General features: G+C 46.1%; 45 protein-coding genes and 1 tRNA gene (1 of these 46 running past the window's edge). 8 read left to right on the top strand and 38 right to left on the bottom strand.

What is annotated here, in order from left to right:
* The 12 genes from GKG43_RS09920 to GKG43_RS09865 all read right to left on the bottom strand — a co-directional run.
* On the bottom strand, positions 1–1427 hold the 5' portion of the coding sequence (locus GKG43_RS09920) for a penicillin-binding transpeptidase domain-containing protein (protein ID WP_050640914.1). Its footprint begins 355 nt before the window's first position; only the first 1427 of its 1782 coding nucleotides appear in the window; the start codon lies at positions 1425–1427; its stop codon lies off the left edge, out of view.
* A 65-nt stretch (positions 1428–1492) separates the two neighbouring features.
* Positions 1493–3454 carry a penicillin-binding protein 2 gene (locus GKG43_RS09915; protein WP_347562933.1) on the bottom strand — a complete coding sequence of 654 codons (1962 nt, stop codon included), beginning with the start codon at positions 3452–3454 and terminating at the stop codon, positions 1493–1495.
* A 71-nt stretch (positions 3455–3525) separates the two neighbouring features.
* On the bottom strand, positions 3526–4068 hold the full coding sequence (locus GKG43_RS09910) for a hypothetical protein (RefSeq protein ID WP_050640916.1): 543 nt from the start codon (positions 4066–4068) through the stop codon (positions 3526–3528).
* A 145-nt stretch (positions 4069–4213) separates the two neighbouring features.
* A complete protein-coding gene (gene rsmH / locus GKG43_RS09905; protein WP_050640917.1) occupies positions 4214–5149 on the bottom strand; it encodes a 16S rRNA (cytosine(1402)-N(4))-methyltransferase RsmH in 936 nt (311 codons plus the stop codon).
* A 36-nt stretch (positions 5150–5185) separates the two neighbouring features.
* The gene (gene mraZ / locus GKG43_RS09900) at positions 5186–5623 is read right to left on the bottom strand and encodes a division/cell wall cluster transcriptional repressor MraZ (RefSeq protein WP_025655684.1); all 438 of its coding nucleotides are present in this window, start codon (positions 5621–5623) and stop codon (positions 5186–5188) included.
* A gap of 889 nt (positions 5624–6512) precedes the next feature.
* On the bottom strand, positions 6513–6671 hold the full coding sequence (locus tag GKG43_RS09895) for a hypothetical protein (protein WP_154253291.1): 159 nt from the start codon (positions 6669–6671) through the stop codon (positions 6513–6515).
* 16 nt (positions 6672–6687) lie between these two features.
* Entirely contained in the window at positions 6688–6924 is a 237-nt protein-coding gene (locus GKG43_RS09890; protein WP_025655683.1) for a hypothetical protein, read from the bottom strand.
* Between the two features lie 76 nt (positions 6925–7000).
* Positions 7001–7840, bottom strand: a complete 840-nt coding sequence (locus GKG43_RS09885; RefSeq protein WP_055154991.1) for a DegV family protein — start codon at positions 7838–7840, stop codon at positions 7001–7003.
* Positions 7841–7951: 111 nt separating this feature from the next.
* The gene (locus tag GKG43_RS09880) at positions 7952–9271 is read right to left on the bottom strand and encodes a putative peptidoglycan glycosyltransferase FtsW (protein WP_129879053.1); all 1320 of its coding nucleotides are present in this window, start codon (positions 9269–9271) and stop codon (positions 7952–7954) included.
* Positions 9272–9408: 137 nt separating this feature from the next.
* The gene (asnB, locus tag GKG43_RS09875; RefSeq protein ID WP_129879052.1) at positions 9409–11289 is read right to left on the bottom strand and encodes an asparagine synthase (glutamine-hydrolyzing); all 1881 of its coding nucleotides are present in this window, start codon (positions 11287–11289) and stop codon (positions 9409–9411) included.
* Positions 11290–11504: 215 nt separating this feature from the next.
* Positions 11505–11579: transfer RNA gene (locus GKG43_RS09870), tRNA-Pro, on the bottom strand.
* A 69-nt stretch (positions 11580–11648) separates the two neighbouring features.
* On the bottom strand, positions 11649–12107 hold the full coding sequence (locus GKG43_RS09865) for a hypothetical protein (protein ID WP_055153047.1): 459 nt from the start codon (positions 12105–12107) through the stop codon (positions 11649–11651).
* A 20-nt stretch (positions 12108–12127) separates the two neighbouring features.
* Between GKG43_RS09865 and GKG43_RS23590 the strand changes: the two genes are divergently transcribed.
* Genes GKG43_RS23590 through GKG43_RS09850 form a run of 3 tightly spaced genes read left to right on the top strand, consistent with a single transcriptional unit; the run spans position 12128 to position 13137 of the window.
* On the top strand, positions 12128–12250 hold the full coding sequence (locus GKG43_RS23590; RefSeq protein WP_083487071.1) for a spore coat associated protein CotJA: 123 nt from the start codon (positions 12128–12130) through the stop codon (positions 12248–12250).
* Positions 12247–12516 (top strand): spore coat protein CotJB, encoded by a 270-nt coding sequence (locus tag GKG43_RS09855; protein ID WP_055153049.1) that lies wholly within the window; start codon positions 12247–12249, stop codon positions 12514–12516. The genes GKG43_RS23590 and GKG43_RS09855 overlap by 4 nt, the downstream gene beginning before the upstream one ends.
* Positions 12517–12519: 3 nt before the next feature.
* A complete protein-coding gene (locus GKG43_RS09850; RefSeq protein WP_050640920.1) occupies positions 12520–13137 on the top strand; it encodes a manganese catalase family protein in 618 nt (205 codons plus the stop codon).
* Between the two features lie 200 nt (positions 13138–13337).
* Here the strand turns inward: GKG43_RS09850 and GKG43_RS09845 are convergent, their stop codons facing one another.
* The 23 genes from GKG43_RS09845 to GKG43_RS09735 form a co-directional block, all read right to left on the bottom strand.
* Positions 13338–14642: a trypsin-like peptidase domain-containing protein gene (locus GKG43_RS09845; protein ID WP_129879051.1), complete on the bottom strand. Its 1305-nt coding sequence runs from the start codon at positions 14640–14642 to the stop codon at positions 13338–13340.
* A gap of 101 nt (positions 14643–14743) precedes the next feature.
* Positions 14744–16570 carry a glutamine--fructose-6-phosphate transaminase (isomerizing) gene (gene glmS, locus GKG43_RS09840; protein ID WP_129879050.1) on the bottom strand — a complete coding sequence of 609 codons (1827 nt, stop codon included), beginning with the start codon at positions 16568–16570 and terminating at the stop codon, positions 14744–14746.
* A 78-nt stretch (positions 16571–16648) separates the two neighbouring features.
* A complete protein-coding gene (locus tag GKG43_RS09835) occupies positions 16649–19138 on the bottom strand; it encodes a glycosyltransferase family 2 protein (protein WP_083487070.1) in 2490 nt (829 codons plus the stop codon).
* A gap of 25 nt (positions 19139–19163) precedes the next feature.
* Complete coding sequence (locus GKG43_RS09830; protein WP_050640926.1) at positions 19164–19757, bottom strand: hypothetical protein; 594 nt, start codon at positions 19755–19757, stop codon at positions 19164–19166.
* A gap of 19 nt (positions 19758–19776) precedes the next feature.
* Positions 19777–20514, bottom strand: coding sequence for an ABC transporter ATP-binding protein (locus GKG43_RS09825; protein ID WP_129879049.1), 738 nt, complete (start codon positions 20512–20514; stop codon positions 19777–19779).
* 9 nt (positions 20515–20523) lie between these two features.
* Positions 20524–21300 carry an ABC transporter permease gene (locus tag GKG43_RS09820; protein ID WP_129879048.1) on the bottom strand — a complete coding sequence of 259 codons (777 nt, stop codon included), beginning with the start codon at positions 21298–21300 and terminating at the stop codon, positions 20524–20526.
* 215 nt (positions 21301–21515) lie between these two features.
* Entirely contained in the window at positions 21516–22964 is a 1449-nt protein-coding gene (locus GKG43_RS09815; RefSeq protein ID WP_055153053.1) for a cohesin domain-containing protein, read from the bottom strand.
* Between the two features lie 3 nt (positions 22965–22967).
* The gene (locus GKG43_RS09810) at positions 22968–24293 is read right to left on the bottom strand and encodes an LCP family protein (RefSeq protein ID WP_050640930.1); all 1326 of its coding nucleotides are present in this window, start codon (positions 24291–24293) and stop codon (positions 22968–22970) included.
* A gap of 95 nt (positions 24294–24388) precedes the next feature.
* Positions 24389–25306 (bottom strand): glycosyltransferase family 2 protein, encoded by a 918-nt coding sequence (locus tag GKG43_RS09805; RefSeq protein WP_129879047.1) that lies wholly within the window; start codon positions 25304–25306, stop codon positions 24389–24391.
* Positions 25307–25317: 11 nt separating this feature from the next.
* Positions 25318–26547 (bottom strand): LCP family protein, encoded by a 1230-nt coding sequence (locus GKG43_RS09800; protein ID WP_129879046.1) that lies wholly within the window; start codon positions 26545–26547, stop codon positions 25318–25320.
* Between the two features lie 29 nt (positions 26548–26576).
* Positions 26577–27980 (bottom strand): undecaprenyl-phosphate glucose phosphotransferase, encoded by a 1404-nt coding sequence (locus GKG43_RS09795; protein WP_050640933.1) that lies wholly within the window; start codon positions 27978–27980, stop codon positions 26577–26579.
* Positions 27981–28227: 247 nt separating this feature from the next.
* Positions 28228–29757, bottom strand: coding sequence for a glucosyltransferase domain-containing protein (locus GKG43_RS09790; protein WP_055153059.1), 1530 nt, complete (start codon positions 29755–29757; stop codon positions 28228–28230).
* Between the two features lie 76 nt (positions 29758–29833).
* Positions 29834–30820, bottom strand: coding sequence for a glycosyltransferase family 2 protein (locus GKG43_RS09785; RefSeq protein WP_050640935.1), 987 nt, complete (start codon positions 30818–30820; stop codon positions 29834–29836).
* 15 nt (positions 30821–30835) lie between these two features.
* On the bottom strand, positions 30836–32422 hold the full coding sequence (locus GKG43_RS09780) for an S-layer homology domain-containing protein (protein WP_050640936.1): 1587 nt from the start codon (positions 32420–32422) through the stop codon (positions 30836–30838).
* A 140-nt stretch (positions 32423–32562) separates the two neighbouring features.
* Positions 32563–33477, bottom strand: coding sequence for a sugar phosphate nucleotidyltransferase (locus GKG43_RS09775; protein ID WP_055153063.1), 915 nt, complete (start codon positions 33475–33477; stop codon positions 32563–32565).
* 38 nt (positions 33478–33515) lie between these two features.
* Positions 33516–33791 carry an HPr family phosphocarrier protein gene (locus GKG43_RS09770; RefSeq protein WP_025655660.1) on the bottom strand — a complete coding sequence of 92 codons (276 nt, stop codon included), beginning with the start codon at positions 33789–33791 and terminating at the stop codon, positions 33516–33518.
* 18 nt (positions 33792–33809) lie between these two features.
* The gene (locus tag GKG43_RS09765) at positions 33810–35105 is read right to left on the bottom strand and encodes a CdaR family protein (RefSeq protein ID WP_050640938.1); all 1296 of its coding nucleotides are present in this window, start codon (positions 35103–35105) and stop codon (positions 33810–33812) included.
* On the bottom strand, positions 35092–35964 hold the full coding sequence (gene cdaA / locus GKG43_RS09760) for a diadenylate cyclase CdaA (RefSeq protein WP_025655658.1): 873 nt from the start codon (positions 35962–35964) through the stop codon (positions 35092–35094). The genes GKG43_RS09765 and cdaA overlap by 14 nt, the downstream gene beginning before the upstream one ends.
* A gap of 88 nt (positions 35965–36052) precedes the next feature.
* A complete protein-coding gene (locus tag GKG43_RS09755) occupies positions 36053–37210 on the bottom strand; it encodes a hypothetical protein (RefSeq protein WP_055153065.1) in 1158 nt (385 codons plus the stop codon).
* 3 nt (positions 37211–37213) lie between these two features.
* Positions 37214–37609 (bottom strand): hypothetical protein, encoded by a 396-nt coding sequence (locus GKG43_RS09750; protein ID WP_050640940.1) that lies wholly within the window; start codon positions 37607–37609, stop codon positions 37214–37216.
* 231 nt (positions 37610–37840) lie between these two features.
* Positions 37841–38539 carry a ComF family protein gene (locus GKG43_RS09745; RefSeq protein ID WP_129879045.1) on the bottom strand — a complete coding sequence of 233 codons (699 nt, stop codon included), beginning with the start codon at positions 38537–38539 and terminating at the stop codon, positions 37841–37843.
* Entirely contained in the window at positions 38521–40731 is a 2211-nt protein-coding gene (locus GKG43_RS09740) for an ATP-dependent RecD-like DNA helicase (RefSeq protein ID WP_055153069.1), read from the bottom strand. Before GKG43_RS09740 ends, GKG43_RS09745 begins: the two co-directional genes overlap by 19 nt.
* Before the next feature lie 143 nt (positions 40732–40874).
* Positions 40875–41864 carry a rod shape-determining protein gene (locus GKG43_RS09735; protein WP_025655654.1) on the bottom strand — a complete coding sequence of 330 codons (990 nt, stop codon included), beginning with the start codon at positions 41862–41864 and terminating at the stop codon, positions 40875–40877.
* An 874-nt stretch (positions 41865–42738) separates the two neighbouring features.
* On the opposite strand from GKG43_RS09735, the gene GKG43_RS09730 reads away from it, so the two are divergent.
* On the top strand, positions 42739–44118 hold the full coding sequence (locus GKG43_RS09730) for an MATE family efflux transporter (protein WP_070102401.1): 1380 nt from the start codon (positions 42739–42741) through the stop codon (positions 44116–44118).
* 216 nt (positions 44119–44334) lie between these two features.
* Here the strand turns inward: GKG43_RS09730 and GKG43_RS09725 are convergent, their stop codons facing one another.
* Together GKG43_RS09725 and GKG43_RS09720 are read right to left on the bottom strand one after the other, a co-directional pair.
* On the bottom strand, positions 44335–47694 hold the full coding sequence (locus GKG43_RS09725) for a response regulator (RefSeq protein WP_347562008.1): 3360 nt from the start codon (positions 47692–47694) through the stop codon (positions 44335–44337).
* Positions 47691–48962, bottom strand: coding sequence for an ABC transporter substrate-binding protein (locus tag GKG43_RS09720; RefSeq protein WP_055153073.1), 1272 nt, complete (start codon positions 48960–48962; stop codon positions 47691–47693). The genes GKG43_RS09725 and GKG43_RS09720 overlap by 4 nt, the downstream gene beginning before the upstream one ends.
* A 426-nt stretch (positions 48963–49388) precedes the next feature.
* Between GKG43_RS09720 and uvrB the strand changes: the two genes are divergently transcribed.
* Positions 49389–51377, top strand: a complete 1989-nt coding sequence (gene uvrB / locus GKG43_RS09715) for an excinuclease ABC subunit UvrB (RefSeq protein ID WP_050640945.1) — start codon at positions 49389–49391, stop codon at positions 51375–51377.
* Positions 51378–51420: 43 nt separating this feature from the next.
* A complete protein-coding gene (gene uvrA / locus GKG43_RS09710) occupies positions 51421–54267 on the top strand; it encodes an excinuclease ABC subunit UvrA (protein WP_050640946.1) in 2847 nt (948 codons plus the stop codon).
* Positions 54268–54731: 464 nt separating this feature from the next.
* Here uvrA and GKG43_RS09705 read toward each other — a convergent pair whose 3' ends face one another.
* Positions 54732–55049: a hypothetical protein gene (locus tag GKG43_RS09705; protein WP_025655649.1), complete on the bottom strand. Its 318-nt coding sequence runs from the start codon at positions 55047–55049 to the stop codon at positions 54732–54734.
* 241 nt (positions 55050–55290) lie between these two features.
* On the opposite strand from GKG43_RS09705, the gene GKG43_RS09700 reads away from it, so the two are divergent.
* Both GKG43_RS09700 and GKG43_RS09695 read left to right on the top strand, forming a co-directional pair.
* Positions 55291–56667 (top strand): MATE family efflux transporter, encoded by a 1377-nt coding sequence (locus GKG43_RS09700; protein WP_129879044.1) that lies wholly within the window; start codon positions 55291–55293, stop codon positions 56665–56667.
* Positions 56668–56743: 76 nt separating this feature from the next.
* The gene (locus GKG43_RS09695) at positions 56744–57229 is read left to right on the top strand and encodes a hypothetical protein (protein ID WP_050640949.1); all 486 of its coding nucleotides are present in this window, start codon (positions 56744–56746) and stop codon (positions 57227–57229) included.
* The last annotated feature ends 442 nt before the right edge of the window (positions 57230–57671 follow it).

Below are 57671 nucleotides of genomic sequence, written 5' to 3'. Positions count from 1 at the left end.
GTCTCCTCAGACACAATTCCCTTCTTCTCTTTATACTTTAATTTTTCAATCTCATTCCCCTCTTTATCCAGTACTGCCATCCCTAAGTGCGGTGTTACTCTCCTGCCCCCGTTTACAAGAGAACTGACTGTTGTCGCCAGCTGAATCGGCGTAACCTGAAATGACTGCCCGAAGGAGATTGTGGCCAGTTCCACCGTACCGATATCTTCCTTCTTATGCATAATGGTTCCAGCCTCTCCCGGCAGGTCAACATTTGTCAGGCTGAGGAGGCCGAACTGTTTAAAATAATCATAAAATTTATCGGAACCGAGCCTGAGCCCGATATCGATAAATACAGGGTTGCAGGAGTTCTGTATCCCCTGTACAAAGGTCTCGGCGCCATGGCCGCCCACCTTATGACAGCGTATTTTTCGGTCCTCCACGACTCTGTAGCCGGGGCATGAGAAGTTATCACTGAGGCTGACAACGCCTTCCTCGAGACATGCAGAAGCCGTAATGATCTTAAATACAGAACCCGGTTCATATGTGTCGTTGATGCATCCATTTCTCCACATACGGTTCAGCTCTTCCTGTTTCTGTTCGTCCGTCAACGTGTCCATATCTGTCCCTGTATTTAGTATATACGGCTCGTTCAGATTAAATTCCGGAACATTGACCATTGCCAGTATTTCACCGTTCTGTGGATTCATCATCAGCACGGAAACGCTGTCAGCCTGTTTTTCTTCTTTTACTTTCAGGGCCGCCTGCTCACAGAACGACTGTATATTGTAATCCAGGCTTATCTGCAGTGTATTTCCCGCCACAGGTTCAATTCGGTCCTCCGCAATTCCCTCCAGTTCAATTCCCCTCGCATCCGTCACAGTCAGGATCGTCCCATTTATTCCTTTGAGGTACTCTTCATACTTCACTTCCAGGCCGATGATCCCCTGGTTATCACCGCCTGTAAATCCCAGTACTTTTGAGCCAATCTCATCGTAGGGGTAATAACGCTTAAAATCTTCGTCTACTTTCACGCCGGCCAGATTATAATTGCGGATTCTGTCTCCCACTTCTTTGGCCACATTTGTTTTTACTTTTTCCATCGAAGAGACTTTTTCGACCCTCTTGCGCACAGTCTCCTCATCCAGCTCCAGCTCCTTCATCAGCGTCTGGATTACCAGTTCCGGATCTTCTATCTGATTGTGTATTACGGAAATCGTACAGACCGTCTTATTTGTGGCAAGCACTGTCCCATTTCTGTCCACGATTTCTCCTCTGGCCGCTTTGATCTCCCGCTCTCTCTCGTGAAGTGATTCCGCTTTTTTCTGGTAGTATTCTGCATCGAATACCATGAGATATACAAGGCGGCCGATCAGTGCCAGCAAAATGACAGATGCACAGCAGAATACGACAAGTATCTTCCTTTTATTATATGTTTTGTTCTTCATAAATAAATAACCTTACAAAAGACATTTTTATAACATATTACATCTTTTGTAAGGTTATGCGTATTCTATTCCGTTGGCTGACCGGCCGCCCAGTCATCCAGGTCCGGATTGTAGTTTTCATCTATATAGGAGCCGTCTGCATTATCATAAGTATCCTCATAGGCAGAATCAAAATTCTCGTACTCTGTCTGCTGGGGCTGTGTGCCCTCCTGTACGGTTCCTACCGTAGCTGCAGTATATCCCTCCATTGTTGTGATGCCAAGATAAGGAAATGCCTGCGCCATGATTTTATTTGACAACTCCAGAACATAGCTGCTTGTGGACTGATCCGGCACGTTTGGCTCGTCTATGACCACATATACAACGACCTCCGGATTCTCCTGGGGAGCGTACCCTATAAAGGATAGCAGATACTTTCCCTGATCACGCGGCAGTTTTTCGGCAGTACCGGTCTTTCCTCCGATATCATAGCCCTCCACTGCGGCGCCCTGTCCTGTTCCGGTAGTCATAACCGCCTTCATATACTGTTTGACCGTGGTCGATGTTTCAGAAGAAATTGTCTTTCTGAGGAGTACCGGATCCTTGGTCTCAATGACCTTTCCGCTTTCATCCTGGATCTGTTTTACTACATGGGGTTCGTAGTAATACCCTCCGTTGACCAGAGAGGAAAATGCCGCCGCCATCTGCGTCATAGTCACATTAAATCCCTGCCCAAAGGAATTGGTTGCCAGGTCTGTAATTCCCATTGTCTCTTCCGTATAGACAAGAGGTGACGTTGAGGCTTCTCCCGGCAGGTCTATCCCCGTATATTCACCGAATCCGAAAATATGCTGATACCTGGTGAAATCCTTGATTCCAATGGACTCAGCCATCTGCATCAGTGCCACATTGCAGGAGTTTGCCACTGCCTGTTCCACAGTTTCCGGGCCATGCCCTGTCCGGAGATGGCAATGGATATCATAATCTCCGACATGCAGATAGCCGCCGCAGACATAGTTCTCATCCCCCTTTAATGCCCCCGTTTCCAGTCCTGCCGCTACCGTAAAAGGCTTTGCTGTAGAACCGGGCTCAAACGCATCGCTGACACAGAAATTCCTCCACAGCGCATTCATTGCTTCAAGCTGTTCATCATCCGACATTTCTTTCAGCTGTTCTTCCGAATATAAGCCAGTCAGGTCTCTGGGATTATTCAGGTCAAAATTCGGATAAGATGCCTCGGCCAGAATCTCCCCTGTATTGGGGTTCATGATTATGACTGCTGTATTCTTACTTCCGGGTTCCCCTTCCCGCTCCTGTCCGGTATGCGCCTCGTTGAATTCTCTAATGCACTGCTCTACAATACTCTGCAGCGTCATATCTATCGTGGATACGACCGTACTGCCATTCTTTGCCGGCTTCACCGTGCGCTCTACCGTAGACTTGCTGTCAAAGTAACCATATTCACGGCCATCGGTCCCGTTCAGAATCGCATTGTATGCGCTCTCAATTCCGACCGCGCCCTGATTGCCGGATACGGTAAATCCTACCACATCGCTGGCCAGGGAGTTGTATGGATATGACCGGTTATAATCGTCTTCCAGCCAGATTCCCTTGACATTCGGATTCTTTTTCTTATCTTCCTCTATCGCCTCAAATTCCTTTGCCTTCTCGTAGGATACGCCCTTTGCCAGTATTTCATACCTGCTTTCCGGCTTTTCCTTTATAAGGGTCCGGATCTTTGATTCCTTGATTCCAAAGCAGTCTTCCAGCACTTTAATCGTGGGCTCTATATACTCATCGTCCGATACCATCACATTAACATCCAGGATGACATTGTACACTCTCTCGCTGGTGGCGATCTTGGTGCCGTTACGGTCCACAATATCTCCCCGTTTATAAGGGATTACTCTGCTGTCATACTCCTGCTGGTCAAGCACAATCTTGGTATATTTATTCCCCTTAGAGGCATTAATATAAGTAATTCTCCCTACAAGAACAATAAAAGCCAGTATGATTGCCATGAACAGCATTACCAGCTTTTTTTGCATCCTCTTCGGAAATTTTTTAGTTAAAAATTGAAATCTATTTTTTCTTTTACGTTTTGCCATAGTTGTTATCCTTAATCTGATACGTCTCTGGATTTCGCCAGAACACCGTCAGATGGTATGTCATTGTACTGCTTTACATAGTCGCTTGTAGGGCTCTCATACTCCACTACATTGCCCTGCGCCGCATATACCATTCCCATCTCATTCATGGCTTTGCTGCGTATCTCCTCCAGATTTACGGAGTCCGCCGCTGCGTTATACGCCGTATCATTCTCGTCTGTCAGGTCTGCAAGCTTCTCCTGCAGCACTGAAATGTTCTCTGACCTGTTTACAATGTCTGACTGCAGTTTCAGATATGCAACACATATAAAAACTGCACAGACTGCTGCTGCTACCAGAAATACCGCGTAAGCGGGGCTCATATTCATAGCTCTTTTCCGGTTTTTTCGCACCTGGCGGCTTGTCCTTTCCGGACGCTGCGGCCGCTCCTCTGGCATTCTCTTTGGCAGGACTTCCGGCTGGCGTACTGTATTACCATAAACATATGCCTGTCTATGGCTGCTATTCATGCTGTCTGATCTTCTGTATGCGGTAACTTGTCTTCTTGCAGCCATGATCGTCTGCCCCTTTCCTTGATGCTGTTCCGCCAGGCTCTCCCCTTCCTGACGGAGCTCTATTTGCTATACTCCTTATAAATGCAGCTTCCCCACAATCGGAAGCTTAACCCTCATCAGGCTCCCTACTTCCTGATGGGATGTACTAGCTCCGTTCAAATATCCGCAGTTTTGCGCTCTTGGAACGGCTGTTTTCTTCCAGTTCTTCCTCACTGGGCAGAATTGGTTTTCTTGTAATTACTTTTCCTTTTGATACATTTCCACAGACACATACCGGGAAATGGCTCGGACAGGTACACGGATTCTCATTCTTCCGAAACGCACTCTTGACAATCCGGTCCTCCAGTGAATGGAAGGTTATGATACAAATCCTTCCGCCCGGATTCAACAGTTCAATCATGTCGTCCAGCGTGTCCCGAAGTACTTCAAGCTCACGGTTAAGTTCGATCCTGATGGCCTGATATGTCCTCTTGGAGGGATGTCCCGAAGTCTTTTGGATCTTCATCGGGATGGCCTGTCTGATAATCTCATTCAACTGTCCTGTAGTTTCGATCGGGCCCTTCCCGCGTGCGATTACAATATGCTTTGCAATATTCTTTGCAAACCTGTCTTCCCCGTAATCCCGTATCACGCGGTAAAGGTCCGATTCGCTGTAGCCATTGACAATATCCTTTGCCGTCATCTTCTGCCTCTGATCCATCCTCATGTCCAAAGGTGCATCTGTCCGATAGGAAAATCCCCGTTCTGCCGTATCCAGTTGGTAAGATGATACGCCCAGATCCAGAACAATTCCATCGACTTTGTCAATGCCTATCTCATGGAGCCTCGGCTTCATATCACAATAATTGCTCCTGATTATTGTAACTCTCTCCCCGAAGTCGAGTAATCGGGCGCCGGCCGCTTCAATCGCCGCCGCGTCCTGGTCTATTCCTATAAAACTCCCCTTGCTGCTTAATTTGCTGCACACTTCAAAGGCATGTCCGCCCCCGCCGAGTGTAGCGTCAACGTAAATCCCGTCCGGCTTTACCGCCAGACCGTCTACAGTTTCTTCAAGTAAAACTGATGTGTGCCTGAATGCCATAAATTCCTCCATTTGTCATCAGAGCAGCCATCACTTTTAGATTCTGATCCCAATTGCTTCCATTCTTTCTGCAATGGCATCCAGATCCTCTTCGCTGACCATGCTCCGCTCTTCCCAAAGTGCCTTATCCCAGATTTCAACGCGGTCCTGAACTCCCACGAGGACAACATCTTTTTCCAGTCCGGCTGCTTTCCTGAGCGTGGGAGGTACAAGTACCCTTCCCTGCTTATCAAAACTGCCTTCTGATGCACTTCCGAAGAAATAACGCTTGAATACTCTGGCATCTTTACTCATGCGTGGTAAGGTTTCCAGTTCGGCAACGAATTTGTTCCATTCGTCCATGGAGTAGACAAAAAGGCAACCCTCCAAGCCATTACAAATTACAAAACTATCTCCCAAATCGTCTCGTAACTTGGCTGGGATGATTAGTCGGCCTTTTTCATCAATTGTATGATTAAACTCTCCTAATAACATCCGGAACCCCTTCTGCTAAGTGGGCCTCCACATTCCTCCCCACTTTGTGCCACTCACTACCACTTCCTACCACTTGTCACCATTGTAAACCACTCTTCCTCCATTTTCAAGTCCTTTTTTCAAAAAAATTCTTGGGAGGGGGTGGGGCGTTTGGGTACGTCCGCCGGGAAAAGCGGGAATATGGGGGCCTGGGGCGGTATACGGGGGTAAGCCGGACTAAAAGAAAAAAGACGGAAAACCAGGACAACCTTGACCCTGAGCCCAAAATCTGATCATTTTGATCTCAGGGTCAAGGAAAAACTGTGATTTGTGATCACAGTTTTTGTCCTGGTTTTCCGCCTTTTTTCTTTAAGTCCGGCTAACTCCCGCAAAGACGCCCCTGGCTCCCATATTCCCGCTTTTCCCGGCTGTGTTCATCCGGAAACTGACAACTGCCGCTTCCCCTTTGGGGAATTGGCGGGAATGGCTGGGGCGCGGGGCGGGGCGGAGATTTACACTTGCGCTTTGGGGAGGGGATTTTGTGCGATGGAGAGAAGTGGGGGGAAATATGTTTAGGTGGTGGCCGGTGGGGGAATTAATCTGAGTGGAGACAGGTGGAGATGTTCTTCAATTCGTGGTGGCTGGGGGGGAATTAATTTGAGTGGGGACAGGTGGAGATTCTCTTCAATATGTGGTAGCTGGTGGGGGAGTTTTAAACGTATCCCATCCCCGTCCCCCTTTCGTCACCGTCCACGAGGCCCGGTTAAGTAATCCCCAGCGGGGCATATCCGCCATGATGCATCCAGCCTGAGCGGCAAGGTGTGTATGCCTTTTGCAGGGGCTGTATATGCCTCTTAGATTTGCTTAAATGAAAAAGACGAAAAAGCAGGGTCAAAACCGTGATTCCGGATCACGGTTTTGCCTCGGCCGGACGTGCGAAATTCATCAGAATTTCGGACGGCCTGCCGGGGTTGCCCTGCTTTTTCGTCTTTTTCATTTTAGCAAATCTTGATACATATACCGCCCCTGCAAAAGACATACACACCTTGCCGTTCAGGCGGCCCCACATCTCGCGCATCTCCCCGCTATTGACTCAACTGACTCATATAATTATTGATGGAGTCATAGTTTACCTGGGCTACAGGTCTTTCTTTCCCCGCTTCATGTGTCTGGTATGCCGAGTATCCCAGCCATCCGACTAAAGCTATTACTGCTAAGCTGAGCACTGTTTTGCGCACAACATTCATAATTCTCTGCTTTTTAACTATTTTCTTCCTGTTGGCCTTTTCTTGTTTGTATCTATCTACTTTTTCCTGGCTCATCTTTAAACTCCTTCGTGTTTCTTTTTGAGATCATTATCCGGTCTCACTGCCTAAAAGCATTTTATCACAAACTTTTCTATATCACAACTATAATTCCACCGTCGCTTGCATACATTGTGCTGATCCCGGCTGTATCTATAATGAAGCTGGTCTTTACGTGAATCTTTTCTAAAAGCATCCGCTGTACTTCCAGCGCCCTCTCTTCACAGTTACAGTGGGAAATCGCTAGTATCTTTTCCTCCGGCATCTCCAGATCTTCGATTATGTGATCCGCCATTTTTGCCAGCGCCCTTTTCATGCCTCTTGCCTGTCCCAGCTGACAGATGACGCCCTCGGGTTTTGCACCCATGACCGGCTTGATGTTCAAAGCGCTTGCCACGATTGCCTTAATACCCGACAGCCTGCCGTTTTTTCTCAGGGTATCCAGGGTCTCAAGTACAAAATAAGTATTCTGCCCGGCGATATATCTTTCAACGGTGTCAATCACCTCTTTGAATGTCATTCCCCGGTCTTCGCATTCCTGTATCTTCATCGCAATCAGGGTCTCCCCCACGGATGCGGAACGAGAATTGAAAATATAGATGTCCTTTTCTCCATATTCTTCTTTGTAAAGCTTTCTGCCCAGCTCCGCGCTGTTATAGGATCCGCTCAGTTCCGCAGACAGAGTAACCGCGTAAACCCTGTCCGCCTCACAGTGATATCTCTCCATGTATTCTTCCGGCGACGGGCAGGATGACTTGGGACATTCCGGGCTTGCCGCCACGCGTCTCAAAAAATCTGCCTGGTCAAATGTCTCATCGTCTATGATCCGGACTCCGCCCACTTCCATACTCAGGGAAGCTGTCTCAAAAAGTCCGCTTTTTTTCATATCTTCTGTTAATTCACCACAGCTGTCTACAATTACTTTATAGCTCATATTATATCCTCCCACACTACAAATAGTGCATTTCGCATCTATTATATGTAGTTTTAAATACTACATACTAATATAGCACACTTTATATCGTATGAAAAGATATTTTTTTAATTACCCGTCACTCAATTTGATTTTTCTGGATATTCCCAGTGCAATCCCCATCTCCGTCATCAAAAACAAGATGGATGTCCCCCCATAACTAATGAAGGGAAGCGTAATTCCTGTTGTAGGAATCAAGTTGGTAACAACCGCAATATTCAGAATTACCTGAAGTGCAATGTGGGCAAAAATCCCGGTGGCAATCAGGGAACCGTACAGATCGGGCGCATTTCTGGCTATAAACATCAGCCTGTACAATAAAAGGCCAAACAAGACCAGAATCACAATTGCACCGAAAACCCCCAGCTCCTCGCAGACAATAGACAGAATCATGTCATTCTGCACTTCCGGAATTACCCCGAGTTTCTGTGTACTGTTTCCAAGACCTTTTCCAAAAAATCCGCCGGAACCGATTGCATACAGCCCCTGCATTACCTGGAAGCCGCCTTTGTCCGCGTGGTTTTCCGGATCCAGCCATGTAATGATCCGGCGCAGACGAAAGTTTTCACTTGTGGTAATGGTCGCCGCCATCACGGAAATCCCCACGACCGCCACTGCGGTAAATGCTCCCGCCACCGCGATAAAAGGCTTTGTCTTAGGGTGAACTACAAAAATCAGTATGCAGGTGATCGCCATCACAATAATCGCCGTACTCAGATTGTCTGTCAGAAACATGACTCCCCCGGCCGCAATTACGCCGAATGCCATAATCCTCACAATCCCTTCCCTCGTATTGATTTTCTTTCCCAGCCTGCACAATTCATAGGATATAAACAATATCACCGCTATCTTGGTTATCTCGGATGGCTGCAGTGTCAAATTTCCAGGCAGCTGGATCCATCTTCTGGCTCCATATATTTCAATTCCCAGCGGTGTCTGTACCAGAGCCATCATAATCATCGCGAATATGTAAAGTTCAAACGCAAACGCACCATATATATGATAGTCAATCTTGGATACTATAAACATAGCGGCAAAACTTAAAACACTGATGACCGCCTGTTTAGAAAAATAATACATATCGTTCTCAAAGTCTGACTGTGCGCTGTAGGCGCTGGTACTGTAGAGCATCACCAAACCAAAGCACATCAGAAAAATGATCACCAGCAGCAGATCGTAATCAAAATACCGGATGCCCTTTTTCACCCGCTGCTTCCTTCCGGCCTTTTTCTCCGCAGGCGGCGGAGAATGCGGAACGCTCTGCATGGGCCGTGTTGCGTCCGGCCTCTTTCTCCTGGCTTCTATACTGCCGCCATCACTGCTGCCTCTGCCCGGCGGCGTTGCACGCTTCCTCCCGTTATTTCGAATCGGCTGCACTGTCCTGCTTCTCATGATATCTCCCCTGTTCCTGAATTTTTACAAAAGATCTCGTCTGTTTACTCCTGCCAGGTATTATTGTGGCATTTTACGAAAACAGACGCGCTAAAACAGCCGGCCGCCATCGACTCCGGCCGGCTGTCCTTCTTTTCCTATCTGCTGCTCATAGCCGGATGCACCGGTTTGCCATGCTCAAAAAATCTGTCATACCACACAAGGAAAATATAGACCGTCCAGATCTTACGGCTGTTGTCTGTTTTCTCATTTGTATTCTTACCATCCTTATGCTCATCCAGCATTTTCACCAGCATGTCTGTATTGAAAAACTTCTCCGCCGCTTCGGATGTAAACATCTTTTTTACTATATTATAATACTTCTCTTCCCTCAGCCAAACTCTGATCGGAATCGGAAAGCCCAGCTTTTTCTTTTCTGCTGTCTTACTCCGTATTACTTTATCTGCTGCCGCCCTCAGGGCCACCTTAGTCCTCGGTGCGCGCACTTTATAATCCAGCGGCAGGGTCTCGGCCAGTTCCAGCACCTCCCTGTCCAGAAACGGCACTCTGACTTCCAGCGAATTAGCCATTCCCATCTTATCGCCCTTCATCAGGATATCGTGCACAAGCCACAGATGCAGATCCACATACTGCATCTTCGTTACCGGGTCTTTTCCCTTTACCCGTTCGTAAAGCGGGCGTGTTACCTTCTGAATCCCCGGCTCACATCCTTTCTTGAGCAAGCGGCTGGCTTCTCTCTCCGTAAAAATATTCGTAGCATTTGCAAAATAACGCTCCTCCAGTGTCTTGCCGTGCCTCATCAGGAATCCTCTCCCCTTCACTCCTCTTGGCAGACAGCGCTCCGCAAACTTACCAAGCACTCTTCTGATGCACATGGGAATCTTATTAAATGCGGTATGCTCCAACGGTTCACAATATATGTTATAGCCTCCGAAAAGCTCGTCAGAGCCTTCTCCCGAAAGTACTACTTTTACCTTCTTGGCAGCCTCTTCACTCAAAAAATACAGGGCGATAGCAGCCGGATCAGCCACCGGTTCATCCATATAATACTGGATATCCGATAATTTGTCCCAATATTCCTCCGGCGTAATTACCTTTGCATCGTTCTGCATATTGATGCTTGCCGCAAATTCCTTTGCATCCTGAATCTCACTGTATTTCCCCTCGTCAAACCCTACGGTAAAGGTACGGTCCACCTGCCCCAGATACGTCAGATAACTGGAATCCACGCCACTTGAAAGGTAGGACGCAACCTCAACATCACTGATCTTGTGTTTTTCCACCGACTCTTTCATAACGTGTTCGATATCTTCCACAATCTCCTCAAAGGACTTCCTGCTGTTCCCCGTAAAATGCGGTTCAAAGTACCTGGTTATCTCCATCTTTCCGTTTTCATATGTGAAATAATGGCCCGGCTGAAGACAGAATACCCCCTTGAAGAAAGTCTCATTTGTGGGTACAAACTGAAAAGAGAGGTAATTTCCAAGGGCCGCCTCATTAAAGACTTTATCAAACTTTGGATGCTCCATAAATGACTTGATTTCTGAGCCGAACATCAGTGTACCATTCATCTGTGCATAATATAGCGGCTTAATGCCAAAAATATCCCTTGCCGCAAAAAGTTTTTTCTTCTTGATGTCCCAGATTGCAAATGCGTACATCCCGCGCAGCCTGTCCACAAGGTTCTCGCCCCACTCCTCATAACCGTGCAGAAGCGTCTCAGAATCCGTATTTGATACAAATATATGCCCGGCCTCCACCAGGTCACTCCGCAGGTCCTGGTAATTATATATCTCTCCGTTAAACACCAGCACCATGCTGCGATCCTCATTGTAAAGCGGCTGGTCTCCCACCGATGAGAGGTCAATGATGCTCAGCCGTCTAAAACCCAGCGCCGCATCCTCATCCACATACCTGCCCTCACTGTCCGGTCCTCTGTGTACGATCGTGTTCATCATATTGACCAGTACCTGTTCTCTATCTTCAACTTCTCCTACAAATCCTGCAAATCCACACATAAAAATTTATCTCCTTTTATTATGCCATCCTGTTCTACCGCGTATCAAAGGATACTCTACTATATAACTTGTCCTATATTATAGCTTTTTTTACATATAAAAACAACTTTTTTTAAAAGAAGGGAAATTGGCATGATTTTTGGCCAAAAATGATCAATTCCAAATAACATGTTTAACATAAGAAAAGCAGTGCATAAGAAGCACTGCTACTCTGATCGGGGTGACAGGATTCGAACCTGCGACCTCACGGCCCCCAGCCGTGCGCTCTAACCAAACTGAGCCACACCCCGCCTCACTTGTTCTATTATATAAGACTTTTGCCAAATTGTAAAGTGGAACCTTTTTAATTTTCTTCCATACTATAATATTGTAAATGATATGGAAGGAGATATCGCAAATGGCGAATTGTCAAAACAATATGCGCTACGGCAGACAAATGAACTATAATAACTGCCGCAGCATGCCGAACGGTAATAATAACTGCCGTCCTGCACCTGCCCCCATGCCAAGAACTGACCGCCAGTGCGGAGCACCGGAGCCTTGTGGATGCCGCACTCCAGAGCCACGCAAACCAGAACCATGTGGTTGCCGCACTCCAGAACCACGTAAACCGGAACAGTGCGGTTGCCGCGCTCCAGAATCCCGTAAACCAGAACAGTGCGGTTGCCACACTCCAGAACCACGTAAACCAGAACAGCGCGGTTGCCGCACTCCGGAACCATGCGGACATCATCCGGAACACCACAAACCAGAACAGTGTGAATGCCGCACTCCGGAACGCCATCCCTCACAGCCGTGTGGATGCCGTTATGATGCATTGGAAGATTTCCCAATTGCTATGGCATACGTGCCCTGGCAGAAATGGCGGAATTTATACGAACCTTGTAAAGGCTTCCAGAGAGGTACAATTTTTGAAGACCTCTCAAAACCATTTCATGGAAGAGGAGGGTGTAATCGATGAGTGAACGTCCATGCAAAAAAGATTTACTTGACCATATCAATGCGGTCAGCTTCGCGGTGGATGACGTGAAACTTTTTCTTGATACCCACCCCTGCGATGAAGATGCACTCGCTTATTTTCGCGAGTACAGCCGCATGAGAAATGAGGCTCTGAAAGAATATGCCGCATACTATGGTCCTCTTACAATTGATACCACTGTCTATTCCTGCGCTGACAGGTGGGACTGGATCAATGAGCCATGGCCATGGCAGGAAGGAGGATGTTAGTATATGTGGGGTTATGAAAAAAGACTGCAGTATCCAGTAAAAATTACACAGACCAACCCGAAAATTGCTCAGATCATTATTACACAATTCGGGGGACCCGACGGCGAACTCGCTGCTTCCATGCGCTATCTTTCTCAGAGATACACAATGCCTTACAAAGAGGTGACCGGTATTCTGACAGATATCGGTACGGAAGAACTGGCTCATATGGAGATGATCTGTGCCATTGTCCATCAGCTCACCAGAAACCTGACACCGGAAGAAATTGAGAAATCCGGCTTCGGTACCTATTATGTAGACCATACCCTTGCGCTCTGGCCGCAGGCGGCGAGCGGAATGCCGTGGACAGCAACTGTGTTCCAGTCAAAAGGCGATCCAATCACCGATCTCCATGAAGATATGGCTGCAGAACAAAAAGCTAGAACTACTTATGACAATATCCTGAGACTGGTGAAAGACCCAGAAGTCTGTGATCCTATTCGTTTCCTGAGAGAACGTGAGGTTGTTCATTATCAGAGATTCGGAGAAAGTTTGCGTATCGTTCAGGATAATCTGGACAGTAAAAACTTCTATGCCATCAATCCTGAATTCGATATTCGTCAGGACTGCGGCTGTAAATAAAGTGGCATCAGCAGGCTCTGTCAGTTGATGTAAACTCTTCATACGAACGGTTTATAAGTTTAAAATACAGGACGCTGCCTTACCATAAAGGCTGCGTCCTGTATTGTATTTATGCGGTATCTGCCGCTGTGTGTTCTTTTTATCCCTGCAGGAAATACATCGAAGAGGTCCTGCAGGTATATATCTGCGTTCCTATATGGCTATTCCGCCTTTGCACCTAATGTTACCTGATAGGTATTTTCAGTGTATTCCCCGTTACTTCCTGGAACCTGAACCGTCAGCGTCACGGTGTCACCTTTTGCATAATATCTTAACTGTTCTTTCAGTGTATTCATGCTGTCAATGGTAGTTCCATTCAATGCTGTTATAACTCCGCCCTTTGTCATTCCAGCTGCTTTTGCTCCGCCTCCGCTGGTAACATCTGTCACATAAACGCCAAGCGGCATATTAAATCTCTGTGCATTCTCAGAGGTCACATCAATACCTTCGATTCCCAGATATCCTCTGTCTGCTTCCGCAACTTTGGATTTTGTCTGCTGATTCATGAGATTTGTAATAATATCTGACACATCGCTGATCGGAATTGCGTAGCCGACACCTTCAACAGAGCTTCCTACGAGTTTGGAGGAGTTAATTCCGATAACCTCTCCGTTTGCATTCACCAAAGCGCCGCCGCTGTTACCTGGATTGATCGCTGCATCTGTCTGAATCAGTCTGACATCGCTGGTTGTTGTTTCACCTGTCATAGTGTCTGTAGTCGTACTCTCACGATCCGTCGCGCTTATAACACCAGTCGTAACAGACTGGCCGTATCCGAGTGCGTTTCCGATGGCAATGGCCGGCTCCCCAACTTTCAACTGAGTAGAATCTCCCAGGGTAGCTACTGCAATCTTATCCATTGTATCTTTGGAAATCGTATCCAGCGGCACGGCAATGACTGCCAGGTCATGGGACGGGTCTGTCCCTTTAATATCTGCCTCAAGGCTTGTGCCGTCATCGAATGTAACTGTCAGTGTCTCACTGCCTTCCACCACATGATTGTTCGTTACAATCAGAAGTTCCGAGTCATTCTGGGCTATGATAATACCCGTACCTGCACTCTCGCTTTGCTGCTGAGATATGCCTCCGAAGAAATCCTGCACCTGCTGGACGCTCATATTGGTGATTGAAACAATGGAAGGCATAACGCTCTCCACAACACCGGACACATCCGATGTGATGACACTGGATGTTTTGGTAAGAGAACTGCTGTTAACCGGAGCCGTATTCTTGGCCGTTGTATTAGACGACTCATTCAGACCCAGTACCTTACTGCCTACAATATTAGATGTTAAAAATGTTGCGCTGGAGACAACTCCAAATAATAGAGCGCATCCGGTTACTACCACAGCCTTGGGCATTTTCTTTTTTGGTTTTCTGCTGTGACTGTTATGATCCGGCTGGCTATTATACTGAGCATTCCCCTGCTGTCCTTCGGGATTGTAATAATTATATTGGTTTTCCATACAAATACCTTCTTTCTCTTGTATTTTATATTGATATAATAGCCGCTCTTTGTGATGGAATTGTGTTTATTTATTTAACAAATTTTGAAACAGCAGTTATTTTATTCAACTGTTACCGATTTAGCGAGATTTCTCGGCTTATCCACATCGCAGCCCCTGCCTACAGAAATATAATATCCAAACAGCTGAAGCGGGATGATAGCCAGGGAATTTGTAAAATAACGGTTTGTCTCCGGTATATAGATTACATAGTCAGCTGCGCGCTCTACCTCGTCGTTGCCCTCGTTTGTAACAGCCAGAACAAACGCCCCCCGGGTCCGGACCTCCACCATATTACTGATCATCTTCTTATACAAATTCTCCTGCGTCAGAACCGCGGCTACAAGCGTCCCCTCCTCAATCAGGGAGATCGTACCGTGTTTTAACTCACCTGCAGCATATGCTTCCGAGTGTATGTAAGAAATTTCCTTCAATTTCAAGGAGCCTTCCATAGAAATCGAATAATCGATTCCCCTTCCGATAAAAAATACATCTCTGGCCGCCAGATATCGATTGGCAAATTTCTGAATTCTGTTTTTATTATTCAGAAGCAGTTCTACCTGATCCGGAATCCGTTTCAAGTCCTCAATATACGTCTTTAGTTCCGCATCGGTTATTTTTCCCCGTACTTTTGCAAATTTCATAGCCAGCAGATACATCGCGATGAGCTGACAGGAATATGCTTTGGTGGTAGCCACCGCGATCTCTGGTCCTGCCCAGGTATACATGACATTATCGGCCTCCCTGGCAATGGAACTTCCCACCACATTTACGATTCCCAGAACCTTGGCCCCTCTTGCCTTTGACTCCCTCAGGGCCGCCAGTGAATCTGCTGTCTCACCCGACTGACTGATGATAACAACCAGGGTTCCCTCCTCAATGATGGGATCCCGGTATCTGTACTCCGAGGCCAGGTCCACTTCCACGGAAATCCTCGCCATTCCCTCGAATACATATTTACTGGTCATCCCTGCATGGTATGCGGAACCGCAGGCTACGATCATGATCTTGTCGATCTTTTGTATCTCCTCGTCCGTCATATTCAGCTCTTCGATCACGATATCACAGCCTTTGATGCGCGGTGAAAAGGTATCTGTAATCGCTTTCGGCTGCTCATACATCTCCTTCAGCATAAAGTGCTCATATCCGCCTTTTTCGGCGGCATCCACGTCCCATTCGATATGGGTGGACTCCTTTTCAATCGGTTCCTCATCCACATTGAAAAACTCCATGGAGTCCGCGGTCATTCTGACAATTTCTTCGTTTTCTATAAAATAGACGTCTCTCGTATACCTCAGCACTGCCGGCACATCGGATGCTATAATGCAGCCTCCCTCGGATTTGCCGACAATAAGCGGACTGTCCTTGCGTACCGCATAAAGCTCATCCGGATGGTCTTTAAACATAATTCCCAGCGCATAGGATCCCTCCATACGGTGCATAATCTTCGTGATCGTCTGCAGCGGATTTCCCTGGTAATAATAGTCCAGCAGATGGGCGATCACCTCCGTATCCGTATCCGATATAAATTCATACCCTTTATTTACCAGTTTGTTTTTCAGTTTCAGATAATTCTCTATAATTCCATTGTGTACAACGATGATACTCTCTTCTTTATTGAAATGCGGGTGTGCATTGACATCGGACGGTTCCCCGTGGGTAGCCCATCTCGTATGCCCGATTCCCACCGTTCCCGGCAGGGTCGCCCCGTCATGGGTCAGCTCATTCAGTACCTTGAGGCGGCCCTTGGATTTCTTCATCTCGATCTCCTGCCCGTCATATACTGCAATGCCGGCGGAATCATAACCGCGGTATTCCAGTTTTGCCAAACCGTCCAGCAAAATCGGGGCTGCCTGTTTTTCACCTACATATCCAACTATTCCACACATAATGTAACTCCCTTCATACTGTCTAACTCATCTGGTACAATAGTTCAGACAATTCTGAACTCTTACTTTTTCTGCATCTTACGGCAATGTATAAGGCGCCTGGTTAATTGCAAAATTAGGGTTATAGAACGGATCACCATTTTCCAGTATCTCCGGCCATTTCTTCTGAAATTTTTCTACTTCTTTCTCAAAACGTTTTAACTTTTCTGGAGTATCTTCGTAGCCTCTAGATTTTGATTCATAGTGATGCCACTCTGAAAATGCATTATAAACTATCAGTTTATCTGCTTTTCTTAATTTCAGGCAGAGATCCACATCATTGCAGGCAACAGCAAATTGTTCGTCAAAGCCGCCTACCTCCTCAAAAAGGGCCTTCTTGGTCATCAGGCACGCGGCTGTTACCGCACTATAGTTGCAGTTTATCCGGGCCCTCACCATATATCCATAGTCATCGCGCTTCAGTCCTACGTGTACATGTCCTGCATAATTTCCGAAACCAATGACTATCCCTGCATGCTGTACTGTATCATCAGCATACAGCAGTTTCGCTCCTACAGCTCCCACATCCTTCCGCATACAGATACCAAGCATCTCTGAAAGCGCAGATTCTGTTATCATCTCCGTATCATTGTTCAGAAACAGCAGATATTCACCGGCAGCATACTGTACACCAAAATTATTGATAGCAGAATAATTAAATCCTTCTTTCCAGTATACTACTTTAACATTGGAGTATTGCTCTTCCAGATATTTATAATATTCAAAGGTTTTCTTTTCGCTGCTGTTGTTTTCTATGATAATAAATTCGTAATTTTTATAAATACTCCGTTTCTGAATTGATTTAATACAGAGGTCTAAGTCCTCTATATGGTCTTTATTTGGTATAATAATAGATATTTTAGGATCTCCCGGAGTCGCATATTTTACATGGTACATTCCCCACAGTCCCACGTGCTCAACAGACGCTTCGATTCCAACTCGTTTTAAGTGCTCTTCGATTGCATGTTTTCCTGCTTCATATGCATACATTTTGCTTGCAGGATCACCGGCTACAGAATTCATATGAATTCTCCAATGATATAATATTTTCGGTATATGCCGTATCTTATCAGACTCTTCAATGCATCTGAACATCAAATCATAATCTTGAGATCCGTCAAATTCACTTCTGAACCCACCAATCTTTTTAATAATTTCTGTTTTAACAACGAAGAAATGCGTAATATAATTATGGGAACGGAATAAGTCCATGCTGAAATCCGGCTTAAAATTCGGATCATTGAACTCCGAACCGTCTCCTGTCATCTTATCCTCATCTGTATAGAGTATATCGTATCTGTATTCCTGTAATGCACTTGCCACTTCAAAAAGGGCATCCGGTGTCAGTACGTCATCATGGTCAAACAGCCCCACATAATCTCCGCTCACTAAATCCAGCGCTGCATTTGTATTTCCTGAAATACCAAGATTTTCTTTTAGTAAACAATATTTGATTCTGCTGTCCATGACAGCATACTCCTCAAGAATTCTTTCTACGTTTTCGTCACCACCGCTTCCGTCGGCAATACACAACTCCCAGTTCTGATAGGACTGATTCCTGACAGAATCAATCATCTCCCGTAAAAAAATCTCCGGAGTTTTATAAGTGGGAACAATAATACTGACTTTCGGCTGCCATGCAAATATGGTCTCTCTCTGCTTTTTCAAATCTGCTTCTGTTGCTTTATTTTCCTCAAACCACTGTTGATATGGTTTCCCCTGTGCATTTACACAGGACAAAATGTGATCCTTCAATCCATGCAATCCATTTTTCCGAAGGTACTTCATCCCTTTTTCTATGTTCTTTTTATTTAATGCCTTTACAAACCGTACTGCAAACTGCTTGCTGCGCTGTGCTCTCTCGTACTTTTTAAGTTTTACCGGATCAAGCCGGATCTTTTTCCGTTTCACCCCGTCTTCTATAACCAGTGTATAGCATTTTCCTGGATCGCATATAAATTCAACTATAAATCCGCATTCCACATTGTGCGCCTCAATGAGCCCTGCATCCTCTACATCTTTGCGCTTTGTCCTCTGCATTTTTACTTTTAGAGCCTTGCCCATATCATCCCTTACACTGACATGCACCTTATCTGTACCCGATGTAGATACTGCCCATCCTGATAGTATGATTTTCAGCGGCTCAACATGCACCCAGTCAATATTGTAAGAAATCGTACTCTCATCCTTTAAAGCAATGATCTCTTTACGGTCCATGGAGACAATACATTTTCTGTAACTGCCCCGGCGGATGTAAAGACGATAGCTTTCCGGAGTAACACCATTTTCGACATAAGTCTTTATGTGAAACCCGGTATCTGCAGCCGGACTATACTTTCCGTTAAACTTGCTTTGTACGTCAGGACGTACAATTTTTTTAATTCTGCTCTCCACCACTTTACCATTCACTTCTGATTCGTAGGTAAACGGCTTTCCTTTTTTCTCAAAACACCATCCATTTACACGAATATATCTTTCTGCCGGTTTTATTCTGAACTTTTTTTGATCAATATAATATTTAAAATCCATACAATCCTTCTCTTTCTGAATCTGCCTATTTGAATAACCTATACAAAAACTTAATGAACACTGCTACATATAATATAAATACCAACAGGACAATAAAGGTCTCCAGATCAAATCTTTCTGTTACTGCTTTAAGAATCATTGTTCCTGTTGTACTTACGCCTTTAATTGTGAGTTCCGTTCCTGCTTCTGTTTCAGGCTGAAAACTAAACCCTATTCCCTTAGATTCATCCACACTTTCGTTCTCAAAAATTATTTTGTACGTATTCCCCTTACAATTTTTCACAGTGTCAAATTTAAAATAATAAAAGCGTCCATTTGTTATTTTTTCAGCATCCGCAGTGCCCTGTGCCTCTAGCTTGCCGTCATTCATGTTTATCAATGAATATTTTACTTTCATTCCCGTAACATTCCCAATCACTTGGCACTTGGCACGAATTCCATCCAGTGTCTCCTCCTGACTTACAAAAGTCTGCTCTATTTCCGCTACAGCTCCTGTTGGAATATACTGACTGTTATCCACATTCTTATCATATACCAGATTATTTTTTCCTATATGGGCATACAAAAATGCAGCCGCGAGTATAAGAACAATTATAATCAGACTTTTTACTTTTTTCATCTTATCTCCTCAGCACTTATCAATAGCATTTACTATATTCTTCACAGATTTTCTCTGCATCTCCAAATTTTCTGAGCTTTCCCTTTTCAAGCCAGACAATCTTGTTGCAGATAGATTTTACCTGCTCAATGCTGTGGGATACAAACAAGATTGTTGTCCCGGAATCCATCATGTGGTGAATCCGCTCCTCACACTTTTGCTGAAAACGAAAATCTCCGACAGACAGCACCTCATCCACAATCAATATATCCGGCGTACCGATCGTTGCTATAGCAAACGCAAGCCGGGACACCATTCCTGAAGAAAAATTCTTAACCGGTACATCCATAAAGTCATGCAGCTCGGAAAACTCCACGATGTCGTCGTAATACCCCTCCATCACTTTCCTTGAGTATCCCAAAAGTGCCCCATTCAGATAAACGTTCTCCTTGGCCGTCAGATCAAAATCAAATCCTGCACCAAGTTCAATTAACGGGGCCACATTCCCATAGACTGCCACGGAACCCTGGGTAGGTTTTAATACCCCGGCTATTGTTTTAAGCATCGTACTCTTCCCGCTGCCATTGAGACCAATCAGTCCCAGAGAGTCTCCCTGCACAACCTCAAAAGATATATCTTTCAGCGCCCAAAATTCATCAAAAGATACCTGATTTTTAATGCTCTTTATAATATATTCCTTAAAGCTGTCAAACTTTTCAGATGAAAGGTTAAACTTCATTGATACATTTTCTACTTTTACCACTGTTTTCCTATCCATACTCAACTCCTAAATATTTAAAATAAACTTATCCTGATTTTTATAAAAGACGTACAGACCAATCCCCAAAGACAAGCATGCCTCAAAAAGTGCAATCAAAAATGAAGATAAGCTAAACATACTGTTGTTTAACATCACATCACGGAACATCATTAAAATATTAGTCAATGGGTTCAGCATGACCACTTTATATAACCAGTCAGGTAAAATCGACATCGGATAAATAACAGGTGTTAAATACAACAGACCTGTTACAAAAACTCCATATAAATGTATAATGTCTCTGAATTTAACTGTTACTGCTGACAGAATCAGACCGATTCCTAATGAAAAGAGTACCAGCAGGATCAACGGTATGGGGAATAAAAAGGCTGTCCAGTGAAGCTCTGTTCTTGTTGCCACCATAACAATCAGCATCGCTGTAAAGGATGCCATCAGATTAATCGTGCTGGAAAAAACTCTGGACAGAACAAATAAGTATTTAGGAACGTACACCTTTTTAATTAACGCTGCACTTCCTATTATAGCCGACATAGCACCCGATGTAGCATCTGAATAAAAATTAAAAATCACCTGACCGCTTAGAATATATAATGGGAAATTTTCAATATCGAATTTAAACAGATTTGAAAAGACCACGGACAAAATAATCATCATACAGAGTGGATTTAGTAAGGTCCATAGTACACCCAGAACAGACCTTCTATATTTAATTTTAATATCCCTTGCAACCAGTTCCCCCAACAGAGGTTTAAATTTCAAAAAATTTTGAATATATCTTGACAAAACAGTTACTTCTCCTCTTCTTTTGCGGTAGTTGAATCTATCAGGAGATACCCTGCAGAATAACGCGAACTGGCAGCATCCCGGGATACTGCCAGGTTCTTCCGCAAATTTTTCTTATCTATTATAGCACCCTGTTCCATATAGAGCAACGTTTTCTGTATCATGAAAAATGGCTGGTTTTCCCAGCCATTCTCTTTGATACATTCAACAGACTGTTACAAATCAATAAAATCTACTGAATAATCATCGTCATCTTTTTTCTTTCTGTTTCTGACTGAGGGTGTTTCTTCTTCATATTCTTCAAATTCGTCATCATAGGAATCATCGTCATCCTCATATTCGTCATTGAAGTCTTCGTCATATTCTTCGAAATCGTCGTCATAATCATCGTCATAATCGTCATCATATTCTTCCTTATCTTCCTGGAAACCGACAAACTGATCTCTGTCCCTCTTTCTTGACTTCGGCATATCATCCGGCTCATCCCCATCAATGTCATATTCATCATACAGGTCGTCCAACTCCTGATTCCTGCGGCTCAGTTTTACGCCCAGGACGATTATGATAATCAGCATGATAAGAAACACGCCCCATACAGCGCATAATATAATTGTCATATATTTATTTATAAAGTTTGTAAGCTTATCAGTCAGCGTATTGCTGCTCTCTTTTTTCTCTACCACTGGAAGCGTATATCTCTGGTAGGTCTTCTCTGTAGTATCATATTGGTAATATCCTTTGGTACCCTCACTGCTGAGTGCATATACTAAATAATACTCTTTTTCAGATGTATTCTGCCATGCAGTAAACACCTTTCCACCAATATCCGTTGTTGTCTCTTTATACTCTTCCGGCAGACCTTCTTTGTCCTTGTGGTCCATCAAAAAAATGGAAAGTGAAGAATTAACGTCCACTACCGCTGTCTGTGAAAAAGAGCCATCGTCACTGCTGTAAAGAAAATAGTCAGAATTGCCGTCGCTGTCCTGCAAATAGAATATATACTGCCCACTGGTCTCCTGAAGCATTGCCTTCGTCTTCTGACCGTCCAGTTCCGTATCCGCTGCCGCAAATCCATTTGGGATCACCGCCTCTGAAAAGTTTGCATTTACCGTATACTCTTTCCCGTCTACGGTTACCTTTAGCCCGTCTGAACCTGCCTGGCCTTCGTTTTCACCTGCTTCTTCCTCAGGAACCGGCGTACCACCCTGTATGGTCACCTGTGAAGTACCTAAAGTAAGATTAAGAGCTTCGTCATTGGCCAGATATGCCGTATATTCTTTTACCTCAAGTGTAGCAGTCCCTTCTTTCAGGGCCGTAAACTCCATAGAGTAACTTACTTCCATCGAAGTCCCGTCACCCTTTGCAGACAATTTGACTGTACCGTCGCCGCCAGTTGCATTTGTTCCACTTACAAATTTTAATATAGAAGGATCATAAGTGACTGTAATATCCGTGTCGCCCACAGCAACGCCTTCTGCGCCGGATATCACCTTTGCTGTGACCGTAACATTTTCTCCTGCCGCCGCTGAGGGGTCTGAAAACTGCAGAGAACCTTCTGCCGCCAATGCAACAAACGAAAAACATGAAACCGTCAGGCACAATGTCAATATTGCGGTTCCTATCTTTTTAAATGCTTTTTCCATCTTATCTACCTCTTTTGCCATCTTTTATTGTACTGCTCCACTTAACTGGTCTGAAGTTCCGCCTTCGGCTTCGCTCTCAGGATACTCGGTATTTCCACCTGTTCCAGAACTGTTTTCTCCGCTTTCCGGTACGCTGCTGCCGCCAGTGCCATCTGTATTCCCTGTACTTCCGCCGGTAACGTCCGTATTCCCTGCACTTCCATCATCATTTCCCTGGGGTGCATCATTATAATAATAGCTGCCCTCTTGTGGTTCGTAAGCTGCGGCCTCTTCATCCGAAATTATATTCGTAGCATAACTGCCTATCTCGGTACTTATCTCAGTTACAGTAGAGGACGGACTGTATCCATCATCACCAAAGAAAAATTCATGCAGCAAAAGGACATTACTCTGCAGTGTCTCCGGTACCACTGAACTGCCTACCCCGGATAAACTTGCAGTAGATTTATCGAACGGGAAACCACTCATATCTGTTAAATTATATTCAAAAGCATCTTTTGCATATGCTAAAATTTCTGTCAGTGAAAAATTAGTTTCAATCATCGGAAATACTTTATCAATGATCTTATTGATAGTAGTAAGATCAGCTGTCTGAGCTTTCTTTACAATCTGTTCCAATACCGTGCGCTGCCTCTCTGCCCGCTTGAAATCATCGCCCTGTGTATAGCGGATTCTGCAATAAGATGTGGCCTGTACTCCATCCAGTATCTGTTTGCCGGGCTGCGTCAGTTCGGTGGTCGTCTTACCTGTTACCCTTGATGTTTCCGTGCAGTAGCCGTTAGTCCAGAAAACTTCTTCTGACGTAAGATCCAGCTCAATGCCGCCCAGTGCATCTATAACATCGACCAGCGCATTAAAATTAACCGTTGCATAATGCTGTATGTCCATATCCAGATTTTTATTCAGCATGGCTACAGCCTCTTCAGGACCCCCAAAAGAATAAGCTGCATTTGCTTTATTGTATGATCCGTCCTCCTGCTGAAGCAGTGTATCCCTGAATACGGAACATAATCTGACTTCTTTATTCTCACGGTTCAGGCTTGCTATAATGATAGTGTCACTTCGTTCCCCCTCTTCGGGATTTCCCGGCCTGGTATCAAGGCCGAACAACGCCACATTCAAATATCCAGTTTCATTATGCTCAACTTCTGTCGATATATTCAGCTTTGATGCATCCAGCTTTGTGGTTTCTATCTTATTGAGCTTTGATGCCGCAAAGGCTACTCCGGCAGTTGTCAGCAGGATAACAGTCCCCCCAGCGATAGCCAGTGCTTTCTTCCATACTGCCCAAGATGCAAATCCTCTCTTCGCTCTTCTTCTGCGTCTTCTTATATTCTTTTTTCTCGCCATTGTAAATCCTTCCTAAAATATTGAATTCATGATCACAATTAATCATACAATACTTCCAGCTAAACTTCAATCTTAATTTCCGTATTCTTCCTGCTTCAATTCCAATATTTAGGATTTGAGGAGAGCTTTACTACTAGCCTTTGTGGAAGATGCTTATAACGCTGTCCCAGTTTATACCCCAGGTACTTAAACCCACTTTTTATTACAAGCGGCACAATCAGCCAGGGGCTCCTTATCTTAATAAGGTATCCTGCCGTATCTCTCACCAGTCTGATTCCTTCACTCTCAGACTTAATGCCGCCAAATATATCTGGATTATCAACCTGTGAAACAGCAACATCAAAATTTCTCTTGAACTGTTGAATACAAGAATAATTATGTGAGTGAATCACCTTTGCTTCCGATGCATATACACAACTGTACCCCGCCTTCAGCATTCTCCCAGCCATAATCATATCTTCATTAAAAATTGCCTTTTTCACAAACCCCCCCAGCTCATCATAATAGGTTCTTCTGTATGCCGCACATACATTAGAACAAAAAAATGCTTTTACCCCTATTTTATCAACCGAATTTAAATCTTTTATACAACCTTCTGCCGGATAATTAAAGCTTCTCGTATAGCGTTCAATCACATCACACTTCTCGTCCGGCAACTGCCTTGCATAGGCACAGGCGACTTTATCATCCTTAAAGGCCTCAGAAAGATGCAATATAAGATCACGGTCTGCCGGAACGGCATCCTGGGTCATACAGATAAAAATATCGGCTTTACTTAAACCCGCAGCCATCCGGCGGGTCCCTCCGTGGTCAAACGCTTCCTTCTCAATCTCTTTCACTGTCACCTTGCTGTCCGGTCCCACAGCTTCCCAGGGAAATCGTCCCCCTTTTGTATGGATAATAAAAATATTCTGTATGGGATATGACTGCCTTTTCAGCCCTCTGATCAGCTTTTCAAATTTTATATCCGGTTTGTAAGCGGGAATAATAATATCTACTGTGGGTGTGTTCATAATTACTTCTCCTAATATCCTGCAGCATCTCCGTAATCAGCGCCACTGCTATCTGAGCCATCCGTATATCCATAATCTCCATTATCCTGGGTATCTGTAGATCCATAGGCATCTGTGCTTCCGGTTCCGCCTGCAGTATCCGTGTCTTCTGCACCGCCGGCGTTATCATCGTAAGAACCAGCGATTCCTGTCAGATAAGCTACATCACTGTCAATCTGCAGCACCTTGTCAGATACCTGATAATTATCCACACCAAACAAGAACTTGTGGAGCTGTCTCACATTATCAGCAAAACCAATTGATACGACAAAAAAACCCTCTAGCCCGCTTACTTCTTCCGATGTGGTAACATCAAACGGAAATCCCGACATTTCACCGATTGTATACCTTGCAGCACTTGCTGCCAGACCTACAAAATCGCTGGTAGACAAATTAGTCGAAACCTGTGGAAGTACCTGGTCAATAATTTTATTCAAAGTAGACAGGCTCGCGCTCTTCGACTTATCAACCACCTTCTGCAGAACAGTTCTCTGCCGCTCGGCACGTTTATAATCATCCCCCTCTGTATATCTTATTCTTGCATATGAAACTGCCTGAATCCCATCTAAAAGCTGATTTCCAGGCTGGGTCAGTTCTGTTGTTTTTCTTCCTACTACCTGTGAAGTTTCCGTACAATATCCATTTGTCCAAAATACTTCCTCGGCAGTCAGATCGATTTCGATACCTCCAAGTAAATCAATCACATCTGCCAGGGCATTAAAATTCACACTCATATACTTGCTGATATCCAGGTCAAAATTCCGGTTCAGCAGTGCTATTGCCTCCTCCGGGCCTCCAAATGAATATGCGGCGTTCGCCTTCTCGTATGTCCCGTCGTCCTGCTGGGTCAATGTATCCCTGAATACAGATACAACTTTTACATTTTTTGTTTTATTGTCAATGCTTGCGATCATCATACTGTCGCTTCTTACTCCACCGTCCAGTTCTCCTTCTCTGGAGTCAAGTCCGAACAGCGCGATATTGGTAAATTCTCCCGTATCCTGATAGATCTCCAGGTTTGAGGTGTCAACCGTCTTAAAATCCAGTTTGTCCAATTTGGACATTGCATAAGCTGCTGCTCCCAAAACAAGAAGAAGAATAATTTCAACTACAAGCAGTATAATTCTTTTTCTCATCTTTTTCTTATGTAACAAAGCACGCTGCTGCTTTGTCAGTTTACCCTTGGATTTTTTTCTAGCCATTTTCACTTCCCCTTAAAATTGATCTCTGCCTAATAGGCATTTTTGTTTACAAAACCCTTAAAAAACGTCAGGAACAATATTTTAAAATCAAATCCTATCGTCCAGTTCTCAATATAGTACAAATCGTATTCTATACGCTTTCTAATGGAAGTATCTCCCCTCAGGCCGTTCACCTGTGCCCATCCTGTCAGGCCGGGTCGTACCTGGTGTTTTACCATGTATCTGGGTATTTCCTCCCTGAACTTTTCGACAAAAAGCGGCCGTTCAGGCCTGGGGCCGACCAGGCTCATATCGCCTTTCAAAACGTTAAAAAGTTGTGGGAGTTCATCAATGCTTGTTTTGCGAATAAACTTACCTACGGTTGTTACTCTGGGATCATTTTTAGTAGTCCATCTGCTTTTCTCTTTTTCTGCCTCCTGCACTACCATAGAGCGGAATTTATACATGGCGAAGGGTTTGTTCTGCAGTCCCACTCTTTCCTGATTAAAAATAAGCGGACCGGGGGATGTCACTTTAATTGCCAGTGCAGTAAACAGCATAATGGGTGAAAATAATATAATTGCCACAACCGCGCCAAAAATATCGACGCTTCTTTTCACCACTTTATTCACGGTATTGTTCAGAGGAACACGCCTGATGTTAATCACCGGCAGCCCTAGCAGATCCTCAGTATATGGCTTTGTTGGAATAATATTATTATAGTCAGGAATGAATTTTGTATGCACACCTGATTTTTCACACATGTTTACAATATATTCAAGCTTATGATACTCGTCAATGCCAAGAGTTATAGCGATCTCATCCACTCTGTTTTGAGGCAGAATAATAAGAAGATTATCAATACTTCCAATGACTTTTACGCCTTTATATTCCGTGCCTCTCGGCTGATGGTCATCCAGAATTCCTCTGACGGAATATCCCCATTCCGGATTAGCCATTATCCGGTCAATATATTGTTCCGCAGCGCGGCTGTAACCAACCAGAATCATATGCTTCTGGTTGTATCCGTTTCTTCTGATATTGCGAAGAAAATATCTTATCAGGTTCCTGGACAAAACTTCCAGAAAAACATTTACCACAAAAAACACGAAAATCATTTTTCGTGAAAAGTTGGGCTGCTTTGTCAGGTAAAGAATCAGGATGAAGCCCAGCAGTCCTATCACATTTGCCTGGGTAATGTGCCATGCTTCCAGTCTTCTGCCTTGAACACGCCTTGGTGTGTACACCTGAAAGCATCCATATAGGATCAAATATCCAGGAACAATATACGTCAGCGCCCGCATATATATTTCAAAAGGCAGATACCAGCCATCTACCTCCATCAGTCCGCTTCTGAATCGCAGATACCAGGCAAGCGCATAAGAAGCTATGATGACCAGCCCGTCCAATACCACCTGCATCCGGTTCAGATATTTCTGATTGTCTTTAATCATTATTTTCACCTTGCTCGTTTATATATAATACCATATACTGCGGCTATGCCGCAGACCCGCACGCAGAACTTGTATTACGAGATGCCCTGCGGTATTCTTTAATAGTGAATCTCAATTCATAGATTAGGTTATACATTATCTGTTATATGATACAATACTTTCGGTAAAAGGACAAGTGAAATCTATGTGTTCTTTAACATTTGCTTAATATTTCCGTAATATAATTCGGTTTTTACAGAATAGCCAACTACCGGCCCAGATTGATTTTGTACCACTTGTCCGTCGGTTCTGATAAATATATAATTACGGTGTCTTCTGTTTCCTTTATGCTATTCTCCCCGGGCCATGGCTCCATTCCCGGTGTCAACTCTAAAGCATGCTCTATCTGCCCCGGTGTCGGCTGGTTCAGGCTATATCCTACTGTTTTCATAAAATTACACATCCTGGAGATATTTCCGTCATCCCATTCAAAGATGGCGCTGCCGACAGTGTCTGACTTTACGAGCCCTACGTCATCCATAGGTTCCATTCCAATAAACACAACTGCTTTCTTGTCATACTCAATCCCCTGGCTTTTGATATCGTACATCACCTGGTTCGCAACATTTTTGTCATATTCATAGGCCACATTTGCCGAGTAAAAAAGCATATTCATATTTTTCGCATTTAAAAACAGCAAGTAGGCCCCGCCAATCATCCCCAGCCGCTTAAGCAGTGGCTTCTTCAAAACAGAGAGGATCAGATACATTTCAACAGCACCTGAAAGGGCCAGTCCCAACAGAGTACGGCCATGCGTCTTGTAGGTGCCGAGGGCCAGATATAATATAAAGGGGGCGGCCGTCAGCGCGACTGTAAAAAACAGAATGCCCAGCCTCCTTACCGCATGTTTTTCTTTCAGAAAACTCCACACTGCAAAAACTACAAATAAAACAGTAACTATCCGGATCACTTCGCCGCCGTATATGTACTCTTCACCAACCGGAATTGCAAAAGATACCCTTGCAACATTAGCCAGTGCCATAAACAGAGCCTTCCCAATACCGCCCTCCTCAAACCATCCCACGTAATTATCTGCCAGATAAGTAGATGCTCCGAATAATTTCATTAGCAGAAGATTAATACCATAATACCCCGCAAGGCCGGCAGCAAATACGCCGGCCCATCTCACAAGTTTTTTCCCGAGGCCATCCATACCATCCAGATAATTTTTCAGGCAATACGCCACAACCGCAGTCACGTAAACACAGGTGTAAGCCTGATAAACAGCAAACGCATAAATCAGCATAATCAATGCATACAACCATTTTCTTCGGCATTTCTCTTCAATTGCCTCAACACTGAACATAAATCCCACTGCTGTACACAACATCCCTGACGCAATCTGTAAACTGAACATAGAAAAAGAGAACATTTCACCCATCACAAACGGTAAAGAGCAGAAGTAAGCCTGAAAAAAAAACAGCGGAACTTTTTTTGCTTTATCTCCAAATAAGGTGAAGCCAAACAGTGCTCCACCTGCGTTCCATAAGATAATAGCAAGGATATCCCATAAAACTGGCGCATACCGCCCATTATCCATGGAAAGAAAGTTAAATAAATCAATTCCCCATCTACCCTGGACAAACCATTTAGTAAAAGGTTCCTCAATCTGTATCCAGGTTTCTTCATCAATTGATACCCCCGGATTTACAAGCATATAAATAAAACACAGAAATGATAAAATACCCGCAGCAATAAAAACAGTCCTGTTTTTCTTAAAAAAATCATTCACTCTCATCTTATAGTTCTCCTGATAAACCGGAGTCTGCAGTGGTGAAACACTCCAGACTCCGGCCCTACTCTTATGTCACTGTCTATTTAGACTTCTTTTTCAGTTTTCTTTGTCCCCAGTCTGCGGCATAAGCCCATGTATTCACAAAAAGTTCCCATTCTATCCGGCAATAATGGAAAAAGAATTTCCACTGGAACGGCACTTTTCGGCACATATTCAAAGTTTTCAGTCCTTCTTTAAGTCCATCACGGTAATCCTTTCCAAATCCATTTTTACAGAAAAACAGATACTTCATTACGTAACCTGCCGTCAACGGCAGAAAATTCAATGCCAACTGAAATACTGGCATATTTTTGTAATTTAGATAAATACTGTTTCTTGCAGACAGTTTTACTTTAAACGTGTTATACTTTGATCCACTTGTACCACTGCCCACATGGCGAACCAGCGCTGTTGGACAGTAAGTATTTTTATATCCGTAAATTTTTGCTCGGTAGCCTATGTCTATATCCTCTAAATATGCAAAATGGCTTTCATCAAAATAACCTATTTTTTCGAAAACAGATTTCCGGTATATTGCAGCTCCTGCGCAGGCAGAAAAAATCTGGTCTGTCTTCCTATAATTCTTTACTGACCGACTTACTCCGCGGCAGATCCCCCAGCCCAGCAGTGTATACAGATCCCCTGCACTGTCGATCAGATCCGGGTGGTATAATTGGATCATCTTGCTGCTCACCGAAAAAATCTTACAGCTTCGTTTCATTGCCTTGACCATTTCCTCTACGTAATGTTTTTCAACAACTGTATCATTATTCAGAAGTATTACATAGGGGGTATCAGACATCTTTATGCCCTTATTCACAGCATAACTGAATCCATAATTTTTATCAAGCGCTTCTACTTGTATGTTTGGATATGAGCTTCTCATATAATCCAGGCTTCCGTCCGTCGAACCGTTGTCTACAACAAGTATCCTGAAATCTTGATAGCTTTGCCTTGCCAGAGATTTCAAACATGGCTCCATAAAATGCCTGCCATTATAATTTGGAATGATAATTGTAACTTCCATTACATATCCTCACTTTTATCTTTTTTCTATTCCTGTCATGTAGCGCATCAGCATCGTCGCACACGCTGCACGGTCAGTCGAGCTGCCCGGGGCCAGTGAACCATCACCGTTTCCGCTTATAATGCCTGCTCCTACGGCCCATTTAACCGCTTCCATTGCAAACTGGCTTGTCATTTTCCCGTCTGGGAATTGATCCAGACTGCCGCCAGCTGATACATTATAACCTCTGTATTTTGCATATCTATTCAGCATAACTGCCAGCTGTTCACGCGTGATTTCATCTCCCGGTCCGAAATATCCGTTTTCATATCCCGTAGTAATTCCTGCCGATGACGCCCATAAAGCCCCGCTTGTATAAAACTCATTATTCTTTACATCTGGAAATCTGGGTGAATATGACACCTCCGGTGACCCTGCCATACGATACAGTATTGTTACGAACTGCCCTCTGCTCACTTTTTCAGAGGCACCGAATGTGGTGGAATTCAGCCCCGTCATCAATCCATTCCAGTACATATAATAAACAGCATCATAACACCAGCTGTCCTTGCTTAAATCTTTAAAAGGCAGGGTATCATCCATCCAGAAATTCAGATCCACATTTCCGCTGATTCCATCCACTTTCCCTGAAGAGGTACACTGCCATATGTCGTAATTTCCGCTGTAATCACAGGTAGTATTATATTGTGCAACCCATTTCGACCATGAACTGTTATTGAATACAGGATCTGTCAAAAGCCTGCTCCACCAGTCCAGATTTGCATATATTCCTGTTTTGTAACCTGCATTTGAAATTGTATCACAGAAAGTTTTTGCTATACTGCCCAGCATCTTTGTTCCGACGCCTGCTGTGGAACTGTCTTCCATATCCAGATATACCGGATAGGATGGTGTATGTCCCCTTAAAAGGCGCAGAACATGCGCTGCCTCACTTTTCGCCATTGTGATATCGGTCGCATAGGAATAAATATATACTCCATATGGTATTCCAAGGCGTTCGCATTCTGATACATTTCTTGCCCACTGTGCATCGTCCTGGTATGAATAATCATCACCGTATCCACAACGCAGTATGGCAAAATCAATGCCATCACTCTTCACTTTATTCCAATCGATTATTCCCTGATGTTCACTGACATCAATCCCCTTTTTCGCTGCCCCCACAATTATATTTCCGGTATTGTTGACATAAACACCATTCACCTTTTCCCATGCATTAGGATGCTGTGCGTAAAGCTCAATCCCCGGAATCGGACTTCCGTCCTCATACCTCCAGCTGTTCTCACGTTTTCCCCCGTCTTCTGTTTGAGCTTCACCGCCTTCTGAATTGCCAGAATTTTCAGATGTAGACTGATCACTATTTGCTGCAAAATCAGCGCCGTTATCTGCTGCTTCATCCCCCGCTGCCTTTTCCACATTATTGTCTGTGTATTCGCAGTAGCCCCCGTCCGGTTCACTGCCATCTATATTCTGAATATCCTGTGCTATCGGATCTCCGCCCATCGCTGCTGCATTGCTAATCGTCCCACTGACCGGTGCTCCGAGCGTTATCATACCAATACCAAGTACCGCCGCAATTAATCTTCTTATGTGTTTTAACATCTAGCATCTCCTCTCTGTAGTTAACAATTGCCACCTGCTAAGTATATATACTTTTTCCTGCCCTTGTCAATAGAACACTTCAAGCACAAAGGCATATGCATCCTTTTTTATGGATACACATGCCTTCTTCTCACTCAATTCTAAAATAACTTCTCCGGATATACTCCCGCATCAACAAGTCCCCTTACCGCTGAAACCACAGCATCTTTATCTTCCTTATAAGTTACTCCAAACCATTTATCCCCGGACTTCAGCACCTTAACGGCCAGTTTTCCTTCTCCCAGCAGCTCCCCTATAATCGTTGGAAGGAGGTATTCGGCTTTTAGGTTCTCCTCATCTGTCATACTCAAAAACTCTTCAAAACCATCCACAAGTATCTGGAAGAAGTCCGGCCTCAGTCCCCACATGTTCATGGAAACCGGAGACTCCACATCAATCTCCCGGCTGCCGCATTCCTTCTGCACGACCGCCCGGCCGTCAACTTTTTCGATGTTATGGGTCTCCTCGATGTCTGCAAGCATGCCATTTTCATCCACGCTGCATACACCGCGGGTCACTGCCCCATTGTCGCTCAGTGTATTTTTTAACACAAAACTGATCATGCAGATCTCCATACCATCGCTTCGGGACTCCGCCGTGAGATATTCAAACCCTTCTTTGAATGCCTGCTTACCGTAATAATCATCCGCATTGATCACAAGAAACGGCGCGTCCACCACATCCTTGCAGCAGAGAATCGCCTGACCGGTTCCCCATGGCTTTGTTCTTCCGGCAAACCGCTCTTTATAAGGCTCTGGAATATCATCCACCTCCTGGAAGGCATAATCGACATCGATTACCTTCTCAATCCTGTTTCCAATCACTTCCTTAAAATCTTTTTCCAGATCCCGTCTGATTACAAATACAACTTTGTCAAATCCTGCCTCCATGGCATCATAGATCGAATAATCCATGATAATCTCACCGTTCGGCCCAACCGGCTCCAGCTGCTTAATGCCCCCGCCGAATCTGCTTCCAATACCAGCCGCCATAATCACTAATGTAGCTTTACTCATCTTTTTCTCCTTATTTCTGCCTTATCATAGACTGTATTCTATTCTCCCAAACCATCTTCTACAATACGTACCATCTCCCGGAGTGCGGTTTCCTCGTCGTCTCCTTCACAGATAATCCGAATCTCATCTCCGCTTTTAATGCAGGCGCCAAGCACGCTTAACACGCTTTTGGCATTCGCTGTTACATCCTCGGACTTTGTTTTCTTCTCCACCGTAATCTTGCTGCCATATTGCATGGCAGTTCTGCAGAACAGGCCTGCGGGCCTGAGATGCAGGCCTGTAGGGTTCTTTATCGTAACTTTTTCGCTTACCATGTGAACTCTCTCCTCCCGTTATTCTTCCTTTGTTACGCTTTGCTCCTCTTTTTCATCTTTCTCAGTAAGAGTAACCTTTACCGTTGGATTCTTCAGCAATGTAATATTGGAACCATTCGCGCCGTCCATATCCAGATCCACGTTTACCGGCACTTCGTATGACCCCGGTTTTGTATAAGTCTTTAAATCTATATATACTGCATTTTTCACATCCAATTTCTCAAGTGCTTCCTGAGCGCCTTTAAACTGCAGCTGAATATCTGTATTGTCCTCAAAGGATACCCTGAGATTATCCTGCACATTATTCACCCGGATGGATTCTGCGAGAAGCTCAATCGTTCGGGTTCCTTCCTGCTCAATGGATACGGTTACTACAACATTATTGGCGGTCTCGTCTACCAGTTTTATCCCCTCCGGCAGATATGGCACAATATCAATCGTCTGCTCCAGCTTTTCTGTAGCTCCGCTGATGTCGATCTCTGAAGCCGGTACGTCCAGTTCGGTGAACCCGCTCAGGGCCTCCGCCGTACCGCAGACCTGAATCCGCTCCGGTTCACTGGTAAGGCCGCTGTACACATATCCTTCTTCCGGAGTCCCCATAACATTGAAATTCAATGCTACGCTCTTTGTATTGAGTATCTCCACCTCGACGGTAATGCCATCCTCCCCCAGATTATCTTTCAGCTGGCTCTTATCCACCGGATTGCCGTTGCTGTCATAATAGGTAAGCTCGGCCTGCAATACTGTCGTCTTGGACAATCCCGATACATCCACCTTTGCCACCGCTTTATCAATACTGTTGACCAGTGATTCCGCCCCGCTCACGGTAACCTTCGCCGGATTGGTCGGCGTATTGCCGACTACATACCCGTCACGCGGTATGCCCGTCACACTGACATTCACAGGGAATGGATTCTTTGTCTGATCCTCTATCTTAACCTTTAGGTTGCCTGGTGTTGCTTCCGCGGTATACTTTCCTTCATAACCTGGAACTGTTGCTGTGATGGGAATCAGTGAACTGATCTGCATCTCACTCATGTCCGCCGTCGCAATGATACTGCTGCTGGACAGCTTAGCCAAAACTGATCTCTTCGCACGCACTACCACACTTACCTTCTGTGTGTCGTCTAATATCTTATAGGTCTTTCCTTCATTTGTCACAACCTCGGTATTCTGTACCGTAACATCTATATTCCGGAAGGTCGTCGACTCCACCGGATCATCTATATTCACTACGATCAGCCACAACAGGGCAGCGAAAACCAGTGCCATAATCTTCAGCCCCAGGTTGTTCGTAAACTTATATTTCTTCATGCCTCTGCCGTCCTTTCCGTATAGTAAATTTCTTGCCTTCCGCAGTTCTATACTGGATTTGGTTCAGCCTTGTGGCAAGGTATTCCGGCGTAACTCCTCTCGCAAGCTGCCCGCCCATCGCAACGGAAACCTGGCCCGTCTCCTCGGATACAACAATAATCAGTGCATCACTTACTTCACTCATCCCCAATGCAGCTCTGTGCCTGGTCCCCAGGTCTTTGCTGATTGACATGTTATCTGAAAGCGGCAGATAACATGTGGCTGAAGTAATTCTGTCTCCTCTTATAATTACAGCTCCGTCGTGAAGCGGAGTGTTATGTTCGAATATATTCAGCAGAACCTGGGAAGAGACTTTGCAGTCCAGTTCGATTCCGGTCATCTCATATTCCGTAAGACGGATGGCTTGCTCTACTACAATCAAAGCCCCTGTACATACACTCCCCATGTCAAAGCAGGCTTTTACAAGACTCTCCAGCGTTACATCGGAGAACCTCTGGTTTTCTCTGCTTCTGTCAAACAGATTGATATTGCTCAGAAGGTTTTTCTCCCCCAGCTTTTCCAGCGCCCGCCGCAGCTCCGGCTGAAAAACCACCACAGCGGCTATTGCCAGAACGTTGATCGACTCTCTGGCAAGGAACAATATGGTATGCATCCGAAATATAGCAGCTACCAGTATAAACAAGCCAAGGACGATCATGCCCTTCAAAAGCATCCATGCCTTTGTATTCTTAATCCACAGCATAATCTCATAGACGATGATCGATACAATGATAATCTCTATGATATCTGTCAGGTGAACATTCGGAAAGTACATGTCGCTCACATAGTTGTCAAAAAACGTTTTGATCCACTGTTCCATTCTGCCACCTCCTGTCTTAATTATGAATGCTGCTCCCTTTATTCATTTAATGCCCAAAGAACATAAGTCCCTGAGTTCCCCTTAGGTATTATTTATCTTCCAGATCTTCAAGATTTATACCCAATTCTTTGGTAAGGCTTCTTGTCAGCAGAATCTCGTCCGCCGCCCTGGCGTGATCTATCTTTTTCGCGTGTTCCCCCTGTTTTGGCGCCGGGCGCTTTCTCTGCGCATGCGGCTCCCCTGCCGCCCTCTGTACATTTGAAGTATCAATCAGCACCGTCTCCTGGCTGTCCTGTGACTCCTGCCATTCACTCTGGTCCTGTCTTTCATTAATATGCTTCACACTCATCTCAGGTGCAGCTACTACAATTTTCGGAACGGCTTTTACATAATAATAATATTCATCATCCTCAAACTGCATACGCTCCGTTCTGGAATAGTTCACAGAAAAGAACAAAAACTCCAGCACCAGCCCAACCACAATCGCTGCAACACCGCTGACCACCATTGTAACGTATGACAGATGCGCGTCCAGTGTAATATTCCCCGCAGCAGCGATGACAATGCCTGCAATCGCACCAGCGACCGATCCGATCTTCCATGCATGGTCAACGGATCTTGTGCGTACGGCATATACAATCAGAAGACTGACGGCAGCCGCAATCACCATCACCCACATCTCCTTATTGGTCAGAGACTGCTTTGTGAAAACCATCAGGCTGTCCACCAGACCTTTTGCATCCCCTCCCTTGAGGGCGGTGGATGACATCTTTACGAAATGCAGCATATAGTAAACAATCGTCCCAAATGCAACGGGAAGCACACAGACCGGCGTTCCCAGTAAGCCAAAGGCAACCGGAATCACAAACGGAACCTTCAGTGCAAACGCAACCGGCGTCAGCAGAACAAGCCATGCTTTTTTCGGTGTAAACCGGAAATAAAAGATGTACATGATCAGAAAAATCGCCAGAGATACAAGAGCTATGGGCATGGATAAGGTATAAAAATGCAGCAGTACCAGCAGCGTGGCTGCGATCACCATCACGACCAGCGGCAGAAATGCACAGACTGCGGAAAGCCCCACAGTACAGACAATAGACGACGCCGCCTTCATAAAACCGATGTTGGAATTAATCAGGCCGAAGACACAGAGTCCTAAAATAAATTGTAATGCTTTCATTATATATGTGGAATACTTCGCATATATTTTTTGCAGTTGCTCTTTCCAGACAAGTAAAGTACTCATATTTTATTTTTTCTCCTTCATACACATCTTTCCCAGGCGGGATAAATCCCGGTAATACTTTTTCACACGCTGTTTTGCTTTATTGTGCTTCGACTTGTAAAAGCTGCTGGCACATACGCAGTAAGCCACAAGTAAGATAATATATGCACCCACCACGACAGCCGCGATTATAATCAGCTTTGCAACCGTCAGATCCTTCAGCATTGCGTCGATGCTGCACAGGATAACCAAACCTGCGGCAATGGCGTATCCGATCGTGACCCAGATCGCTGTGATCAGTGTGTTGAGACTTGAATAATCTTTCTTATAATAACTGCTGATTTTCAAATCATCCGGCGCCAGAGTGTTCTCATATGCCGCCATCTTTGTCATCAGCCTGATGCGCTCCTTATCTAACATTTCCTCACCTCTAAGTTTTCTTTCAGTGCAGGCACGCCTTGGCGTACTTGCGGCGAGGCGCGCGTCATGCTCTGCATGACATCATACTTCTGCGCGCCTCTGCCGCCCGCCGGCGGCTTTATTCCGGAAGGAGACCAGACTCCCTCCTAAATTTAATTTTTCTTAACCACCTGTAAAGGTGGGAGTCTTATCTCCTTTTAAGATAAACATCATTTTTAGTATAGCATATACTCAGAGTCCTTGTCCAATGCTTATAGTTAAAAAATACACTTTTTCAGCTCCTGCAAGTCTCAGCATTTTTGCGCATCTGCGGATCGTGCTGCCGGTCGTATAGATGTCGTCTACAATCAGTACTTTTGCCTTTACCGTCTCTTTTCCGGACACCGCGAAGGCCCCTTTCAGGTTGCGGATTCTCTCCGTGCCATTGAGGCTTTTCTGCGGCCTGGTTTTGCGTATCCTGTAAAGCACGTCTTTCCTAACCGGTATATGAAGAAGGCAGCCCAGCTCCTCAGCCAGTATTTCCGCCTGATTATATCCACGTTTTCTTTTTCTGGCGGGATGGAGCGGAATCGGAATGATCTCTTCAACTCCCCACCTTCTGATTTGAACCCCGCAGTGTTCCGCCATTTCCCCGGCAAATATCCGGCCGTAATTCCTTTTATTTCCATACTTGAACCGATAAATTGCGCCCGAAACAGGCTCCCTGTGCACCCATACGCTCCGCCCCTGTTCATAGGCGGCATCATGTTTTGCGCAGTCCCTGCAGTATTCCTGTTCCGCCTTTTCGAGCGGCTTGCCGCAGCGCATGCATCGTGGTTCCTGTACATAGATAATCTTCTTTTTACAGGCACTGCAGATCCCCTGTTCCGATATTCTGCCGCAAAACGGACAGACCTGCGGATAGAGCAGATTTAAAATCCGCGTATACACTCCGCCAGGCTTGTGTAACGGTTCTGTTCGTTTTTGTTCTGTATCATTTCCTGAAATGTCGCTTCACTCCCCACTATTGTCAGGCATTTTTTTGCACGGGTTACCGCCGTATATAAAAGATTTCTGTTATATAGCATGCGCGGTCCCTGCAGCAGCGGTATCACTACCGCAGGATATTCGCTCCCCTGAGATTTGTGGACCGTAATGGCATATGCCAGTTCCAGTTCTTCCAGCATCTCGAAGGGGTACTTTACCGTTCTTTTCTCATCGTACTCGACAACCATGGATTCATCATAGGAATTGATTTCCTTCACAATCCCCATATCTCCGTTAAAGACTCCCATGCCTTTATCCACAGTGAGTCCGAATTTGGTGCAGATTTCCCACTCCAGCTGGTAGTTATTTTTTATCTGCATCACTTTATCCCCAACACGGAACAATCTTTGCCCGCTTTCTTTTTCCGCTTTCTCCGGAGAAGGCGGATTCAGATAACGCTGCAGGATTGTATTCAGCCGCTCCACCCCCAGCAGTCCCTTCCTTGTGGGAGTCATGACTTGAATCTCCGTGGGCAGTGCATCCACATACCTGGGAAGCTTTTTCTGAATCAGGGTAATCACTACACTGATAATCACATCTGCTTCCTGCCGTTTTAAAAAGAAAAAGTCACGGCTCTTGTTGTTCAGTACGACAGGTTCCCCGGCATTGATCTTATGGGCGTTCACAACAATATCGCTCTCGCCTGCCTGACGGAATATCTTTGTCAGCGTTACCACCGGAAACGAGTCCGAAGCAATAATATCCTTCAGAACACTCCCGGGTCCCACGGAAGGGAGCTGGTTCACATCCCCCACTAATATAAGCCGGGTGCCTTCCACAACGGCTGAAAGCAGGGCATGCATCAGCGGAAGGTCTACCATGGACATCTCATCAATAATCAGCACATCCGTCTCCAGGGGATTCTGCCGGTTACGCATAAAGCCATTTACATTGCCCTCTTCCTCCGGATTCCCGCTGACCTCCAGGAGGCGGTGGATCGTCTGCGCCTCATATCCGGTGGCCTCTGTCATTCTTTTAGCGGCCCTTCCTGTAGGCGCCGCCAGCAGAATGCTCATCCCCTCACTCTCAAAAAACTGGATCATGGTATTAATTGTAGTCGTCTTACCGGTCCCGGGCCCGCCGGTCAGGACCAGAAGCCCGTGCTTGATGGATTCTATCACCGCCCTGTGCTGCATGGGGTCTAGGGAAATCTGTTCCTGCCGCTCCACCTTTCTGAGCCGCTTCTCCATCATGTCCTCCGGCATATTGCAGTCGATATTCAGATCATGCAGCATCCTGGCCGTATTGAGTTCCAGGTAATAATAGCGGGCCGGATAGATCCTGATCTCGCCCTCCGCCTCTTTGCGCACCGTCTTTTTCTCAATGCAGAGATCCATGATATACTTTTCCACATCCTGGATGTTCACCCCAAGAAGCTGCCCGGCGCGGGCCTCCAGTACCTGTTGGGGCAGATAGACATGTCCCTCCAGGGTGGACTGCTGCAGCGTGTAAAAAATACCGCTTCTGATTCTGAAATCCGAATCCGTATGTATCCCTATTCTGGAAGCGATTTCGTCGGCCGTCTTGAACCCCACGCCTTCTATGTTATCCGCCAGCTGGTACGGGTTCTCCTCAAGCACCTGGTACAGCTTCGTTCCATAATACTTGTAAATCTTAACGGCGAGAGTCGTGGATATCCCATATTTCTGCAGATAGATCATCGCCCGGCGCATATCCTTCTTCTCTTCTACCTGCTCGGCAATCTCCCTGGCCTTCCGCTCGCTGATCCCCTTCACCTCAGCCAGACGCTCCGGTTCCTCCTCAATGATGCGGAACGTATCCTCTTTGAACTTCCTCACGATTCTCCCTGCCAGCGCCGCTCCAACCCCCTTCACGGCCCCGGATCCCAGATAACGTTCTATAGATACAAGATCCTCAGGCTCCTTTACCTCATGGGAGTTCACTTTGAGCTGGCTTCCATACACACTGTGGTTCACAAACTCCCCGTGCAGTTCCAGCATCTCCCCCTCATTAATATAGTTAAAACTGCCAACACAGGTAGTCTCCCCGTCTTCATTTTCCAGATTAAATACCGTATATCCATTGTCCTCATTCCGGAACACAATATGCTCCACATATCCGGTGACTACTTCCAAAATTTCCTCCTAACCGGAGCCTTTCGTCTCGCAGAGTATCCGCGGAACGTCCGGCAGGCTCCTCCGTAACATAAGTTAAGACAGACCCCTTCGACAGCGCATTGCACCGTCTGAAGCAGTCTGTCCCACCCTGACTTTCTCCCTTAGAAGTCAGTCCTGCCGCTCATAAATTCTACGAACTGACCTGTTCCAATCGCTACAACCTTCATGGGGTCTTCGGCGGTCATTGTATGAATCCCTGTCTTCTCCTCAATCAGTTCCTCCAGACCGCGCAGCATGGCGCCTCCACCGGTCAGTACGATACCCCTGTCCAGAATATCCGCGGAAAGCTCCGGCGGTGTCTGTTCCAGTACGGCAATTACTGCCTCTACAATCTGCCCTGTAGCCTCCCTCAGCGCTTCCTCAGTCTCCGAAGACGTCACCGTGACTGTTTTCGGAAGTCCTGTCACAAGGTTCCGTCCTCTGACCTCTATGGTCTCTTCCTCGACAAGAGGATATGTTGTCCCAATTTTAATCTTAATATCTTCCGCCGTGCGCTCACCAATCAGCAGATTATGCTTCTTTCTCATGTAACGCACGATTGCCTCATCAAAATCGTCCCCTGCAATCTTGATCGAAGTGTTGACCACTGTACCGCCCAGCGAAATCACTGCTATATCCGCAGTCCCGCCTCCGATATCCACAATCATATTCCCGCAGGGCTTGGATATATCGATCCCCGCGCCGATCGCAGCAGCTACCGGTTCTTCTATCAAATGTACTTCTCTGGCTCCTGCAGCAAACGTGGCCTCTTCCACCGCTTTCTTTTCCACTTCCGTTACACCGCTCGGCACACAGATACTGATGCGCGGCTTCTTAAAAGTCCTTTTTCCAAGCGATTTCTGTACAAAATATTTAATCATTTTCTCAGTAACCGTATAATCCGAAATAACCCCCTGGCGCAGCGGCCGCACCGCAACAATATTCCCCGGAGTTCTTCCCAGCATCAGGCGCGCTTCTTCCCCGATCGCCTTGATGACATTCGTATCCCTGTCAAACGCTACAACTGAGGGTTCCTTCAACACAACCCCTTTTCCTTTTACATACACCAGTACACTGGCTGTTCCCAAATCTATCCCGATATCTACAGACATATTTACGCTCCCTTCCACAACCCATATTACTCTTTATCTCCACTCATTCGTACTCCTCTGCCCCGCAGAAATTTTTCTTCAAGTATATTTTTAAACACGCCTTGGTCTAGATAAATTTCTCTGTTTCCTCGTGCAGTCTCTCCCCAACTTGCACCAATAGTATAATAAACTTTTCCAGAAATGGAAACCCCTTTTTTGTATTTTTAGTATTTCTTAAGGATTGTAAAAATACACCCGCCAAAATACGACCTTTTTTATATTTTATGATACTGGTATGCAGTACCCAAAAATATAAAAGGTTCTGTATATACTTATTTAGTATGCAGAATTCGAAAGTTTTTATGTCAGCGCTTCAGCAATAATTAAAATAAGAGTTCTCGAGAGTGCTCAATCAATAATCTGAGGCGTGAAATCTCAGCCCGCTATGCTTTCACCATCTGGTTAAGAGTGCATATTTACCGCACAATCAGAAGGTGTCTTTTCTTATTTAAATTCGTGTGCATTGTTCACTGTTTGTTCAGGTACCCAGATGATAAAATAATCTTACATAATAAATATCATATGATAATTATCAGTCAAAGGAGGCAAGGGGGAAAAGAATGTATATTAAGAGTATTCCGATACTCGTATCTCATCTATTTTAAGTATGCTGTCTGCCTCTCCAGCAGGTGTTTTGCAGAAGCAAAGGCTCGATCTTCAGCCCAGTCCGCGAGGGCTCTTTTTTAGTAGACGTCATAAAATAAAGAGCAATGCCGAAGATAATCAGCAATACTTAGGATATGTTTTTTAAGGTTGTTTTATAAGGTTATTTCTGCATCAACAAAATCTGTGGTATTCATGTACTTATGCACTTATTGAGAGGAGTGGTTTAAAGATGAGCAACAATAATGAAACAAATTCATTTACATCGGGACCCATATTGTCCCCATTTCTTAAGTTTACGTTTCCGATTCTGATATCTATGTTTTTACAGGCTTTATACAGTGCAGTTGACTTGATTGTTATCAGCCGTTACTGTGGGCCTGCAGAAAGTGCCGCTGTTTCCTCGGGCGGTAATGTAATGTATCTCCTTCAGGTGGTTGTCACAGGGCTTGCTATGGGTGTTACTGTAGCAATAGGGCGTTATATCGGAGAGAACGACGGCGAAAGCGCCGCAAAATCTATGGGAGCTTCCATCAGCATATTTGCTGTTTTTGGCGTAATTCTAACGATTATCATGGTTTTTGTAACACCAGTATTGGTAAGTGCTATGAACGTGCCTGCAGAAGCTCATGATTTTGCCGTTCAGTATTTGTCGATTTGCTGCGGAGGATTGGTTTTTATTGTCGGATATAATCTGCTGAGCTGTATATTCAGAGGTATCGGCAATTCTATTCTTCCGTTGGTTTTCGTTATCATCGCCTGTGTAATTAACGTTATTGGTGATGTTGTTTTAGTTTCCGTATTTGATATGGGAGTAAAAGGTGTAGCTATTGCTACCGTAAGCGCTCAGGCTATAAGCCTGATTTTATCAATTATTATAATCCGCTTTACAAAGCTTCCTTTCGTCTTCAAGTTAAGCCACATTCGATTTGATAATTATATGATCAAAGAGATGTTTTCCATTGGAACACCTGTAGCAATGAAGGATCTTGTTACACAGATTTCATTTCTCGCTGTCAATACATTCGCAAACGGCATGGGGCTCATCATGTCAGCCGGATACGGTATTGCATGGCGTGTTGTTAGTTTCGTGTTATTGATACCGATCTCATACATGCAGTCAATGTCTGCATTTATTGCGCAGAACATGGGGGCAAGGAAACCGGAAAGAGCAAAGAGAACGCTCTTCTATGGTATGGGGACTTCCGTAGTAACGGGACTTATCGTGTTCTATTTTGTATGCTTCCACGGTGATGTTCTGGCTTCAATTTTTACCTCGAACCGCGAAGTTATCGCAGCAGCGGCACAGTATCTCAAAGGATTCTCTATTGACTGTATACAGGTTGGTATTTTATTCTGCTTTATGGGATTTTACAATGGCTGCAGCCGAACAAAGTTCGTATTTTTCCAGGCTTTCTGGGATTCATGGGTTATGCGTGTACCAGCCGCCTATATTTTCAGCCATATGGCAGGCGCAACACTTTTCCATCTTTCACTGGCAACGCCTACTGCTACAACGAGTACGATTATCGTTTGTATTATTTACTATAATATTATTAAGAAAAATATTTTTAATTATCCTAAGACGGCACCGAAAAAAGCAGCTGGATAAGCGTTTCATAGTTACCTGTGTTCCTGTATAAATGTGGAAGAATAACAGATAATTTCATTATCAGGCAAAACGTATCGGTCAAAAAGGGAACTGCTGTACAAAGTAATTTGTACACAGTTCCCTTTTTTTGTACCTTGTAGCCACTGTATGCTGCGGAGCTGTTTCCCGTTTATAAAGGAAAACATCCTGCCCTGCTGCTTAAAGATACCTGCCGTATTAGATATTCTGACCAAGGAATCGCTGCAGCACTTGTCCCAGTTCCGCCACATCAACCGGTTTCGCCAGATGTACGTTCATTCCCGCCTGCAGCGCGTCACATACGTCTTCTTCAAACGCATTGGCCGTCATTGCCACAATCGGCAGGGTTAATGCATCATCCCGGTTCAAAGCCCGAATCGCCTTTGTTGCCTGGTATCCGTCCATAACCGGCATTTGGATATCCATGAAAACCAAATCATAATACCTCTCCGCAGATTCCGACACCTTCCGCACCGCTTCCTCTCCGTTATATGCCTCCTCCACCTGGACGCCGCTCTCTTCTATCAGTGTGCGTGCAATCTCCAGATTTATTTCGTTATCCTCTACGAGCAAAACACGTTTTCCATTGAAATCTCCGGCAGTTCCATTGAACATCGGCTTGGGCGCTTCCTCGTCCCCGCTTAGCTTCCTAAGAAGACTGGATATTTTCTCACGGTAAAGAGGCTTGGTAAGACTCGCTGTTGCTCCGCAGCTGCGGGCTTCGCTCTCTAATTCCGCCTGATCGTATGCAGTCAGGACGACCGCAGGAATATCATTTTCCACCGCTTCCCGGATACACCGTGCGGCAACACCCCCATCCATATCCGGCATCTTCAGACCCAGGATCACCAGCCGAATCGGATCCTGCGTATCCTTCGCCTGTATAACAAAGGAAACGGCCTCCTCCCCAGAGGCGGCAGAACTGGCATGCATTCCCATGTCTTCCAACAGTTCCACCATGCTTTCACTAACCTGCGGGTCGCCGTCCGCAATCAGGCATCGTGCCCCGCTCCATTCGAGGGGGGCAGTCTCCGGTCCTTTTGCCTGCAGCTTCAGCGGAATACTCACGGTAAAGGAAGACCCCTTTCCCAGTTTGCTCTCCACCCGGATACTCCCGTCCATCAAGTCCACCAGGTTTTTGGTAATGGCCATCCCAAGCCCGGTACCGACAATCTTGCTGCTGGTAGTATCCTGTACTCTTTCAAAAGGTTCGAAAAGTCTCTTTTGGAACTCCTCGCTCATTCCGATTCCCGTGTCAGAACAGTGGAATATAAAGCTGGAGTATCCGTTGTGACTCTCCTTTACCTGCCGCACATCCACACGTATTTTCCCATCTGAAGGCGTGTACTTCACCGCGTTGCTCAATATATTGATATAAACCTGCCGAATACGGAGGGAATCTCCTATTACTGCTTCGTTCTCCAATACAGCCAGATGCACATCCAGCTTCAGCCGGCATTCTGCCGTCTGCGGCCTGAAAAGTTCAATGACATCCGTTACCAATTCGGCAAAATTAAAAGGCTCCTCTCTGATTGACAATTTCCTGCTCTCTATCTTCGACATATCCAGCACATCGTTGATCAAACTGAGCAGATGCCGGCTGGAAATATCGATCTTTTTCAGGCAGTCCGCCACTCTGTCCGGATCATCCGGATGCGCGGCCGCAATCGCAGCCATCCCAATGACAGCATTCATGGGTGTACGGATATCATGGGACATATTTGATAAGAATTGGCTCTTAGCCACATTGGCGGCCCTGGCGCTTTCTAATGCACTCTTTAAAGTTTGCTGCTGCTGTTCCTCCTCATACCGCTGCTCATCGATCCGCCGGGAAATCAGGATCGCCAGCTTATCCTCGGAATAGGGATTGTCTACCGCAATGATTTGAGTAGAGATCCAATGATACTTCCCATCCGCCAGCAGGTGTTTATATTCCCCGCTGATTTCATCTCTTTCTCCGCCCAGGGCAGCCAGAAGGTATTCGGGCGCGAAACGCTGCTTAAAATGCTCCCGATGATCTTCGTGAATGGACGGCGCCATATCGGCATACAACTCACTGTAAGACTGCTGTCCTCCAATGGAGAGCATAAGTCCCGGCCTGATATACACAAACTTCAGAGTATCATGGGACAGGTTAAGGCTGATGATCAAAGGATACGCATTCGAGATCGCTCCCACCAGTGTTAAACGCTCCTGCAGATCCCTGCGCTTAGCCTCTTCTTCTGCCAATTTTTCCTCGGTAATGTCATGAATGGCAATGATGAATACCGGATGAGCATTTTCATCCAGAGTTTTTTCCACAATCCCGGCCGCCCAAAAGTAAGAATCATCCCTTGTTCTGACCCGGATTTCAAAAACATTCTTATGCCCATTCTCTGCGGCATCCTGAAACAGCTGCACCGCTCTTTCATAATCCTCGGGATATACCATGCTGCGGAGACTCTTCCCTTCCAGGACGTCGTTCGGGGATCCTTTCGGAAATCCCAGAAGGCGTAACCCCTCCTCATTGACCTGCAGAAACCGGTACGGCTCATCTGATGTCGTTAAGGCAATTCCCTCAGGAACAGCATTATACAGGTGACTGATATACTCCGCCTGATTACGGAGCCTGTGGTTCGCCCGGTTTACATAACGGAAATACAGCAGAACCAGCAGGGCTATTCCCAGGATAATACAGCCAATCAAGGCAAAGGTGCGCATTATAATCTGGCTGGTCTGCTTATTCACAACAGCGGAAGGGATAATGGAAACCAAATACCAGTTAGTATCCAGCTTCAAAGGGATATAGCAGAAAACAGTATTTTCTCCCTGATAGGTAAAGGTGGCCCATCCCGTTTTCCCCTCCTTTAGGGACTGTGTAAAACGCTCCAGCCCGGTGTGGCTGTTTTCAGGTACCTGCAGCATATCAAAGAGATTCTGTACGGTTTTGTTGCTGTTGGGATGAGGCGGCCGGATAAGGACATTGCCTTCTGTATCCAGCACATAAGAAAAGCCTGTGTCCTGATAAAACGAAACAGTAAAAGTGTCGACGATCCGATCCACCTCAAACTCTTTGAGCAAATATCCTTTTGTACCGTCTTTCAGCGTCACCTGCACATACAGGTTAAACACATTGACGCCAGTAACACTGCTGATATGCGGGGCAATAATTCCCTGTTTCCGGTCATTCTTCGCCAGTATTTCCGTTAAGTTTTCATCGATCCCCACATCATCCGGATAGCATGCTGCATTCTCCAGGTACAGGAGGATGCCTGTGTCCACCGCACTGTAATCCATTAAACATTCGTCCAGTTCGTCGGCCTGCGAACTGGTAAACCCACTTAAATGGGCCGCCACGGTTCCCATTACTTCGTATTCCCCTTGCAGCTGGATCTGCAGCGTGTTGCGCCCCTGCTGGGTACTCTCAAGAATGGAAGCCATCGACTGCTGCCACAGCTGGCTCTGTACTGCCCTTACGAAAAAGGCTGTAATGGTGCTGAGCAAAACGCCTGTAACAAGCGCTGCGGTCACAATCAGCAATTTTGATTTTTTTGGTTCTGTTGCTTCATTCTTTTTCAAGGCATCCTGTCCTCCTCCACCTGCAGATCCATCCAATCCATGACTGTATCCAGCGCTTCCCCCGCAAGCAGCTTCTGTGACGCTTCAGCAGTCAGCTCCCAGATCGGCAGATCCAGCAATGCGTCCGTGCCTATCACCGTACGCCCGCTTCTGTAACAGGACACCAGCGGCAGGATCTCCTGCGCCGGTGACGGATCTGCCCCCTGCAGCGGATTGAATGAAGACTGCTGATCTGCAAATTTTTGTATATTTTCCGCCCTGGTAAAATACTCTACAAATTTCATAGCAGCATCTATATGCCCGCTGCCGGCATTTACGCTCAATTTTGTATCCGGATTGATCACCAGCAGGGAACCGTCCTCTAAAACCGGAAGTGGATGCACCTCAAAGCCGAACTCCGGCTGCATCGCGCTGACGCGCCCGGCCGCCCATGCCCCCGTCAGCATAAAAGGAGACTCTCCCTTGATAAACTCTTTCAGATCATCGGAGGTTTTCTTCGTATCGAGTGCCTTTTCTCCGTCAATATATCCTTTCCGGATAAAACTTTCCACTATGGAGAACCCGGAACTCAGATAATGGCTCAGCGTCTCTTCACCGCTGTTAATCCGAGCAAATACTTCTGCCTGCACCTCTTCCTGATAGATAGAGTAAAATCCGTACCCGATGGCCAGTGTCTTCAGGGAAATGTCATTGTTAGCAATCATCGGTGTAATCCCCCTGTCTTTGAAATAACCGCAGACCGTTTCCCATTCTCCGAGATTCTGAGGCACCTCCTGCCCGTGTTTTCTGAGTAAATCCATGTTACAGTACAGCCCAAACGCCGATACCGTGGTAGGCATCCAGTAGATTTTTCCGTTCTCCTCCATTTGGCTGCGCATCTGCCTGGTATACTCCGGGATCACGCTGAGTGATGACAGATCCGCCACCTGCCCGCTCTGCTGCAGCTCCAGCAAGATATCGTGATTTACCATAAAAACGTCGTTTCCCTTGCCGGAAGCCATCCTCTTTCTTAAGGCTTCAAAGTATTCGGTCCCTTTCAGGCTTTCATAGGAAACACGGATACCAGGATTCTCCGTCATGAAACCGGAAATGATCTCCTCTATGACCGTAACATTTTCCGGTTCATACTTATTCCCAAAAAAGGTAATGGTTGTAGTTTCTCCGTCCTGACCATCATAGTTTACTACTCTGCTGTTCTCTTTGCATCCGGATAATATACACAATATTAAGGCAGAAAGGATCAGCAGAGCAATCGTTCTTTTTTTCATATCTTCTATCCTTTCGCTCATTTTCCGAATTGACGATCAATAGCATGCACGGATAATTTCATTTAAACTAAGTAAAAATCCAATATGGACCCCATCCAATATCGAATCATTATACGATGTAACTAAAATTCATGACTGAAATTCTCCATTTAAAAATGTGCAGACATGATCTTCCCACTGACATTCATTATACCATAAACAGCCTTTTTTGCAATGTTTTCCCCTCACGGAAGGCGAGTTTCCGTGAGCTGGATGCGTAACCGTTCAGTCCGTCCTGAACGGTTGCATGGTCTCTCAATTATACAGAACAAACATTCGGTTTTTACTGTACATTTTCCAGAACCTCTGCTATAATCATATCTGACACTATGAAAGTATGAAATTCCCAATTATAGGGAATTGTTTATATATGGAGGTATCGGGTTTATGGATCATTTTGAACTTGTATCGGAATACCAGCCCACGGGTGACCAGCCACAGGCCATTGCCGAGCTGGTGCGTGGGTTTAAAGAGGGCAATCAATTTGAAACTCTGCTCGGCGTTACCGGTTCCGGTAAGACATTTACCATGGCTAACGTGATTCAGGCGCTGAACAGGCCCACTCTGATCATCGCACACAACAAGACTCTGGCCGCTCAGCTTTACGGGGAATTCAAGGAATTTTTTCCTAAAAATGCGGTCGAATATTTTGTAAGTTACTACGATTATTATCAGCCGGAAGCCTATGTTCCCTCATCGGACACATATATTGCCAAGGATTCGGCGATCAATGACGAGATCGACAAGCTCCGCCTGTCCGCCACCATGGCCCTGGCGGAACGTCGGGATGTGATCATCGTAGCCAGCGTATCCTGTATCTATGGACTGGGAAGCCCGATGGACTACCAGAACATGGTGATTTCACTGCGCCCGGGCATGACGCGGGACAGGGATGAAGTCATGGCAAAGCTCATTGAGATTCAGTATGACAGAAATGAAATGGATTTCCACCGCGGCACCTTCCGGGTGCGGGGTGACGTTCTGGAGGTGATCCCTGCTTACTCCGAGGATACCGCGATCCGCATTGAATGGTTCGGGGATGAAGTGGAGCGGATTACCGAGATTGACGTCCTGACCGGAGAGATCAAGGATGAGCTGAAGCACATCGCAATCTTTCCCGCGTCTCATTATGTTGTGGACAAAGAGAATATCGCCCGCGCTGTAACCGCTATTGAGGCAGAGCTGGAGGAGCGCGTTAAGGAATTCAAGCGCCAGGATAAGCTGCTGGAAGCACAGCGGATTGCAGAGCGCACAAATTTTGATATCGAGATGCTCAAGGAGACCGGATTCTGTTCCGGCATCGAGAACTACTCCCGCCATCTGTCCGGGCTTGCACCGGGGCAGCCGCCCTACACGCTGATCGACTACTTTCCCGATGATTTTATCATCATGATAGATGAGTCCCACAAGACCATTCCTCAGATCGGCGGCATGTACTCCGGTGACCAGTCGCGCAAGTCTACCCTCGTGGACTTCGGATTCCGGCTGCCGTCGGCAAAGGACAACCGTCCGCTCAATTTTGAGGAATTTGAGAGCAAGATCAATCAGGTTTTATTTGTATCTGCCACACCGAGTGTTTATGAGCAAGAACACGAACTGCTTCGGACAGAGCAGGTTATCCGCCCCACAGGGCTGTTGGATCCCGAGGTTACGGTCCGTCCGGTGGAGGGACAGATCGACGATCTGATCGGCGAAGTGAATAAGGAGATTGCAAAAAAGAATAAGGTTCTGGTAACCACGCTGACAAAAAGAATGGCCGAGGACCTGACCGACTATATGCGTGAGGTGGGCATCCGTGTCAAATACCTGCACTCCGATATCGATACCCTGGAGCGTACTGAGATCATCCGTGATATGCGTCTGGATGTATTTGATGTACTCGTGGGCATCAACCTTCTGAGGGAAGGGCTGGATATTCCCGAGATCACACTGGTGGCGATCCTGGATGCGGATAAAGAAGGGTTCCTGCGTTCCGGCACCTCACTGATCCAGACGATCGGCCGTGCAGCACGTAATGCAGAGGGGCATGTCATTATGTACGCGGATACCATAACAGATTCCATGCGGACAGCTATGGATGAGACACAGCGCCGCCGCGAGATACAGATGAAGTACAATGAGGAGCATGGAATCACACCGCAGACGATCCGTAAATCAGTACGTGATCTGATCAGTATTTCCAAGAAAGTTGCCGCAGAGGAGATGCGGATGGAAAAAGATCCGGAATCCATGAGCCGAAAAGAACTGGAAAAATTAATTGCAGACCTGTCAAAGCAGATGAAAAAGGCTGCTGCTGAACTGAACTTCGAATCCGCTGCTGAACTGAGAGACAAGCTGGTGGAACTCAAAAAAGTCCTGAACGATATGGACGACTGACAGATCATTATAAATACATTAGAAGGAACAGGAAGGATTACACATGGGCAAAAAAATGGACGCCAGAAAGTACATTAAGATACGCGGCGCAAATGAAAACAACCTGAAAAATATAGATTTGGACATTCCCAGAAATGAGCTGGTCGTACTGACCGGTCTCAGCGGCTCCGGAAAGTCCTCTCTTGCATTTGATACAATTTACGCGGAAGGCCAGCGCAGATATATGGAATCACTGTCCTCCTATGCAAGGCAATTTCTCGGCCAGATGGAAAAACCGAATGTGGAGAGTATTGAAGGACTCTCTCCTGCAATTTCCATCGACCAGAAATCAACCAATCACAATCCCCGTTCTACAGTCGGAACCGTAACGGAGATCTACGACTATTTCCGACTTCTCTACGCGCGCATCGGTATCCCCCACTGTCCCAAATGCGGCAAAGAGATTATGAAGCAGACCGTGGACCAGATGGTGGATCAGGTCATGAACCTGCCCGAGGGAACAAAAATACAGCTTATGGCCCCGGTGGTCAGGGGCCGAAAGGGAACCCATGCCAAGCTCCTGGAACGTGCAAAAAGGAGCGGCTACGTGCGTGTACGCATCGACGGAAACCTCTATGAATTATCCGAGGAGATTACCTTGGATAAGAATATTAAACATAACATTGAGATAATCGTGGACCGCCTTGTCGTAAAATCCGGTATTGAGAAGCGCCTGACAGATTCTGTGGAAAGCGTACTGAGCCTTGCAGAAGGCCTGCTGACTGTCGATATCATCGGCGGAGAAGCAATGAATTTCAGCCAGAGCTTTGCCTGCCCGGACTGCGGAATCAGCATTGAAGAGATTGAGCCGAGAAGCTTCTCCTTCAACAATCCCTTCGGCGCATGTCCGGTGTGCTTCGGCCTGGGATATAAGATGGAATTTTCTGAGGACCTGATCATCCCCAATCCATCGCTCAGTATCAGCGAGGGGGCCATCACAGTCATCGGCTGGCAGTCCTGTACGGACAAATCCAGTTTTACCAGAGCGATTCTGGATGCGCTCTGCAAAGAATATAAGTTTGATCTGGATACTCCCTTTGAAAAGTATCCAAAGAAAGTGCATGACATCCTAATCCACGGAACAAACGGAAAATCTGTAAAGGTATATTATAAAGGGCAGCGCGGAGAAGGCGTCTACGATGTGGCCTTTGAAGGACTTCTGAAAAATGTGGAGCGCCGTTACCGCGAAACGGGATCCGACTCTATGAAGGCAGAGTATGAAACCTTTATGAATATTACCCCCTGCTCCGAGTGCGGAGGGCAGCGGCTGAAAAGGGGGGCTCTGGCCGTTACTGTAGGCGGTCAGAATATCGCCGCCGTTACCGCTCTGTCCATCAATAAACTGCAGAAGTTCCTTCAGGAGCTGCAGCTCACCGAGACACAGCTGCTGATCGGCGGGCAGATACTGAAGGAAATCAAGGCCCGGATCCAGTTTCTGATGGATGTGGGGCTGGATTATCTGACACTGGCAAGGGCAACCGCCACTTTATCCGGCGGAGAGGCCCAGAGGATCCGCCTGGCTACCCAGATCGGCTCCGGCCTGGTAGGCGTCGCCTACATTCTGGATGAGCCAAGCATCGGGCTGCATCAGCGGGACAACGATAAGCTTCTCGGCACACTGAAGCACCTCAGGGATCTGGGCAACACTCTAATTGTCGTAGAGCACGATGAAGACACCATGCTGGCTGCCGACTGCATCGTGGACATCGGCCCAGGCGCAGGCGAACACGGCGGAGAAGTGATCGCCGTCGGAACCGCACAGGAAATCATGAAAAACAAGAACTCCATCACCGGAGCCTATCTGAGCGGCAAGATCAAAATACCGATTCCCGAAAAAAGAGAACAGCCTGCCGGATACCTCAGAATTATCGGTGCACAGCAGAATAACCTGAAAAATATTGATGTAGACATTCCACTTGGAATTATGACATGTGTGACCGGTGTTTCCGGTTCGGGTAAGAGTTCTCTTGTGAACGAAATCCTTTATAAAAAATTGGCAAAGGAACTCAACCGTGCAAGGACAATCCCGGGGAAACACAAGCGCATCGAAGGATTGGATCAGGTCGATAAAGTAATCGACATCGATCAGTCCCCGATCGGACGTACTCCCCGTTCCAATCCTGCAACTTATACCGGAGTCTTCGATCTGATCCGCGATCTGTTTGCTTCAACCCCCGATGCCAAGGCGCGCGGCTACAAAAAGGGGCGTTTCAGCTTCAACGTCAAGGGCGGACGCTGTGAGGCCTGCAGCGGCGATGGGATCCTGAAGATCGAGATGCATTTCCTTCCGGACGTATACGTTCCCTGCGAAGTTTGCGGCGGCAAGCGCTACAACCGTGAGACTCTGGAAGTTAAATATAAAGGAAAGACCATCTATGACGTCCTCAATATGACCGTAGAGGAAGCCCTGCAGTTCTTCGAGCATGTTCCAAGCATCCGTAGAAAGATGGAGACCCTCAACGATGTGGGCCTTTCCTACATCCGCCTGGGACAGCCTTCAACGGAATTATCGGGCGGCGAAGCCCAGCGGATTAAACTGGCGTCCGAACTGAGCAGACGCAGCACAGGAAAGACAGTCTACATCCTGGACGAACCAACAACCGGCCTCCACTTTGCCGATGTCCACAAACTGACAGAAATCCTAAGGCGGCTCTCCGGTGACGGCAACACCGTCATCGTAATCGAACACAACCTGGATGTCATCAAAACTGCCGATTATATCATCGATATAGGACCGGAAGGGGGCGACAAAGGCGGAACCGTAGTCGCAACCGGAACACCGGAAGAAATCGCTGAGAATCCGCAATCCTACACAGGTAAATATATCAAAGGAGTGCTGAATCGGGATTGAGGGATTGCGGTAAAGGGGCCGCAGACGGGAAAGGCGGCTGGGAATGGGTCTACGGATATATAATCTATAGGTTATTATCACTTTATTGTATGTTTCTTACCGAGCATTCAGGCAACATCCGCTGCTCCCGTTCTGATTTTCTCCCGAGGAGGGATGATTTTCCGACCGGCCGGATGCACCAGCTGTCTGGAATCGCGGCAGTCCTCTTTGGGATGCTTCTTTGCGGTGTTACAGCCGCTACATCAAAATGAAAGCCAGCATATGGACTAATCGCAGGACTTCCAGTCCTGCGATTAAGCCGACTCAAGCGGGTATGCATCGACATACCCGTGTTTGTCGGCGGTGTCCATCATGCTGGCTTTCATTTTGATTAGCGGCTGTTACGCCGCAAAGCCGCATCCCAAAGAGGACTGCCGCGATTCCAGACAGCGTCCCCCCCATCCGTTCGTTAAAAACCTCACTCCCTAAACAAATGTGATTGATGCGTCTTTTGGGAGTGCCAGTTTACATTCTACTTCGATGCATTTGATGATTCCTGCTATGGCAGGACAAGATGCATGGCCCGGAAGTTTTTCTGCTGCATAATCGTAGAGCGGGCCGGTCCCTGGTTTTCCAAGACAGACTTCGTAGGCGTCCCATGTATCACCTAATTCTTCTGTCATTTTATTGATGGATTCGCAGCCAGATGTAATCTTTACCTGTACTTCCATCCCGTCCTCTGAAGTTGCTTCTACCTGTGTGTCAAGTCCGCATGGGCCTGGCTGAATTAATACCTTTGTCATAGTAACGCCTCCATTTTCTTTATATGTAATTGTAATACAACTATTATAGGCCTGGAATCACCGGGAAGTCAATTCTTATTATGGTTCATGGGAAGGGGAATTTGCTTCCTGGTTTTCCCCTGTCATATCGTATCATTCCATGTTATAATATTACCGCTGTTTATAACTCTTCAGAAGTACAAACGGTACTGCTGTATTTATTTTAAATATAATTAACTGCTTAGTTAGGGGAATTCATAGAATGAAAAAAGGAATTGACTTGTTAAATGGCCCCATAGCCGGGTCGCTGGCCAGACTGGCCCTTCCCATTATGGGGACTTCGCTGATTCAGATGGCCTATAATCTGACCGATATGCTCTGGATCGGACGGATTGGCAGTAATGCCGTGGCAGCCGTTGGGGCGGCCGGCATGTATATCTGGCTTTCCGCCGGATTTACCATGCTTGCAAGGATGGGGGGACAGGTGCTTACGGCCCAGTCTCTGGGCGCCGGAAAAGAGGAAAAGGCGGTACAGTATGCCACTGCTTCCCTGCAGATGGGACTGCTCTTCGGACTTCTCTACGGTGTGATATCCGTGATATTTAATAGACCACTGATTGACTTTTTCCGCCTCAACAGCCCGGAAGTGATTCTGGATGCCCGCTGGTACCTGGCGGTCACCTGTGGAGGAATTGTATTTAACTTTATCAATCAGATTCTCACAGGGCTTCTGACGGCCATGGGAAACAGTATGATCACATTCTGGTCCACAACGATCGGGCTTGTGATCAATCTGGTCCTAGACCCGGTTCTGATATTCGGGCCTGGGCCGCTGCCCCGTCTCGGCGTTAAGGGGGCCGCTGCAGCTACTGTTTTTGCACAGATAATGGTGTTCTCAATCTATCTCCTGCGTATACGGAGGGATGCTCTGATCTTTTCAAAAGTCCGTATTCTGCAGCGGCCTGCCGTAAACCGCATGAAGGAAATTCTGCTTGTGGGTCTTCCCGCTTCCGTCCAGAATTTGATTTTCACCGGCATCTCCATGCTGATTGCGAGAATGATCGCAGGCTGGGGCGATGCAGCCGTTGCAGTCCAGAAAGTCGGCAGCCAGATCGAATCCATCTCCTGGATGACCGCGGAGGGATTTGGCAGTGCAGTCAATGCATTTACCGCGCAGAATTATGGCGCCGGCAAAAACGACCGTGTCAGAAAAGGCTACTTCAGCGCACTCAAAATCATGTGCACCTGGGGTCTTTTTACGACGCTTGCGCTCCTTCTTTTCCCGGAAATCCTGTTCCGCGTCTTCATCCCGGAAGCAGACATCCTCCCAATGGGCACAGACTACCTGCGCATTCTGGCTGTCTCACAGCTTTTTATGTGCACAGAGGCCGCATCCGCCGGAGCATTCCAGGGACTGGGCAGAACACTGCCGCCATCTCTGATCGGAATCATATTCAACACACTTCGGATTCCACTGGCAGCCGTCCTCTCGGCCAGCGTGCTGAAACTCAATGGAATCTGGTGGAGTATCAGCATCTCCAGCGTCCTGAAAGGCATCATTCTGCCCATCTGGCTGATGCTCTGCATGTACAGCCTGCACCACGTAAAAAAGAGCGGAAAACGCCGAAACGGCTTGTAAAACCATCTGCTTCCCGTCACACTCTCCTGTCTTATCAATATACTGATTATATAAGAAAGAGAAGGAGTGTATCAATATGAGACCAAATTGTTGTCCACCGCCAATTCCACCATGTCCGCCCGAACCGCCCGGGGAAAGTATCAATTTTTATGCCCAGTACGGCGTACAGTCCAGTCCGCCGTCAGGTTCAAACCTGCCTCTGATCCCCATTTTCCAGGAGGGCACTCAGATACACCTAAACGGAAACACCGAAATCATTCTGCCCCCCGGCTATCTATACCTAATAAACTATCTGCTCCTGGCCACCACAGAGCCAGACAATTACATGCAGATCGTTCCCAGAATCAACGGAACCCTGCAGCTGCTTTATTCCTTCCTTGCCCCCGCAGGCAGCGGCTCCCGCAACACCTCCGCCGCCGGAAGCTTCACCACCAACGCAGCAGCAGCCGAAGAAGCCCGCCTATCCTTCAGCCTGACCTACCCTCCGGAAGTAAGAAACATAGACATCTCCGGAGCCATATCCATAACCCCACTAATAAAAATTTCCACCCAAAGCACCTAATTCTTCAAATATGAGAACATAAAAACAATTTTAACCCCCATCCGTTTAAACCACCTCCTGATCCGTCGCACCGCCTCACCGGATGCGCCCAGCCTGCCAGCGGTTTTGGTATCAGGCACAGGGGAAGTGTGTGCTGGTTTTACAGGCATAGAATAAGCTTAGCGCAGCTTGAGAGAAAACGGCCGGATTTTATGGATGACATTTGATTCACAAAATCAAATGTCATTGAAGGCTGAGCTGCGCTGTCATCAGACAGCGCAGTGAATCCTTCATGTTCCATAAAATCCGGCCGTTTTCTCTCTAGCTGCGCTTAGCGAATGGACAGCCAGTAAAACCAGCACCCACTTCCCCTGTGCCTAATACCATGTCCAGTTTCAGGACATAGGTAAGTAAAAAGTTTCAGGACATAGGTAAGTCCAAATGTTAAACTATACAGAAATAA

It is taken from the genome of Eubacterium sp. BIOML-A2, from assembly GCF_009680135.1.
Classification (GTDB): Bacteria; Bacillota; Clostridia; order Lachnospirales; family Lachnospiraceae; genus Faecalicatena; species Faecalicatena contortus_B.
Note: the sequence above shows the minus strand (reverse complement) of the source record. Positions and strands in the feature narration are given on the sequence as shown.

What these genes read in the sequence shown, in the direction of transcription:
- mraZ (WP_025655684.1), bottom strand. Translation starts at nt 5,623, where the DNA reads ATGTTATTAGGAGAGTTTAATCATACAATTGATGAAAAAGGCCGACTA.
- GKG43_RS09735 (WP_025655654.1), bottom strand. Translation starts at nt 41,864, where the DNA reads ATGTCTGTAGATATCGGGATAGATTTGGGAACAGCCAGTGTACTGGTG.
- rsmH (WP_050640917.1), bottom strand. Translation starts at nt 5,149, where the DNA reads ATGGCATTCAGGCACACATCAGTTTTACTTGAAGAAACTGTAGACGGT.
- GKG43_RS09915 (WP_347562933.1), bottom strand. Translation starts at nt 3,454, where the DNA reads ATGCAAAAAAAGCTGGTAATGCTGTTCATGGCAATCATACTGGCTTTT.
- GKG43_RS09765 (WP_050640938.1), bottom strand. Translation starts at nt 35,105, where the DNA reads ATGAAGAAATATAAGTTTACGAACAACCTGGGGCTGAAGATTATGGCA.
- GKG43_RS09810 (WP_050640930.1), bottom strand. Translation starts at nt 24,293, where the DNA reads ATGGCGAGAAAAAAGAATATAAGAAGACGCAGAAGAAGAGCGAAGAGA.
- GKG43_RS09855 (WP_055153049.1), top strand. Translation starts at nt 12,247, where the DNA reads ATGAGTGAACGTCCATGCAAAAAAGATTTACTTGACCATATCAATGCG.
- uvrA (WP_050640946.1), top strand. Translation starts at nt 51,421, where the DNA reads ATGGGCAAAAAAATGGACGCCAGAAAGTACATTAAGATACGCGGCGCA.
- GKG43_RS09695 (WP_050640949.1), top strand. Translation starts at nt 56,744, where the DNA reads ATGAGACCAAATTGTTGTCCACCGCCAATTCCACCATGTCCGCCCGAA.
- GKG43_RS09890 (WP_025655683.1), bottom strand. Translation starts at nt 6,924, where the DNA reads ATGAGCCAGGAAAAAGTAGATAGATACAAACAAGAAAAGGCCAACAGG.
- GKG43_RS09800 (WP_129879046.1), bottom strand. Translation starts at nt 26,547, where the DNA reads ATGGCTAGAAAAAAATCCAAGGGTAAACTGACAAAGCAGCAGCGTGCT.
- GKG43_RS09865 (WP_055153047.1), bottom strand. Translation starts at nt 12,107, where the DNA reads ATGCATCATAACGGCATCCACACGGCTGTGAGGGATGGCGTTCCGGAG.
- GKG43_RS09750 (WP_050640940.1), bottom strand. Translation starts at nt 37,609, where the DNA reads ATGTTAGATAAGGAGCGCATCAGGCTGATGACAAAGATGGCGGCATAT.
- GKG43_RS09805 (WP_129879047.1), bottom strand. Translation starts at nt 25,306, where the DNA reads ATGAACACACCCACAGTAGATATTATTATTCCCGCTTACAAACCGGAT.
- asnB (WP_129879052.1), bottom strand. Translation starts at nt 11,289, where the DNA reads ATGTGTGGATTTGCAGGATTTGTAGGAGAAGTTGAAGATAGAGAACAG.
- GKG43_RS09845 (WP_129879051.1), bottom strand. Translation starts at nt 14,642, where the DNA reads ATGGAAAACCAATATAATTATTACAATCCCGAAGGACAGCAGGGGAAT.
- GKG43_RS09785 (WP_050640935.1), bottom strand. Translation starts at nt 30,820, where the DNA reads ATGGAAGTTACAATTATCATTCCAAATTATAATGGCAGGCATTTTATG.
- GKG43_RS09850 (WP_050640920.1), top strand. Translation starts at nt 12,520, where the DNA reads ATGTGGGGTTATGAAAAAAGACTGCAGTATCCAGTAAAAATTACACAG.
- GKG43_RS09895 (WP_154253291.1), bottom strand. Translation starts at nt 6,671, where the DNA reads ATGTGGGGCCGCCTGAACGGCAAGGTGTGTATGTCTTTTGCAGGGGCG.
- GKG43_RS09885 (WP_055154991.1), bottom strand. Translation starts at nt 7,840, where the DNA reads ATGAGCTATAAAGTAATTGTAGACAGCTGTGGTGAATTAACAGAAGAT.
- GKG43_RS09720 (WP_055153073.1), bottom strand. Translation starts at nt 48,962, where the DNA reads ATGAAAAAAAGAACGATTGCTCTGCTGATCCTTTCTGCCTTAATATTG.
- GKG43_RS09770 (WP_025655660.1), bottom strand. Translation starts at nt 33,791, where the DNA reads ATGGTAAGCGAAAAAGTTACGATAAAGAACCCTACAGGCCTGCATCTC.
- uvrB (WP_050640945.1), top strand. Translation starts at nt 49,389, where the DNA reads ATGGATCATTTTGAACTTGTATCGGAATACCAGCCCACGGGTGACCAG.
- GKG43_RS23590 (WP_083487071.1), top strand. Translation starts at nt 12,128, where the DNA reads ATGGCATACGTGCCCTGGCAGAAATGGCGGAATTTATACGAACCTTGT.
- GKG43_RS09830 (WP_050640926.1), bottom strand. Translation starts at nt 19,757, where the DNA reads ATGAAAAAAGTAAAAAGTCTGATTATAATTGTTCTTATACTCGCGGCT.
- GKG43_RS09825 (WP_129879049.1), bottom strand. Translation starts at nt 20,514, where the DNA reads ATGGATAGGAAAACAGTGGTAAAAGTAGAAAATGTATCAATGAAGTTT.
- GKG43_RS09795 (WP_050640933.1), bottom strand. Translation starts at nt 27,980, where the DNA reads ATGATTAAAGACAATCAGAAATATCTGAACCGGATGCAGGTGGTATTG.
- GKG43_RS09730 (WP_070102401.1), top strand. Translation starts at nt 42,739, where the DNA reads ATGAGCAACAATAATGAAACAAATTCATTTACATCGGGACCCATATTG.
- GKG43_RS09775 (WP_055153063.1), bottom strand. Translation starts at nt 33,477, where the DNA reads ATGAGTAAAGCTACATTAGTGATTATGGCGGCTGGTATTGGAAGCAGA.
- GKG43_RS09700 (WP_129879044.1), top strand. Translation starts at nt 55,291, where the DNA reads ATGAAAAAAGGAATTGACTTGTTAAATGGCCCCATAGCCGGGTCGCTG.
- glmS (WP_129879050.1), bottom strand. Translation starts at nt 16,570, where the DNA reads ATGTGTGGAATAGTTGGATATGTAGGTGAAAAACAGGCAGCCCCGATT.
- GKG43_RS09790 (WP_055153059.1), bottom strand. Translation starts at nt 29,757, where the DNA reads ATGAGAGTGAATGATTTTTTTAAGAAAAACAGGACTGTTTTTATTGCT.
- GKG43_RS09705 (WP_025655649.1), bottom strand. Translation starts at nt 55,049, where the DNA reads ATGACAAAGGTATTAATTCAGCCAGGCCCATGCGGACTTGACACACAG.
- GKG43_RS09780 (WP_050640936.1), bottom strand. Translation starts at nt 32,422, where the DNA reads ATGTTAAAACACATAAGAAGATTAATTGCGGCGGTACTTGGTATTGGT.
- GKG43_RS09835 (WP_083487070.1), bottom strand. Translation starts at nt 19,138, where the DNA reads ATGGATTTTAAATATTATATTGATCAAAAAAAGTTCAGAATAAAACCG.
- cdaA (WP_025655658.1), bottom strand. Translation starts at nt 35,964, where the DNA reads ATGGAACAGTGGATCAAAACGTTTTTTGACAACTATGTGAGCGACATG.
- GKG43_RS09910 (WP_050640916.1), bottom strand. Translation starts at nt 4,068, where the DNA reads ATGGCTGCAAGAAGACAAGTTACCGCATACAGAAGATCAGACAGCATG.
- GKG43_RS09880 (WP_129879053.1), bottom strand. Translation starts at nt 9,271, where the DNA reads ATGAGAAGCAGGACAGTGCAGCCGATTCGAAATAACGGGAGGAAGCGT.
- GKG43_RS09815 (WP_055153053.1), bottom strand. Translation starts at nt 22,964, where the DNA reads ATGGCAAAAGAGGTAGATAAGATGGAAAAAGCATTTAAAAAGATAGGA.
- GKG43_RS09755 (WP_055153065.1), bottom strand. Translation starts at nt 37,210, where the DNA reads ATGAGTACTTTACTTGTCTGGAAAGAGCAACTGCAAAAAATATATGCG.